The following is a 57,001-nucleotide window of genomic DNA, read 5'->3' on the forward strand; positions in this document are numbered from 1 at the left end:
ACCCACCACTGCTGTGGGCCGTTAGCTCAGTTGGTAGAGCAGTTGACTTTTAATCAATTGGTCGCAGGTTCGAATCCCGCACGGCCCACCAATTTCAGATTGGTTGAGATGTGAAACAGAAGGTCCAAGTCGAGTTTTTCGAATTGTCCCCCACCCCGCATCGTTTTCCGCAATACAGTCTTAATATCTGTATGTGTTGTTCAGCAGTAAGCCACGTCAGTGGGCCGTTAGCTCAGTTGGTAGAGCAGTTGACTTTTAATCAATTGGTCGCAGGTTCGAATCCCGCACGGCCCACCATTATTGCAGCGAGTTCTTCTCCTGCTTACGCGGTTCAGCAGTAAACCACATCAGTGGGTCGTTAGCTCAGTTGGTAGAGCAGTTGACTTTTAATCAATTGGTCGCAGGTTCGAATCCCGCACGACCCACCATTTCTTAGAATACCTCAACACTTTCCCTAGCTTGAATATCACATAACGCACGAATCGTGTGGGTGAGACCCTGCGTTCAGGTTCGAGCATCGCGCAGCGATACGACAACGCATAGCGTTGCCCGTAGGGTGAGGCCAGCGGTCGAATCAATCCCGCACGACCCACCATTCTTTAAGATACACTCCTCTTATTATTAAAAAATCTTGGTTGGCATAACGCACGAATCGTGTGGGTGAGACCCTGCGTCCAGGTTCGAGCATCGCGCAGCGATACGACAACGCGCAGCGTTGCCCGAAGGGTGAGGCCAGCGGCCGAATCAATCCCGCACGACCCACCATTTCTTAGAATACCTCAACACTTTCCCTGGCTTGAATATCACATAACGCACGAATCGTGTGGGTGAGACCCTGCGTTCAGGTTCGAGCACCTCTTCGTTTTCCCACAATTGTTTCTAAACAGCCTCGCTTTACCCATTAGCTGAATCAATCCCGCCCTCTCAATCGGCATACTGTTTTCTAAAACATGCATTTTGTTTTTCAGTTTTTTGCCGCTTTCGTTAAATATTCAATCTATTAAACGACTATTGCGTAATAGTGAAAATATCAGCGGACTTTTCGCGCTATTTTAGGTATTTTGTTTAGTATATAAAACGAATGGGGTTGTGATGGGGTTATACCCAGGCAGCAGACACCCAGCCTAGCACAGAGATTGTAGCGATGAGTGAAATGTTTGATGTGAATGCGGCGGTGTACCCGTTCCCGCCTAAACCCGTGCCGTTGGATGTTGCGCAGAAGGCGTTTTATCGCGAGAAGATTAAAAGGCTTCTCAAACAGCGCAATGCCGTGATGGTAGCCCATTACTATACCGATCCGGAAATCCAGGCGTTGGCAGAAGAAACGGGGGGCTGCGTGGCAGACTCACTGGAGATGGCTCGTTTTGGCAGTAATCATCCCGCGTCGACCCTGTTGGTTGCCGGCGTTCGTTTTATGGGGGAAACCGCCAAGATCCTCAGCCCGGAAAAGCAGGTGCTGATGCCAACGTTAAATGCGGAGTGCTCCTTGGATCTCGGCTGCCCGGAAGAAGAGTTCCATGCCTTTTGTGATAGCCATCCAGATCGCACCGTGGTGGTCTACGCTAATACCTCAGCGGCAGTAAAAGCACGTGCTGACTGGGTCGTGACGTCCAGTATTGCTGTCGAATTAATTGAGCACCTCGACAGCCTGGGGGAAAAAATTATTTGGGCACCGGATCGTCATCTGGGTAGCTACGTACAAAAGCAGACTGGTGCCGATGTGTTGTGCTGGCAGGGCGCCTGTATCGTCCATGACGAGTTTAAAACCCAAGCGTTGATGCGTATGAAGGCCTTGTACCCAGACGCAGCGATACTGGTGCACCCAGAGTCGCCACAGGCAGTGGTTGATCTGGCAGATGCGGTGGGTTCAACCAGCCAATTAATTCAGGCGGCAAAAAACCTGCCTAACCCGCAGCTGATTGTCGCTACCGATCGCGGTATTTTCTATAAGATGCAACAGGCCTGTCCGGACAAGGAATTATTTGAAGCGCCTACCGCCGGTGAAGGTGCCACCTGCCGCAGCTGTGCACACTGTCCGTGGATGGCGATGAATGGTCTGAAAGCCATCGCCGATGGGCTGGAGCAGGGGGGCGTACTGCACGAGATCCACGTCGATGCTACGTTGCGCCAAAAAGCGCTGATCCCGCTGAATCGAATGCTTGAGTTTGCTGCGCAATTAAAAATGCCGGTGAAAGGGAATGCCTGAGGGCAGATTAACCGCTTAATAAGGATGATAAAATGAGCTTTTTCAGTACCAGCAATATCCTGGTGCATATCCCGTTGGGTGCCGGAGGCTATGATCTGTCATGGATTGAAGCTATTGGTACCCTGTTCGGGTTGCTGTGCATTTGGTATGCCAGCAAAGAGAAGATTATTAACTATCTGTTTGGTTTGATTAACGTCACGTTGTTCGCGGTGATCTTCTTCCAAATTCAGCTCTACGCCAGCCTGCTGCTACAGTTATTCTTCTTTGTTGCCAATATCTACGGCTGGTACGCCTGGAGCCGCCAGACTCAGGATAATCAGGCCGAGCTGAAGATTCGTTGGTTGTCATTGCCGAAGGCGCTGACTTGGGCGGCAGTGTGTGTCATTGGCATAGCCTTGATGACGTTCAACATTGACCGCGTGTTTGCCTGGTTGACGCAAGCTGCGGTGACTGTGATGCAGGGCTTGGGCCTCAGCGTGCAAATGCCGCAGTTGCAGCCGGATGCCTTCCCATTCTGGGATTCGACCATGATGGTACTGTCGATCGTGGCGATGATCCTGATGACACGCAAATACGTGGAAAACTGGTTGTTGTGGGTAGTGATCGACGTGATTAGCGTAGCGATTTTCGCCTACCAGGGCGTCTATGCCATGGCGCTGGAATATGTGATTCTGACGCTGATTGCACTGAACGGCTCTTGGCTGTGGATCAGGAGCGCAAGCAGTAACCAATCGCGGCCTTTATCTTCTGCACCATAACAACGCTGGGGCGCCGAATAAGGCGCCCCAGTTGATTCTAGTGATGATGCCCCACGTGTGAATGTGAGTGATCACTTGGCTCTGGCGCCCGGTTAATCCCACAGTCGGGCGTATCACAATGCCGATATTCCATCTGAATGGTCACGTGACCAATCCGATAATGTTCCAGTAAGTAAGCTTGAATGCGATTCAGCAGGCCATCGTGATCGTTCGGTGGTATCACCTGCGCATGCAATGTCATGAGCTTCTGTTCACCAATTTGCCAGACGTGCACATGATGGATATTACGGACTTCCGGAATATTCAGGCATAGGTCTTTTTGCAACTTGTTGATATCCACTTCCTGTGGTGTGCCTTCCAACAGCTCGTGGAAGCTTTCTTTCAACAGTCGCCAGGCGCTGCGTATGACCAGACAGGAGACCAACACCGAGAGTATCGGGTCGATTGGGGTCCAGCCGGTGGTCAGTATCACAATGGCGGCAGCAATGGCACCCACCGAACCCAGTAAATCCCCCAGCACGTGCAATGCCGCGGCGCGGACATTGATATTTTTCTCTTCGCTGCCGCGATGCAGCAGCCAGAAGGCGAACAGGTTAGCCAGCAGCCCCGCTATGGCGATAATCAGCATTGGCGTACCCATCACTGGCTGAGGTTCGAAGAAACGCCGTATGGCCTCCCACAGGATGAATACGACGATCACCAGCAACGCCGCGGCGTTGAGGAAAGCAGCCAGAGTGGTCAGGCGCAGATAACCAAAGGTGTGACGCGCATTGGGTTTGCGTTGCGAGAAGTGTACCGCCATCAACGCGACCAGCAAGGCAGCGGCGTCGGTGAGCATGTGGCCGGCATCTGCTAGCAGAGCCAGTGAACCAGAAATTAATCCACCGGCGACTTCGGCGACCATAAATACCGCAGTGACTAAAAAAGCGGTCAGTAGGCGTTTACTATTACTGTCTTTTGGCTGATGTACATGTGGAGCGTCCGACATTATTCATCCTTATGCATAGCGAAATACGACTTGTCAGTGCTGACCAGATCATCCAGTTCTATCAGTATCTGTTCCACTAACACACTTAATTCAGTATAGGCAGCCTGATTCAATGTTCCTTCACGGCCACTTTCTACCAGGTGTTGGCACAGATTTGCTGCTGTCGGCAATTGCAGCATCAGCAAACTGCCCTTAATTCGATGTGCGCTTTGCCCCAAAGACAGTAAATCTTGATTCTGTACTGCCTGTTCAAGCCGTTGTCGATCTTGTTGCAGCGTTGTCAGTAGGGTGGTCGCCAGGCGTTGGAGCATGGAATGGTCATTGCCAGCCATTTCGGCCAAAGTCTGCTGTAGGTCAGTGAGGACTAACTGCTGCTCTGCGACCTGCGGTTGCTGCGGTAATGCTTGAGCGATAGCCGACAGTGAAATGGGCTTGGTCAAAAACCGATCAATCGCCACCAACCTTGGCGGGATGCGAGTAAATTCCTGCACGTCAGCCGAGCAGAGAATAATTTGGCAGGCCGGAAGATGGTGGCGTAGTTCGTCGCGGCGTATCAGTCGTGCCAGCGTCAGGCCATCCGGACGTGGCATATTGTAATCAATAAACAGCAGGTCAAACGGTTGCCGACGGTGGGCTTTCAGCAATCTATAACCCTGTTCAAATAACGTTGGTTGTAGCCCGAAGTGGCGCAATTGCCGCTCCATCAGCAGTAAGTTGGTGGGATGATCGTCGATCAGTGCCACGCGCAGGGTTGGCGCCGGTAAATTGAACTGTTTGTCGGCCGGGTGGGCCGTTGGATCAACAATGGCCTGGGCCACTGGCACCGAAACATAAACCTGGGTGCCCACGCCGGGCTGCGAATGTAGCTCAATACGGCCGCCCATTTGCTCGATGATTTCCTTGCAGATAGACAGCCCCAGACCGGTGCCCTGCACGGATACCCGCTGTGCACCGCGTGCCCGGTAAAAGGGTTGGAATAGCTTGTCTATCTCATCGGCGGCAATACCACACCCGCTATCGGCCACCGTCAGACACAACTCGCCCTGTTGCGTAGCGTGTTCGTGCCAACCGATGCTTACCTGAATAGTGCCGCGAGCTGTGAATTTAATCGCATTATTTATCAGGTTGTTAGCTACCTGAAGTAAACGCTCACCATCAATAAGAACAGCGGTGGGTAGGTTGTCGGCTGCGCTCACGCTTAATTTCACCGGGCGTTCGCCAATCAGTGGCTGATACAGGGCGCTGATGTGGTCAATCCAGGGCTGCAACGTCACAGCTTTAGGCACTAATGTCAGTGAGCCGGTTTCCAACCTTGCGTGATCCTGCAAGTCATTGAGTAAGTTGAGTAACGACGACGCTGAACTGTAAATGACCGGCAATCCCTCAGGCGCTGGCTGGCGTTTGAGCTCAAGTTCCAGCAAGCCGAGAATAGCGTGCATTGGGGTACGCAGCTCATGACTGACGGTAGCCAGGAATTTGCTTTTCATGCGGTTCTCAGCTTCAGCATGTCGGCGTGCCTGCTCGAGAACTTCACGTTCGCGCTTTTCACGTCGTTGCAAGATAAAGCGGCGAAGTGTCAGTCCCAGCAACAGCAAAATTGCCGCTGCCAGAAGCGCTAAAAGCCAGGTGGTTTGTGGCTGCATGCGGTTTTCATTCACTGCGTCAATCAGGTTGCTGCGATCGACAATCCATTCATCGCGTAATGATTGCAGTGTTTCTGACGGGATCTGCATCAGATTTTTATCGAGGATAGCTAACAGCAGCGGTTGATCCTGACGTACACCGAATGCCACTGGGTAGGCAATGTTATTGGCGGCGAACGCCAGTTTTATCGCACCAGAATAACGTGATAGGGCGACAAAGTTTGCTGAGATCACGTTATCAACCAGTGCATCTATTTGGCCGTTTGCCAAAGCGTCATACAGGGTTTTGCTGTCGGTAAAACGGATTAGCTCTTCATTGGGGGGAACCAGCCCTTGAGCCAAATCCCCCTGCAACACGCCGATACGTTTGCCGGCCAGATCACCCCAGGTGGAAATGCCATTGGTGTGTTGACCTATGTAAACCCCCCACAACGAACGGTGGATTGGCATACTGGTGCTGTAGCGCGCCTTCACACCACGCGCTAATGGCAGGGCAGTACGGAAGCTGGCCTGACCGGATTGCACCAGTTGGTCCGCTTGCTCGGCGTTGCGTGCCCAAAGTGGCATAAAGCGCAACCCGGTGTTCTGCGCAATGATATTCAAAATGTCGATCGCGTAACCGCGTGGCTGCCCACCGGCACCGCGGTAGGCGAACGGAAAGTTATTCTCAATGGCGGCGTAATAAACGGTGGGATGGGTTGCCACCCAGTTTTTTTCCATCTGGGTCAGATCGGCGTTGCCAGTGTCGAGATAGCTGGGGATCTTCTTGCTCCAGCGGCTCTGAATGGCGTTCATAAACTCCATCGGGGTATCGGCGATGGCAAGGTTGAGCGTCTCGATCAGCGTCGGGTTGGCGGAAGCAAATACGAATGACAGATTCCCCAGGTTGACGGTACTTTCAATCTGATAAAGCTGGCCGAGCTGTAATTGGTCAATAATAAAACTGGCGCTGGCTTCGTCGGCAATAAAGTAGTCGCTGCTGCCGTTGAGCAAGGCATACACCGCCTGCAGGTTATTATCATAACGCTGCACGTGAGAGGACACCGCTTTCAACGCATTACCAGCCTGCATATCGGTTAGTGTGCTGATTGCCACCCGTGCATTGGCGGAGTTGAGCATCACTTGACGGTCATTGCTGCGATCTCGCAGTACACGTAAATTACTGACGTAATAAGGCTGAGAAACTTTTAGATTATGCAGTGCTTCATTTTGCGGAATGCCGTACACCAGATCGATGGTGCCGTTATGGAGTGCCTGCTCAAGCTGCGCCAGATCGGTAAAGCCGTAAATCTGAAAGTGGATGCCAGTGACCTGCTGAACGTAACCGAGGTAGTCGGCGTTCAGACCGTATAAATCGTCATCCACGATGATGTTATAGGGGCTGGTGTTTTCGCTGATGATACCGATGCGCAGAGTCGCGTCACGCCAGGGGTTTTTCTCACTGGCGATCAGCATATCCGGTGGAATACTCAGGTTGCTGACCAGTTGGTAGCGCACCGGTTGTCCTGCCTGCGCAATATTACCTAAACACAACAACAGAGCTAACAACAACAGAACGCCACGCATCATGGCGTAAGCTCTTTAAATACCGCCACCAGTTCCAGCAGATTACTGGCACCGGTCTTGCGCAAAATATTTTTCTTATGGGTACTGACGGTTTTGTTACTGATGTTCAGCATGTCGGCAATTTGCAGATTGGACAATCCTTTACTAAGCAGCCCAAGAACCTGAAGTTCTTTTGGTGTCAGCAGAGCACCTTCCGCGGGCAGAGTTTCTTCCGCCATTGCGGCGACGGGAAAGCTCAGGGCTCCATCCAGTACAGTTTCAATCGCGTGCACCAACTGGTCGAGCCGGTTGCCCTTATGGACAAAGCCATTAGCACCGGCTGTATAGGCCATACGGGCGTAGATTTCTTCTTCCTGCGCGGTATAGATCAGGATCGGCTGTTGTGGATAGTGACGACGGATTTTTTTCAACAACTGCAGACCATCGACCTGCGGCAGGCCAATATCGAGGATCACCAACGAAAAATCGTGGGTGGCCAGTTGGCTCAGCGCCTGGACATCGTCTTGCACCGCCTGCAGGTGATACGGACGGGACGATTTGATTAGCGCCGCTTCCAGTGCGACATGAACCACCGGGTGGTCATCAACTAATAACAGAGAGGGCATGGTTTGGCTCGAGTAACTGTATCCTGGTAGCTAGCATAACGAAAAAGGAGCCACTGCGCTCCCCTGATGAAACAGCACAATCTACTGTTAATTTGGCCGTTCATTCTGCAGGCGGCAAAGGTGATTTACAGCGCTACCCTCACAGGCTAAATTGGTTGGATCTACGCTCTGCGAAATACCGCCTCTCGATACCGAATGGAAAAGTTATGAATTACCAAAACGACGATTTACGCATTAAAGAAATTAAGGAACTCCTGCCACCAGTGGCCCTGTTAGAAAAGTTTCCGGCTACTGAACGCGCAGCAGAGACGGTGTCACAGGCACGTAATGCTATTCATCAGATCCTTCGTGGTAGTGACGATCGCCTGCTGGTTGTCATCGGTCCATGCTCGATCCACGATACCAAAGCCGCCAAAGAGTACGCTGGTCGCCTGCTGGCGTTGCGCCAGGAACTGAGCGGCGAGCTGGAAGTGGTGATGCGCGTTTATTTTGAGAAACCGCGTACTACCGTGGGCTGGAAAGGGCTGATCAACGATCCACAAATGGACAACAGCTTCCAAATCAACGATGGCCTGCGTTTGGCACGCAAGTTGTTGCTGGATATCAACGATAGTGGCCTGCCGGCGGCTGGCGAATTCCTCGACATGATCACGCCACAGTATCTGGCGGATCTGATGAGCTGGGGCGCAATCGGCGCACGTACTACGGAATCTCAGGTACACCGTGAGCTGTCTTCCGGTTTGTCATGCCCAGTCGGTTTCAAAAACGGCACCGACGGCACCATCAAGGTGGCGATTGATGCTATCAACGCCGCCAGCGCACCGCACTGTTTCCTGTCGGTGACCAAATGGGGCCACTCGGCCATTGTGAATACCAGCGGTAACGGCGATTGTCACATCATTCTGCGCGGCGGCAAAGAGCCGAACTACAGCGCTTCGCATGTGAAAGAAGTTAAAGAAGGTCTGGTCAAAGCGGGTCTGCCTGCGCAGGTGATGATCGATTTCAGCCACGCTAATAGCAGCAAGCAGTTCAAGAAGCAGTTGGACGTGAATGCCGATGTTTGCGCGCAGATCGCTGGTGGTGAAAAGGCGATCATGGGTGTGATGATTGAAAGCCATCTGGTGGAAGGCAACCAGAACCTGGAAAGTGGAGAGCCGCTGGTCTACGGCAAGAGCGTCACCGACGCCTGCATCGGCTGGTCAGATACCGAGACCGTTCTGCGCGAACTGGCAGTAGCAGTGAAAGCACGCCGAGCCTAATATCCCCGTCGTCTTTCAAGCCGCTCGCTCACCCCAGTTACTTACTCAAGTAAGCGCCAGGGGATGAGCGGGCTGGTCGCCTAGCTGCAACTTGAAAGCCATAGAGGATAGGATGGGTAGTTTCTTAATAAAAAAAAGCCCCCGGCCAAAACCGGGGGCTTTTTAGATCAACGGGCGAAAATTACTTCGCTTTACCTTGGTTTGCCACGGCGGCCGCTTTAGCAGCGATCTCGTCGGCATTGCCCAGATAGTAACGTTTGATTGGCTTGAAGTTCTCGTCAAACTCATATACCAACGGCACGCCGGTTGGGATGTTCAGTTCGAGGATCTCGTCTTCGCTCAGGTTATCCAGGTATTTCACCAGTGCACGCAGGGAGTTGCCGTGAGCAGCAACGATAACGCGCTCACCGCTTTTGATACGTGGCAAGATTTCTTCATCCCAGTAAGGGATCACGCGATCGATGGTCAGCGCCAGGCTTTCGGTCAGCGGCAGCTCTTTTTCGGTCAGCGCGGAGTAACGTGGGTCGTGGCCCGGGTAGCGCTCGTCATCTTTGGTCAGCTCTGGTGGGGTTACGGCAAAACCGCGACGCCATTGCTTAACCTGCTCATCACCGTATTTTTCTGCGGTTTCAGCCTTGTTCAGACCCTGCAGCGCACCGTAGTGACGCTCGTTCAGTTTCCAGGATTTTTCAGTCGGCAGCCAGGCCTGATCCAATTCGTCCAGAATGTTCCACAGGGTGTGGATTGCACGCTTCAGTACGGAGGTGTAAGCAAAGTCAAAGGAGAAACCTTCATCTTTCAACAGCTTGCCTGCTGCTTTTGCTTCGGTGCGGCCTTTGTCTGACAAATCAACATCATACCAACCGGTGAAGCGGTTTTCGTTGTTCCACTGGCTTTCGCCGTGACGCACCAGAACCAGCTTAGTTACAGCCATAGCTTAACTCCTTAATAATCTGACATTTCAATGATAACGAAAATCATTATATTGCCGCGGCCGGTGGCTCGGCAATCGATAGTGTTTAACCATAGCCAATTTCTTGCCGCAAAGTAAGTGCTGTGCTGAGGAAAAGCTGAATCGATCAGGCGGGCGCAGAAAGGGAAGGCAGCACGGCTAAAGGGAATTCAGCCGTGCCGAAGGATCAGGGGAATCAGGCCGATTTTTTCAGGCAATTGCTCATGAAGGTTTTACGTTCATCGCCTTTCAGACTTTTGGTCTTGGCGTCGGCGTTACAGGTTTTCATTTTCTGCTGCTGCGGGGTCAAGGTTTTGGTCGCAGTGGTGCCTTCGGATTTCAGGCAGGTACTCATAAAGGTGGAGCGGTCTGCACCTTTCAGCGTTTTGCTAGAGGCCTGTTGATTACAATCGGTCATGCGTTTCTGTTGTGCAGCCTGCGCCGGGGACGGCGTTTTTGTTGCAGTTTCGGCAGCCATCAGGTTTGAGCTCAGCAGTAAACCTGCCAGTAATGGAAGTGCAGTAATCAGACGCATAGGTGTTCCTTCAGCTATTGACCGGCCGGGGTGGCCGAAAATTGTGACCTTGCACAAGGTGTTGTGCTTATCACCGTAGCCTGATTCTAGTGCTCACTTTGGAATAAGGAAAGGCGGCCACCTGTGGGGCGGAAGGGTAAAAAGGTAAGCATTTATAACAAACGGCCCCTTGCCGCATGGCAAGGGGCGTAGCGGGTCAGATAGGATAAAACTGATAATGGGTAGCGCTTTGATAATGTTGCCCTGGTTGCAGCCAGCAATCGGGTTGTGGCCATTCTGGATGGTGCGGGCTGTCCGGCAAGAACTCGCTTTCAAGGGCGACACCAGCGTAATTGGCGTAGCTGCCACCATCACGTGCGGGGGTACCGCCCAGATAATTGCCACTGTAGAGCTGTAAAGCCGGCGCGGTGGTGAATACACTCATTTTCACCTGGCCATCGGCCGACCACAGGTGGGCTGCTGGGCTGTCCAACGCATCACATGTACGGTGCAACAGGAAGGCGTGATCGTAGCCTTTTACACGTTGCTGGTCGCGATCGTGCAGAAAATCCTGCAGCAGCGTTTTCGGGCGACGGAAATCCATGCCGCTGCCTTCTACCGGCGTAAGAGCCGCACTGGGGATCCCATCACTGTCGACCGGTAGATAGCGATCGGCAAACAGTTGCAACCGCTGGTGGCGCGCATCAGTGCCCGCACCGTCCAGGTTGAAGTAGGCGTGATTGGTCAAGTTGACGGGACAGGCACGATCGGTTTGCGCCTGATAACTGATTTCCAGACGATTATCGGCAGTAAGTTGATAGCACACCTCGACATCGAGGTTACCGGGAAAACCCTGGTCACCGTCTGGCGAATGCAGTGCGTAACTTACCTGGTGCGCGTTCTGCTGAATAATGTGCCATCTGCGGGCGTTGAAACCTTCTGGCCCGCCGTGTAACTGGTGTTCCCCTTGATTGGCATCCAGAGGATGTCGTTTGCCATCAATCTGCAGACTCGCGGTAGCGATACGGTTAGCGTAGCGCCCGACGGTAGCACCCAGATAGGCTGCTTGCAGCAGATAGTCAGCCGGTGTTTGGCAACCCAGCAGCAGTTCACGCGTTTTGCCTGATTTCAGCGGAAGGACGGCTGAAAGCCAGGTAGCGCCCCAATCCATCAGGGTTACCGTCATTCCGGCGGCGTTTTTCAACTGGGTTAACTGGTAGGGCTGGCCATCTGGAGCCAGCGCCTGGTTGTCGCTCAGCATGTGCCAGCCCCTTCGGATGCTTTGCAAACGTAGAAGGTTTCTTTCAGCCCATTGGTCTGTAATGGATATTCACGGGCTACCGCTTCGCGTACTGGCGCGACTAACGCCTGCGGCATCAAGGCTACAATGCAACCGCCAAAGCCGCCACCCGTCATACGCACACCACCTTGCTCACCGATAACGGCTTTGACAATGTCTACCAATCGGTCGATTGGTGGCACGGTAATTTCAAAATCATCGCGCATAGAGGCGTGTGACTCCGCCATCAATCGGCCCATCAACCTCATATCACCAGCAGCTAACGCATCAGCGGCGGCCAGCGTACGATCGTTTTCGCTGATCACGTGACGTGCTCGTTTGGCGACGATCGGATCCAGCTCATGTTGGATCGAGAAAAAAAGATCTGGGCTGACATCGCGTAGCGCTTTGACACCAAAGAAGCGCGCTGCCGCTTCACACTGTTGGCGTCGGGTGTTGTATTCACTGTCCACCAGGCCGCGTTTTACATTGGAGTTGATGATGACTACGGCAATATCTTCTGGCACCGATACTGCCCGAGTTTCCAATGAGCGGCAGTCGATCAACAAGGCATGGTCTTTCTCACCGAGTGCGGAAATCAACTGATCCATAATCCCGCAGTTGCAGCCGACGAACTGGTTTTCTGCTTCCTGGCCATTCAGTGCCAGGGCCACGCCATCCAACGGTAGCTGATACAGTGCCTGCATCGCTTGGCCCACGGCAACTTCCAGCGAGGCAGAAGAACTGAGGCCGGCACCCTGTGGCACGTTGCCGGAAATCACCAGGTCGGCACCGCCAAAATCAGCGTTACGTTGTTGCAGGTGCTTGATCACGCCCCGTACATAGTCGGACCAACGCTGGTTTGGGTGACTCACAATCGGGCTGTCGAGCGAGAACTGATCCTGTTGGTTGTCGTAATCGGCGGCGATGACCCGGATCTGACGATCATTACGTTTGGCGCAGGCGATCACTGTCTGATAATCAATGGCACACGGCAGCACAAAACCGTCGTTATAGTCAGTGTGTTCGCCGATCAGATTCACCCGGCCAGGGGCCTGAATAGTCAGCTCGGGAGCGTAACCAAAACGTTCGCTGAACAGGGCATGGGTAATATTTTTCAAACTCATGATTGGGCTCCGGCTTCACGGTAATGAATATCGCTAACAGCGCGCAGACGCTCTGCGGCCTGTTCTGCAGTTAGATCACGCTGGGTTTCCGCCAGCATTTCGTAACCCACCATAAATTTACGCACTGTGGCGGAACGCAGTAGCGGTGGATAAAAATGGGCATGCAATTGCCAGTGGCGGTTATCCGCATCATTGAACGGCGCGCCGTGCCAGCCCATGGAATAAGGGAAGGAGCACTGGAACAGGTTGTCGTAGCGGCTGGTGAGCTTTTTCAGTGCCACGGCCAGATCGCGACTCTGTGCGGTGCTGAGGTCGGTAATACGCTGCACGCTATGCTTCGGCAGCAGCAGTGTTTCAAACGGCCAGGCGGCCCAGTATGGCACCACAGCCAGCCAATGTTCGGTTTCCACTACGGTACGGCTGCCGTCAGCCAGTTCACGTTGAACGTAGTCCAGCAGCATTGAGGATTGGTGTTGTTGGAAATACGCGCGCTGGAGACGATCTTCATGCTCGACCTCGTTTGGCAGAAAACTGTTGGCCCAAACTTGCCCATGTGGGTGTGGATTGGAACACCCCATAGCCGCGCCTTTATTTTCAAATACCTGCACCCACGGATAGCTGCGCCCCAGATCGGCAGTCTGTTCCTGCCAGGTCGCGATTACGCATTCCAGCGCTGGAAGCGTCAGCTCCGGCAGGGTTTTGCTGTGATCGGGAGAAAAGCAAATTACCCGGCTGGTTCCACGTGCGCTCTGGCAGCGCATCAAAGGATCTGCGCTTTCCGGTGCCAGAGGGGTGTCAGTCATCAATGCGGCAAAGTCATTGGTGAACACATAAGTGTTCTGATAATCCGGGTTTTTATCGCCGGTGACACGGGTATTACCTGGGCAAAGGAAGCAGTTCGGATCGTGCTGCGGCAGTGTTTCTTGCTGCGTGGCTTCCTGTTGGCCCTGCCAAGGCCGCTTAGCACGGTGTGGCGAGACGAGTACCCATTGTCCAGTCAGTGGGTTATAGCGGCGATGGGGATGATCGATTGGGTTAAAATCCGTCATGACGGTTCCTTTTTCTTGGTCGATGCGGCTAGGTGTAATCGCTTTCATCTACCGCTAACGCCCCAGTAATGCATATAAATGGATAACTATGGGCAAAAAGATAGCACGTCTTTCGGAGTGAAAAGGTGATCTAGCGCGAAAAATGGAATCGCTTACACTGAGTGTGACAGCAAGAAATAGCGATGATGCAGTCCGGGTATATCAGGAGAGAAGGAATAATCCGTGCTTGGGTGATAGCGTTTTCACCAGGATGGCCGGCAGGCAGGCGCCTACCGGCTCAAGCGTCAGGAATGTTGGTAGAGCGGGTAAGTGAACAGCAACAAATGTGTCAGATTAAGCCCAAAGTGGAACAAAATAGGCACCCACAAGCGACCGCTCCACATCCACGCCAGACCGTAAATCAACCCAGCCAGTGTAGCGAAAGCCACCATCAACATACCGCCAGCCAGATGTGCGGCACCAAAAATCAGGGCTGCGATAATCAGCGCCGGCCAGGCACCCAACCATTGGCTAAGACGTTGTTGCAAATAGCCGCGGAATAAAGCCTCTTCGGCCATGCAGACAAAAAACAGGTTAGCCATGACGAAAGGCAGGATCCAGGCTGGGGCGTGCAGTTCAATCTTCAAGCCGCCAAGTGCTACGGCTACCAGCAGTAAAACCGGAACGCTGATAACCAGCGCTATCCAGGATGAGGAACCTACGCTCTTCTCCGGTTTGTCGCGTTTAAATAACGTTGGTAAACAAGCGAATAAAAGGAATGGCACCAGCGCTTTGTCAAAGTTGTAATACATCGTAAAAGGTGCGCTTAATGGCCCTGCTTTTTCACCATCGATCATCAGTTGGTTATTGATACCCGGCACCAGATGCAGGAATAGCGCCACACAACTTGCGACGACCAGAACTTCGAATAGGACACTGAGATTACGCTGCGCGCGGAAATGGTGCCGCAGCCCTGCAAGAGCAACGATGCTCAATAAGCATGCCAGGCTGAGCGGAGTAAGTACCCCGTGGTACATCCCCATCCCTGCCGATGCGGCCAAAATTAACCAGGCAATCAGCCGGTTAAATGGCAAAAAGAATAACGAAGCAGCCAATACGCCCCACATAACTATGTCCCTTTAAAATATGTACACGGCGCTCAGTGCCTTTGCGGCGTGTGATCATGGCGGAATTGAGCGCTAATTCGGATAGTAACACAGTGAAGTTACAGTAAAGGTCGGGGCAGTGGCGTAAATAATGCCATTAACCTTTCATCCAGGCTGACGACCGGGTAATTTCTGCCAGATTTTGCAAAATGTCCAGACTCTGCTGGTGCATGTCAAAAGTAGGCGCAGCGCACAAATCCTGCAAAACCGTGACCTGAAAACCAACATCGTGTGCCTGCCTGGCGGTACTTTCGATTGCCAGTGGAGTACTGACGCCGCCCAGCAACAAATGATGGCAGTGATGTTCCTGCAGCCAGGCTAACAAATTGTTACCGGCAAAGGCGGAAACGCCGTGTTTTTCAAACTCAATATCTGCCGGTAGCACCTGTAAGTCCTTATCCCACTGGCAACCAGGGCTACTCAAACGCAGCGCACCTATCTGTTTCAGGTGGTTGAACAAAGGAGAATGGGCGGGAATATCATGATAGTCGTCGGCAAAACCGACTCGCACCCAAATTACCGGAATTTTACGCACACGAGCGTAAGCCGCAGCGGCATTGGTGTTGGCGACCAGATTTTGTGCCACTGCCTGTTCACGGCAATGATTCACACGGCCTTTGGGGCCAATCAGATCGTCGATAAGATCGATAATAATCAGTGCGGCGGACATAGTGTCTCCAGAAACGAATCCTTTACCCCTTATGATAAAAGGCCAAATGTGATGTGTTACGGAGGAAGTGTTGCCGGATATGTCATCGGATGAGTGGCCTTGCCACCCATCCGTATCATCATCGGGGTCAGGCTAACGCATCAAGCTGATAGCGATATTCTTCGTTGTCAGGAACAAAGCTCAGTCGGTGAGTAATGCTCTGCGGTGCGTCTTCGGCATGGTGAGAAACAAACAGCAACTGAGTGTTACCTTGGCCGATCAACACGTCGATAAAACGGCGAACCAGCTGGCGATTGAGCGGATCTAACCCTTGCAGTGGTTCATCGAGGATCAGCAACGTCGGGTGCTTGACCAATGCGCGGGCGATCAAGGCTAGTCGCTGTTGTCCCCAGGACAAGCTATGAAACGGGGCGTATCCATTCAATCCCAGCAGGGCCAACCATTGGTCGGCCAACTGCCGTTGGCGATCGGACACCGCCTGATAAATGCCAATCGAATCGAAGAAACCGGACAGGATCACGTTACGGACGTTGGTGCTGACACGGTAGTCCAGGTGCAGGCTGCTGCTGACGTAACCGATATGGCGTTTGATATCCCAGATGGTTTCCCCGCTACCGCGACGGCGACCGAATAGCGTGAGATCGTTACTGTAGCCTTGAGGATGATCGCCAGTGATCAGGCTGAGCAGGGTGGATTTACCAGCACCGTTTGGGCCAACGATCTGCCAGTGTTCATTGGGGTTAACCTGCCAGTCGAGATGATTGAGAATAGGTCGATCGTTGTAGCTGACAATCCCGTCGCGCAGGACAATTAACGGTTGGTCCGCCGGTAACGTGGTTGTTTGCGCTGGATCTTCCGTCTCTGGTAGTGCCAGACCATCAAGGTTTTCACTGTGCGCCAATTGTGCGACCAACGCGTCGGCCATCACCTGCTCACGTGTCCCTTGGTTTGCCAATGTGCAGTCTGCCAATACGCCAACATGGCGGATAAAGTCGGGCACTTCGTCAAAGCGATTGAGCACCAGCACCAAAGTATAACCATGTCCAGAGAGGTCGCTCAGCAGCGCAGCCAGTTGGGCGCGCGAATTCACATCTAGCCCGTCAAAAGGCTCATCGAGGATAAGCAAGTCGGGTTGCGGCATCAGCGCCCGACACAGCAAGGTTTTGCGTGTTTCGCCGGTAGAAAGGTATTTGAAGCGACGCGACAGCAACGGGGTAATGCCAAACTGTTCTGCCAGTTGGGCACAGCGCGTAGAATTCTTGACGTCTTCCTGAATGATTTCAGCCACAGTGCGGCCAGTGTCTTCTTCACCGGGGCTGAGCAGGTCGGTATTGTTGCGTTGCCATTCGTCGCTGACCAACTTTTGTAACTGTTCGAAAGAAATGCGTACCGCGTGGCTAAAGTCACTACGGCGTTCGCCGCTCAGCAATATCAATTCATCGGCCAGTGCACGTGCCAGCGCAGATTTGCCGCTACCGTTGGCGCCGACAAAGGCCCAACTGTCGCCAGCCTGAATATTCAGGGTATCCAGCATCAAGGTGCGGGTATCGCTTAAGCGAAATGACCCTTGCGAAATGTGCAACGACGACATCACCTGTTCCTTTTTATGCAATTATTTTGTTTAGAAATAGGCGCATTGCAAGGTGATGTCAATCGGCAAAAATGCAACGTAACGTTGCGTTTAACACAACGTGGCTACGATCACCCGGTCTGCGTTAAACAAGGCGTATACCGTGCTGCCTGGACGTAATTTAAGTTGTTGCAGCTCAGGGTTGGCCACGGTGGCACACAGGGTTTCACCGCCCGTCAGCGTTACCAGTACTTCGCTGTGATCGGTGCCGGGCTGAATACTGGCGACCACACCTGCCAGGGAGTTGTCTGCGGCACCCGCCAACGCGGGATCGGTATTCAGCTTTACCCAAGGGGCCTTAATCAATGCCAGCACTTCTTTACCGGGTGAGAGTTGCAGTCTATCGGCACTCTGTTGGGTAATCGCCGCACTGAGACGGGTTTTGCCGTCGTTAAGTAAAATATCGAGGTGTTGTTGTACTTGCTGGTGATCGCGTTCGATAACCGTGCCAAAGAACTGGTTACGCGCACTGGTTTGCAGCGAAAAACGTGAGATTGCTGCCAAAAGACTGTCGAGCGGCAGGTTGTCTTGTTGCAGCACATCGAAGGCTTTTTGCTGGATCTGTCCCAAGAGGTCGTAAAGCTGGATCAGCCGCTCGCCGTAATGGGTCACCTGCGCGCCACCGCCGCCTTTACCCCCTGTCGCACGCTCAACCACAGTCTGTTCTGCCAACTGGTTCATGTCGTTAATCGCATCCCAGGCGCTTTTATAGCTGATACCTGCCAGCTTAGCGCCCTGGCTAATGGAACCTGTGTGTCGGACCTGTTTAAGCAGCGCGATACGGCGTGGATCGGCGAACAGTTTTTGCTGGAGTTTTAGAGTAAGAAGAATTTCGGCCTGCATAACGCGTCCTGTCGGCTGCAAAAGTCTTATTGTCGCTGATTTAGCAGCAAAGCGCCAAAGGATGGATCGTTGGTTGTCGTGGAGGAGTGCACAAGGACAATAAAACTGGTGATTGATATTTGATATGTTATAACATAACTAAAAATATAAAGATGGCCTCAGGCCTCGCCACGTTTTTATTTCACCACAGGGATGCTGTAAATGAGTGCTGCACGCAGGCGTTTCGTCACGCCAGGAAAATCACTTTGCTGTCTGATTACCACTTTGTTTTTTCTCTTGTCGGATACCGTTCTGGCCGCCGTCAACGACTGTGACAAAGCGGACAAGTCACTGCGCTGTGAAGACAGTGTTACCGTAGAAGCATCAACTGCGCCTCAAAGCACATACGGTTCATTAGACGCGGTCACACAGGCGGCTTCACGTTTGGGGCTGACCAGCCAGGAAACGCCACGCAGTGTGGACGTTATCAACCGGCAGGCTATTGAGCAGCGTGGAGACCAAACACTGGCTGATGTGGTCGAACACGCGACCGGTATGTCTGGCGTGGCTTCACCTACGCTGAGTAATAACTTTTCGCTACGTGGTTTTAGGCCGGTCTCTTGGTTGTTTAACGGTGTCGAAACGCCTGGCAGTACGATCCAGTTGGCGGATCCCTCCCACTACGACAGCGTTGAGGTTCTGCGCGGCCCTGGCTCAGTGCTAAATGGGCTGAGTGCTGCTGGCGGTAGCGTCAATTTGGTTTCGCGCCAGCCAACGTTTAGTCGCCAGCCTGTTGAGCTTGACTACGGTTTGTCTAGCTACAACAGTCAGCGTCTGCATATTGGTGCTGGCGGTGCGCTTTTGGACGATGTGGCGGCTTATCGTCTGGATATCAGCGGCAGCGACAACGGTACCAACGTCCAATATGAACGCGATAAACAGAAACGAGTGTCTGGTGCCTTACTGTTTAAACTGACAGAAAATGCCCTGCTCACGCTAAGTTTGGACCGTATGCTGAACCGTACTACCAATCCTTACTACGGCACACCGCTGGTGGACGGACGCATTGCCCGCGAACTGCGCGATATCAACTACAACAACCTGACTGACAGTCGGATCCAGAGCAATGCCACTTCGTTCCAGGCCAGTTTGGACTGGTTCACCACGCCGGAAATCGAGCTGCATAACCAGTTCTATTACTACAGCGGTTTTCGTGAGTGGCACAATGTAGAACGTTTTCGTACGTCGGCCGCAACCCAACCTGGCTATGTTAATCGCGATTCTTTCGGGGCGTTGGCCCATGATGATGATCTAATTGGCAACCGCAGTTCACTGGTGTTTGATCGGCCGCTGGGTGGTTTTGATAACCGGTTGGTGATCGGTGTTGATGTGAGCAAACGCCGCTTCCAGTACTACTCTAACGGCTTTCCCGGTTCTGAGGACGTTTCGCTGCTGGCTCCGGTCAGAGAAGATTTCTCGCAGGGAACCGACCGTCAGCGTTCCCCCGTTCGTCACGTCACGCAAAACCAGTACGCGGGATTTTTGGAAGACCATTTCAGTCTGACTGAGCGCTTAACCTTGCTGGGGCAACTGCGTTACAACCATATGCTGATGGATTGGCATTTCCAAAGCCCACAAGAGGAAGCCCATAAGCATACCTACGTGTTTAGCGTCTGGAGCCTGGGGCCCAGTTATGCGTTAACCGATAATCTTAATGTCTACGCTAACTACACCACGGGTCAGGAACCCGGCAACGATCTGTTCTTTTTAAGCCCGACACAAACCGGTTTGCCGCTAACCCGGACGCGCCAGTGGGAAATGGGTGCCAAGGGCCAGTTTTGGGAAAATAAGGGGGAAGCGACACTGGCGTTGTACGAGCTGCGTAAGGACAACTTATTTGTGCCCAATGCACAGCAGCCGGATACCTTGAATGCTGTCGGTCGACAGACTTCGCGCGGTGTTGAGTTAAGTGTAATGCTGCGACCAAGCTGGCAATGGGAACTGGCTGCCAATGCGGCCTATACACACGCCCGCTACGATGAATACCGTGGCGGTAGCCCGTTACGTAGCTATAACGGCAATCGTCCGGCTTACATTCCTGACTGGACCGCCAATCTTACTGCGCGTTACAAGCCGACGGAGTCACTGGGGCTAACTTCATCGCTGCGCTATGTAGGGAGCAGTTATAACGACGATGCCAACCAGCGCAAAATGCCGGCCTACACCACGCTCGATCTGGCAGCAGACTATCAACTAACCCCGATCGTTAACCTAGGCGTTCGTATCAGAAATGCCACCAACCAACTGTATGCCTACCAGCGTACTTACCCGGATCAGGTACTGATTGCGCCGTCGCGTACCTATGAAAGCTTTATTTCGGTGAGGTTCTGATAGCGCCATGCCGTCGATAATCCGCCTGTTGTGCGCACTTGGGGTGGTGATTAGCACATTGGTGCAGGCTAAGCCTGTGACGTTGAGCAACTGTGGCCAACAATACCGTTACCCGGTGGTGCCTGAACGCGTACTGGTGTACGCGAATCCTGCGCTGGAAAATATGCTGGCTCTGGGACTCGTGGCGCGTGTTGTTGGCATTATTGGCTATGACTACGCGCAGGATACTGTGCCTTCTTCTGCGTCAGCAGGATGGGATAAGGTCCTGAGTAAGCTATCAGCCACCGCACCGCCAGCGGCGGAGCCCTTGCTGTTATTGAATCCGGATTTTATCTACTCGGCCAGCTACTACTGGCTCAATAGCCCGGAAACCCCTAATCGCGAACGGCTAACAGAGTGGGGGATCGCGACGTATCTCTCGCCCAATGTCTGTGGGGGACAGCAAAGCACGGTAAACTCAGTAGCGAGCTTCGACGGCATTTTTGCCGAGCTGAGAGATATTGCCCGCATTTTTAACGTCTCGCGTCACGCCGAAACGTTAATCCAGCATCAGCAAGCTCAGCTGCGAGAACTTAGGCTACAGGCGGCATCACTTCCTCATCAGCGATTGCTTTGGTGGTATGCCGGTACCCAAACCCCTTATGTGGCAGGCTGCTGCGGTGCACCGTCGCTGCTAACCCAGCAGGTTGGCAGCGAAAATCTATTTGCCGATCTGCCAGCACTTTGGCCTACCGTCTCTTGGGAAACCATCGCGGCCCGTGATCCTGATGTGATTGTGCTTGGCGATTTGCCCCGCGGCGGCCTCGGCGACAGTGCCAAAGACAAAATCCATTTTTTAGAGCATCACCCGCTAACGGCAACCCTGCGCGCCGTACGGCAAAAACACTACGTCATCTTGCCCGGTTATGACCTGGATCCCTCGGTCCGTACGGTCCCGGCTTTGCATCGTTTAATCATGGGCCTGCAGCAACAGGTCTCACCATTGCCCATTCCCAATAAGGAACCCTGATATGTCCTCCTTTTCATTCTCTTCACTGCTGGCCTCGTGGGATCAACAACAAGGGGCCTACATCGCCGAGCGGGAAGCGCGTTTCAATGCACAACTGGATGTACTGGAACTCTCGGCAGGTCAGGATTTTCATGTGCTGGATCTGGCCTGTGGGCCTGGCTCACTCAGCTTGCGTATCCTTCAGCGCTTCCCGAAAGCCAAGGTAACGGCAATGGATCTTGATCCGTTATTGCTGGCAATTGCCCGTGGCGCCTTGGCGGAATACGGCGATCGGATCCGTATCCTTCAGGCCGATCTCGCCGATCCTGACTGCTTTTCATTGCTGAGTGGCCCCGCACCGCAGGCGGCAGTTTCCAGTACCGCACTGCATTGGCTAATGCCGGAGCAATTGGGGGTTTTGTATCGCAACATTGTTGAATTATTGCCCGACGGTGGCGTGTTTTTGAATGCTGATCACCAGCGTTTTGATCATCGGCACCCGCGCATTAAGGCGTTCGCGAAGCAACACGATGACCAGACGCAACAACGGGCCTGGCAAAACGGTGTCGAAGACTGGGATCAGTGGTTTGCCAACGTGCAGCAATTGCCGGAATTGGCGCAATATCGGCAACAGAGGGAAAGCCTGTTCGCCGGGCGACCAGTACCTCCTGCAGCAGCATTGGACTTTCACGTCGCCAGTTTGATACAGGCCGGTTTTAAAGAGGCAGGGCCAGTCTGGCAATTGCTGGATGACTACGTGATTGCAGGCTGGAAATAGCATGGATGGGTCCGTACGTCGCCGTTTCACTCGCCTACCGCGATGCTCTGGGGGCTGCTGGTTGTTAATGCTCACCCTCGCGTTGCCGCTGTTTTTACTGGGTGCGTCGTTGTATGGACCGGCCCCTATATCGCTGCAGGATGCATGGCATATTTTATCTGACCCCGGTGCTGTTAATGCCTCCGGAAACACTGAGGTTTACCAACGGATAATCTGGTCGCTGAGAATGCCAAGAGCTTTGCTGGCTGCGGTAGCTGGCGCCGGATTGGCATTGGCCGGCACTCTCCTGCAATCACTGACACGCAACCCACTGGCCGATCCTTGGGTATTGGGGATCTCTTCCGGTGCAGGTGTGGGCGCGGTTCTTGTGCTTGTTTTGGGCATTGGCGGGGGGCTGTTGTCGGTGCCAGGTGGGGCATTTATCGGTGCGGCCGGAGCGTTTGCGCTGGTTTTACTGCTCGCCGGGCGTTCTCTGCATGCTGAGTCATCGTTGTTTATTCTGGCTGGCGTCGCTGTTACACAGCTGCTTTCAGCTTTGACTTCGCTAATTACCCTGTGGCAGGCGGACGCCAATGCCACTCGTGGCGTAATGTTTTGGCTGCTGGGTTCTTTCAGTGATGCGCGTTGGCCGCAGGTCGGCCTGATCACGTTGCTGCTGGTGGCGGCGTTATTAATTTGCTGGATGAGGGCAGGGGAGCTGGATGCTCTGGCTTTTGGTGGCCTGACCGCAGCCTCTTTGGGGGTGGCGGTGGTACCACTGAAGCTGCTGCTGTATGTCACTACTATGGCGCTGACCGCGGTGATTGTTGCGTTCAGCGGTGCAGTGGGGTTTATCGGACTGACAGTGCCCCATGTCGCCAGGCTGCTGGTTGGGCCACGCCACCGGTTGTTACTGCCAGCCAGTGCATTGTGCGGTGCGCTGTTTGCCGTTGCAGCAGATACGCTGGCCAGAACCTTGTTTGCGCCTCGTGAGTTACCGGTTGGAGTACTGACTGCGTTGTTAGGCGTCCCGGTGTTTCTGGCATTGTTATATCGGAAAATAAACGCATGAGGGTTGAACGCGAAGTATCCGGGTTGCGTGCTGAACATTTAGGGTGGTCAACGCCGGAAAATTCAGTGCTAAACAACCTCAGTTTTCAGGTCCGCCCCGGTGAAGTTACTGGTGTGCTCGGCATTAACGGGAGTGGAAAATCCACGCTACTCAAACTATTGGCGGGGTTGCTTCCGCCCAGCCGAGGGCGAATTTATCTGCAGGAGACGGATATTGCTACGTTGAAGGGGCACGAGCGGGCGAAACGGATGACTTTCCTCGAACAGTCCGGACCCAGTGCGTTTGCCATACCGGTAAAAGACGTGGTGTTGCTTGGGCGCTTGGTCTATGCCAGCCGTTGGGTGGGATTTAGTGCAGAAGATTATCGCATTGCCGGACAGGCCATGGAGCAAGTGGGAATTTCATCGCTTGCCGAGCGAGAATGGCATCAGTTGTCAGGCGGCGAGCAGCAGCGTGTCCATCTGGCACGCGCATTGGCACAGCAAACGCCGTGGCTGCTGCTGGATGAACCCGCTAATCATCTTGATATTGCCCACCAACATCAGTTTATGGCTTTGCTGCGACGTTTGGGCATCAGCGTGGTGGTATCTCTGCACGATCTGAATTTAGCGGCCTGTTACTGTGACCGATTGATGTTGTTAAAAGAGGGCGGTTTGCATGCTTTTGGCCCATCGCGGCAGGTGCTGACACCTGAGACGATTAGCGACGTGTATGGTGTAAACGCCCGTTTGGCATCGGTGAGCGATTATGCTGCACCGCTGATCTATTATCCTGCCCAATAACGTCTATTGGGCGTCGGAATTCCGCATTGCTGCACAAATGGCACGTTTGGCCGGTTACAAATTTCATACAGCCTTTAAAATAACCACGTTTTACTGTGTATTTTGGTTTAAAGTAAAGCTTACGTGGCGGTGTTCATTACCGCTCAATGGGCAGTTAAGTGAGGCTACCATGTTGGAATTATTGGAAAGTTTGCTGTTCGCCGTCGTGATGGTACCGATTGTGATGGCTATCATTCTCGGTTTGATCTACGGTTTGGGTGAGGTGTTCAACATCTTCTCCAAAGTGGGCCATTCTAAAGAGAATCGCACCTAGCACCACCCCTTCCCTATACCCGTCGGCACCGTTCGGCGGGTGTTTCTCAAGTTATGTCCCACTCTGCCGATAAACCGCATGACAAGCTTCTGCGCGACGTTATATTATTTTTTATATAACGAAGAGTGATAATGCACGTTAACTTGCGGAGAAAACAATGAAACAGCAATGGACTAAGTGGGTCGGCGGTATCGTATTAGCATCCGGTATGGTCATGCAGGCGTCTGCGGCAGAAAAAATTACCGTTTTTGCAGCAGCATCGCTGACTAACGCGCTGCAGGACATCGCAACTCAATATCAGAAAGGCAAGGATGTCCAGGTGGTGTCTTCATTCGCCTCTTCCTCCACGTTGGCACGTCAGATTGAGCAGGGCGCTCCCGCTGATTTGTTTATCTCCGCCGATCAGCAGTGGATGGATTATGCCATCGACAAACAGCAGATGGTTAAAGACACGCGCTATACCCTGTTGGGTAACGAATTGGTGCTGATCGCAGCTAAAGACACCAAACAGGCTAAAATTACACTCGATAAACAGACCGATTGGACAAAACTGCTCAATGGCGGCCGTCTGTCGGTGGGCGATCCGGATCACGTACCGGCCGGTATCTATGCCAAGGAAGCATTGCAAAACCTCGGTGCCTGGACTGCATTGGAACCTAAGCTGGCACGCGCCAACAACGTACGTAGCGCTATGGCGTTAGTGGAACGTGGTGAAGCGCCACTGGGCATTGTGTATGGTTCAGACGCGGTAGCCAGTGATAAAGTCAGCGTTGTGGCCATCTTCCCAGAAGACAGCCATAAACCGGTTGAATACCCGATGGCGATTGTTAAAGGCCATCAAACACCCGCTGTTAGCGCATTCTACAGCTACCTGAAGGGCCCAGAAGCGGCCGCTATTTTCAAACATTATGGATTCTCCCCGCGTAAATGATGTTGAGTGAGTACGAATGGCAGGCGGTAGAACTGAGCCTGAAAGTGTCCGCCCTGGCGGTAGTATGTAGCTTACCCTTCGGCATTCTGATGGCTTGGGTGTTGGTACGCTGCCGTTTCCCCGGCAAGTCACTGCTGGACAGTATTATTCATCTGCCGTTGGTGCTACCGCCTGTGGTGGTCGGCTATTTATTGCTGATCGCCATGGGGCGGCGCGGCGTGATTGGCGAATGGCTGTATGACTGGTTTGGTTTCAGTTTCAGCTTTAGTTGGCGTGGTGCTGCCTTGGCTTCTGCTGTGGTGGCATTTCCGCTCATGGTACGTGCTATTCGGTTAGCGCTGGAAGCGGTGGATACCCGTTTAGAGCAGGCGGCCCGTACGCTTGGTGCTAACCCGTGGCGAGTGTTTTTCACCATCACGTTGCCATTGTCGTTACCCGGAGTCATTGTTGGTGTGGTGTTGGCTTTTGCTCGCTCATTGGGTGAGTTCGGTGCCACCATTACCTTTGTTTCCAATATTCCTGGTGAAACGCGCACCATCCCGCTGGCGATGTATACCCTGATAGAAACACCGGGGGCAGAAGCCGCCGCCGCACGCTTGTGTGTGATTGCTATCGTGTTGTCACTGGTTTCACTGATGGTTTCCGAGTGGCTAGTCCGCTGGGGTCGCAAACGGATGGGCGTGTAAATGCTGGAACTGGACTTTTCCCAACGCCTTGGCGATCTGAACCTCAATGTCCGCGCCGATCTGCCTGCCCAGGGGATTACTGCCATCTTTGGTTTATCTGGCGCCGGTAAAACCTCATTAATTAACGCCGTCGGTGGTCTGACTCGTCTGCAACAGGGGCGTATTGTGCTCAATGGCCGCACACTGGTGGATACCGACCGGGGCCTTTGTCTTCCACCAGAAAAACGCCGTATTGGCTATGTGTTCCAGGACGCGCGTCTGTTCCCGCATTACCGGGTGCGCGGCAACCTGCAATACGGCATGGCCGCCGGCATGCGCAAACAGTTCGACAGCATTGTTGAGCTATTGGGGATCGGTCCGCTGCTCAATCGCCTGCCGTTGACGCTGTCAGGGGGGGAGAAACAGCGAGTGGCGATTGGCCGCGCTTTGCTGACTGCACCAGAACTGTTGTTGATGGATGAACCGTTGGCGTCACTGGATCTACCCCGTAAGCGCGAGTTGCTACCCTATTTGGAGCGGCTGGCACAGGATGTCAATATCCCCATCCTCTACGTTAGCCATAGCATGGATGAAATTCTGCAGTTGGCGGAGCAGGTGATGGTGTTGGATAACGGCCAGGTAAGGGCATTCGGTGGGTTGGAGGAGGTGTGGGCCAGCAGTGCATTGCGTCCGTGGTTACAGCGTGAAGATCAGAGCAGCGTGTTGCGTGTCAGTGTGATCGAACATCACACGCGCTATGCGATGACTGCACTAGCATTAGGTGATCAACGTCTATGGGTCAGCGGCGTTGATGCGGCACTGGGGGCTCAACTGCGTATACGCATTAATGCCGCCGATGTTTCGTTGGTATTACAACCGCCGGTCAACAGCAGTATTCGCAACGTTTTGCCAGCCAAGGTGACCGAGTGCCTGGAGGTAAATGGGCAGGTAGAGGTGAAACTGGCAGTAGGGGAAAGCGTACTGTGGGCGCGGATTACACCGTGGGCACGAGACGAACTGGCGATCAGGCCAGGACAGTGGTTGTATGCACAGGTCAAAAGCGTGTCGATCAGCCGCGAAGCACGCTGAATAATACCCTCCCATCTAATATAGAAGAGAGGGCATTGCATTTTACTGACCCAGTACCCGCGTGCGGATCACCTCGGCGATACCGGGTTGCAGGTGATCGGCGATCACCAGATCGGCACGTTGTTTGATGGCATCATCGGCATTGCCCATTGCCACACCCAACCCCACCGCTTCCAGCATACTGAGATCGTTGTAGTTATCCCCGAAGGCCACCACCTGATCCATGCTCAGGCCCTGTGACTCGACCCATTGCTGCAAGCGTTTCCCTTTGCTGTTACCGCCTTTGGCGATGTCGACCTGATCGTGCCACGACCATTCACACGCTAACCCCAGTTCTTTTTCCACTGTTTCAGCAAAGTTGCGTAGCGCAGGGATATCGGCATGTGACGTGGCGAACTTCCAGATGGACTTCGCTTCATCGGCTGCCTGAACCAGGCTATTGACCTGTAGCAGCGTTGGGCGTTGCGCTGGTGGCAGGGTTTCCGCCCAGGCTAATGAACGGGTGACGTGACCACTCGGATCCTGATACAGCATGGCATCATCTACGTACATCAGACCATGGATGTCGCTTTGTTTTAGCATCTGCAGAACCAACCGGGCCTGATCTTTTTCCAGTGGATCGGCAGCCAACACTTTTTTCTGCTGGAAGTCATACAGATAGGTACCGTTGCAGCAGATCGCTGGGGTATCTATCTCCAGCGCCTGATAGAACGGATGGATCGCGACATGATGGCGACCGGTGACTACCACTACTTTGACGCCGGCGGCACGCGCTTCAGCCAGGGCTGCCAGTGACTGCGGTAATATGCGTTTTTGGGTATCCAGCAAGGTGCCATCCAGATCGAGGGCAATGACGCGGTAGCTCATAGGGATCTCATTATCGTTAGCAACAAAATTAAACCGATGGTACACCGGATAAGCGATGGATAAAACCGCACATATTTCATCTACAACACAGGGTTGTTATGTCACGGATGTGAGGTAAGCTAGGGGAAACCGAAAAACCTGAAACCGGTTTCTCTTTTACCCTATTCGAGGAGAATACATGAAGCAAATCGTTTATGTCGCCAGCCCGGAAAGCCAACAAATTCACGTGTGGCAGTTAAGCGACTCGGGGGCGTTAGAGTTGCTGCAGACCGTCGAGGCCCCGGGCCAGGTACAACCGATGGCGATCCATCCGGACAGAACGCATCTGTACGTGGGTGTGCGTCCGGCTTTCGGTATTGTCAGCTACCGCATTGAGGCGGACGGCAAACTGCAACAGGCCGGTATGGCGCCGCTGCCAGGCAGCCCAACCCATATTTCTACCGATTTGCAGGGGCGTTATCTGTTCTCCGCTTCTTACAGCGGCAACTGTGCCAGCGTCAGCCCTATCGGCCATGACGGCGTGGTGGTAGCGCCTATCCAGCAGATCGACGGTTTGACCGCGCCGCACTCGGCCAATATCGACCCAACCAATCAACTGTTGCTGGTGCCTTGTCTGAAAGAAGATCGCATCCGCCTGTTTAATCTGGACTTGCAAGGCGAACTGACGCCACACAGCCAGGAAGCGGTGGCGACTGCCAGTGGGGCAGGCCCGCGTCATATGGCATTCCACCATAACGACAAATATGCCTACTGCGTGAATGAGTTGGATGGAACGGTAGACGTGCTCGCCATCAGCGAAAACGGCGGCAAATATACTCTGGTGCAAACGCTGGATATCATGCCGTCCGATTTCAACGGCACCCGCTGGGCGGCGGATATTCATATCACGCCAAACGGCCGCTTCCTGTACACCAGTGACCGCACCGCCAGTATTCTGACTATTTTCAGCGTATCCGAAGATGGCAGTACCTTGTCGGTGGTTGGTTATCATCCGACTGAGGAACAGCCGCGCGGCTTCAATATCGACCACAGCGGCCGTTTTGTGATTTCGTCCGGTCAGAAGTCCGGTCATATCGGGGTGTATGAGATTGATCAGGCCAGCGGCAAGCTGACCACATTGGCACGGTACCCGGTAGGAAAAGGGCCGATGTGGGTAAGCTTGTTAGATACCCGTCATACTTGATGCTGCCTCTGTGCTGGCTGCATTTGCTCACCCCAGTCACTTACTTGAGTAAGCGCCTGGGGACTCACAAATTTGCCGCTTTGATGCAACTCCAATTATTTAGGGTATAGAAAGAGAGTATTACGCACGGTATGGCATGTAGGGGAGTAAGCAGGCTTTCGCTACATTATGTTTATTAACGCCGAATCCACATCTCCATCGGGGCGGATATACCCGCCCCGAGCCATATCAGCTGTATTTCACCGTCAGTGTGGCACTTCCAAGGCTATGGAAGTGCACGTTAAAACCAACCAGCGCGCCGCTGGAGCCTTCATCTACCTCAATACTTTCTACGTCCAGCGCATGCACGGTGAAGTGATAACGGTGACTTTCGCCCTGTGGTGGGGCCGCGCCGCCGTAACCGGCAGAACCAAAGTCGGTGCGGGTCTGGATAGCACCGGCTGGTAAACCCCCTTTACCTGAGCCTGCACCCTGTGGCAGTTCGCGCGTCGCCGCCGGGATATTGGCTACCACCCAATGCCACCAGCCTGAACCCGTCGGGGCATCGGGATCGTATACCGAAATCACAAAACTCTTGGTGCCTTCCGGCACGCCATCCCAGGCCAGATGCGGAGATAGGTTATCGCCGTGATAACCCATGCCGTTAAAGACCTGGCGTTCCGGCATTTTTGCGCCGTCCTGAAGATCGTTGCTGTACAAACGAAAAGTCATGCTGACTCCCTATTGTCGGTAAAAGCAGAGTCCCTAAGCTAGACTGTTTTGCCGGAACAATACAACCCCCTGCGCTAGCGGCGGCCGATTGATCTCTACCGTGATATGCACCAGTTCATCGTGGATGGCCAATAGTTGGCGCACTCTGTCGGCGGTAAGGGCGTTGTCAGCACTGCTCAGGGCCAGCACGCATTGATACTTACCTTTACCGATGCGGCCAAGATGCAAATCGGTAATCGCCAGCGTGTGGCCAGAGTCGGCCAACACCTGACGGATTTCTTCCGCTACCGGTGCGTCCATTTCGGCATCCAGCAGGATCTTGCCGCTATCTCGCATCAGGCTATAGGCCCAAGCCGCGACCAATATTGCCCCGACAATCCCCATCAGTGGGTCGAGCCAACTGGCCCCCCACAGCTTGCCGCCAAACAGGGCGACTATTGCCAACACTGAAGTTGCCGCATCGGCGATCACATGAATATACGCAGAGCGCAGGTTAAGATCCTGATGGTGGTCATGAGTATGACCATGATGATGGTGGTCATGGCCACCACCGCGTAACAGCCAGGCGCAGGCCAGGTTGACGCCCAATCCCACGATGCCGATAGCAATCGCCTGGTTGTAATGTATTGGGCTAGGGTTCAGCAGGTGTTCCACAGATTGAAACAGCATCAGTGCAGCAACCAGCACCAGTAAGACCGCGCTGGTATAACCGGCCAGTACCTCGATTTTCCAGGTGCCGAGGCTGAATCTGCGGTCTTTTGCCAGCCTGCGTGCGGCGCTATAGGCTAATACCGAAAGGCCCAACGCCAGCGCGTGCGAACTCATGTGCCAACCATCAGCTAACAGCGCCATTGAGTTGAACATCCAGCCGCCAGCAATTTCAATCACCATCATACTGGCGGTGAGTATCACGGCCCATCTGGTATTCCTTTCTGCCAATGGGTTACCATCGTCGAAAACGTGGCTGTGCTCGCGGTGCAAAGCGGGGGCGTGTGACGTCATAATCTGGGATCTCAACGAAGTGAATAACGTATAAATATACTATACCCCAGTATACTAAATAACAATTGGATGATGCCGATGAGCCATACCATTAAAGATCAGAAAAAACTGTTAGCGCGGGTGCGCCGCATAAAAGGACAGGCGGAAGCGCTGGAGAGAGCACTGGAGAATGGCGGCGAATGTTCTGCTATTCTGCAGCAGATTGCGGCGGTACGTGGCGCAGTAAACGGTTTGATGGCGCAGGTGCTGGAAGGGCACGTGCGTGAACATCTGACTGCGGAAGATGCAACGCCACAGCAACGCGAACAAGATATCGAACAATTGATGACAGTTTTACGTTCTTATATGAAGTGACCATGATTTCATTAAAAAAACGCACGCCGTGGTTTGGCTGGCTGCGCCGCTGGGCCAAGGGTATCAAGCGCGACATTTATGCACTGTGGTTGGCGGCCCGCGACCGGCGTACGCCATGGTATGCGAAGTTGATTGCCTTGTTGGTTGCAGGATATGCCGTGTCACCCATAGATCTGATTCCAGATTTTATCCCGGTTTTGGGTTATCTGGACGACGTAATCATTGTGCCGTTGGGTATCATGCTGGCGGTACGCCTGATCCCCAAGCCGTTGATGGCGGAGTTTCGTGAGAAAGCACAGCAACGCATCGATAATCCTACTGGCCGCATGGCGGCAGCATTGATTATTGTACTGTGGGTGTTGTGTCTGGTGATGCTGGCCCGCTATTTGGACCAGCATTGGTAATTGATTATTGCACCGCTGCCGTTACCGCGGCGGTCAACCGGCTGAGCTGCTCGGATTCAATGATGTATGGCGGCATCAGGTAAATCAGTTTGCCGAATGGCCGGATCCACACGCCACGTTCAACGAATCCACGCTGGAGCTGTGCCACATCTACGGGCTCACGCATCTCCACCACGCCAATTGCCCCTAACACCCGCACATCCGCCACTTTTGGCAAAGCCTTCAACGGTAATAGCTGCTGTTTCAATTGGGTTTCGATAGCAGCGACCTGCTGCTGCCAGCGGTTTTCCGCCAGCAGTGACAGGCTGGCGTTGGCCACCGCACAGGCCAGCGGATTGCCCATAAAGGTAGGCCCGTGCATAAAGCAGCCTGCGGCACCGTTGCTGATGGTTTCCGCCACGTGACGTGTGGTGAGGGTAGCAGACAGCGTCATATAACCGCCGGTCAGCGCTTTACCCAGACACAGAATATCCGGCACGACGTCGGCGTGTTCACAGGCAAACAGCTTGCCAGTGCGACCGAAACCGGTGGCAATTTCGTCGGCGATGAGCAGCACCTGATGACGATCGCAGAGCTCACGCACTCGCTTAAGGTAGGTTGGATGGTAGATGCGCATGCCGCCGGCCCCCTGAACGACGGGTTCCAGGATCACTGCCGCTACTTCTCCGGCATGCTGTTCCAACAGCGCGGCGAACGGCGCGATATCATTTTCATCCCAGGCCTGGTCGAAATTGCATTGTGGCGCGGTAGCGAACAGGTGTGGCGCCAGGTAACCCTGATACAGGCTGTGCATCGAGTTGTCCGGGTCGCACACTGACATGGCACCGAAGGTATCGCCGTGATAGCCGTGCCGTAGGGTCAAAATGCGTTGCCGCCGTTCCCCACGGGCCTGCCAATATTGCAGCGCCATCTTCAGTGAGACCTCCACCGCCACTGAGCCGGAGTCTGCCAAGAACACGCATTGCAGCGCTTCTGGCGTCATCTCCACCAGCTTGCGACACAGCGCAATCGCAGAGGGATGGGTAATGCCACCGAACATCACGTGCGACATTTTTTCCAATTGCTGCGTGGCTGCGTGATTCAGTTGTGGGTGGTTATACCCGTGGATTGCCGCCCACCAGGAAGACATGCCGTCAACCAAGCGACGACCATCTGCCAGTTGTAGCTCTACGCCGCTGGCAGCTTCTACTGGATAACAGGGGAGCGGGTGGCTCATGGAAGTGTATGGGTGCCAAATGTGGCGCTGGTCAAATTCTAGGTCGGCAGCAGTGATAGACATACTTGTAAACCAAATCATATTTGTAATGGTTGACAGTATATCCACAATATCTAAACTGACGACACTTTTTTAATTTTTGGAGACGCCGTGATGGCCGATCGTATTCACTGGACAGTGGGTCTTGCCCAGACCCTGTTTGATAAACCTCTGCTTGAACTGTTATTTGAAGCTCAGACGGTGCACCGCCAGCATTTTGACCCGCGTCAGGTTCAGGTGAGCACGCTGTTATCAATCAAAACTGGCGCTTGCCCGGAAGACTGTAAGTACTGTCCACAAAGCTCACGCTACAAAACAGGCCTTGAGTCTGAACGATTGATGCAGGTGGAGCAGGTACTGGAATCTGCACGCAAAGCCAAGGCGAATGGTTCGACCCGTTTCTGCATGGGGGCCGCATGGAAAAACCCGCATGAGCGCGATATGCCTTACTTGGAGCAGATGGTGCAAGGGGTGAAGGCGATGGGCATGGAAACCTGTATGACGCTGGGTACGTTGGACGGCACGCAGGCGGATCGGCTGGCAGAGGCCGGATTGGACTATTACAACCACAACCTGGATACCTCACCAGAGTTCTACGGCAATATCATTACCACTCGCAGCTATCAGGAACGTTTGGATACCTTGGGTAAGGTGCGCGGTGCGGGCATTAAAGTGTGCTCTGGCGGCATCGTTGGGTTGGGCGAGACGGTACGCGATCGTGCCGGACTGTTGGTGCAGTTGGCCAATCTGCCAACCCCGCCTGAAAGTGTGCCAATCAATATGCTGGTGAAGGTAAAAGGCACGCCACTGGCGGATAACGAAGACGTCGATCCTTTTGATTTCATCCGCACCATTGCGGTGGCACGCATCATGATGCCGGCTTCTTACGTACGCTTGTCCGCCGGTCGTGAGCAAATGAATGAGCAAACCCAGGCGATGTGCTTTATGGCTGGTGCCAACTCCATCTTCTATGGCTGTAAATTGCTGACGACACCGAATCCGGAAGAGGATAAAGATCTGCAATTGTTCCGTAAGCTGGGCCTGAACCCACAGCAGACTGAAACCGAGCACGGCGACAACCAGCAACAAGAAGTGCTGGCTGCCCAGTTGATGCAGGCGGATACCGCTGAGTTTTACAACGCGGCGCTGTAATGAGCTGGCAACAACGTATTGAACAGGCATTGGATGAGCGGCAGCAGAGCGCCGCTTACCGCCGTCGCCAGGTGAATCAGGGCGGCAATGGTCGCCATATTCAGCTTAACGGTGAGTGCTACCTGAATTTCTCCGGCAATGACTACCTTGGCCTGAGCCAGGATGCGCGCGTGATCGCCGCCTGGCAGCAGGGTGCACAGCAGTATGGTGTCGGTAGTGGGGGCTCTGGCCATGTAACGGGGTTTTCTACGGCGCATCAGAAGCTGGAACAACAATTGGCGGAATGGCTCGGCTACCCGCGTGCGTTGCTGTTTATCTCTGGCTATGCCGCCAACCAGGCGCTGCTGGCAGCTCTGATGCAGGCCGAGGATCGCATTTTAGCCGATCGGCTCAGCCATGCTTCGCTGCTGGAAGCCGCTGCCCATTCACCGGCCCAGTTGCGTCGTTTTCGCCATAATCAGCCACAGGCGCTGGCTGATTTGCTCGCTAAATCCTGCGACGGCCAGATGCTGGCGGTGACCGAAGGGGTGTTCAGCATGGACGGCGACAGTGCGCCATTGGCGGAACTGCACCGTTTAACCCGCACGGCGGGGGCCTGGCTGATGGTGGATGACGCGCATGGTATCGGTGTGCACGGCGATCAGGGGCGTGGCAGTTGCTGGCAGCAGGGCGTAAGGCCTGAGCTGTTGGTGGTCACTTTTGGCAAAGCCTTTGGCCTCAGCGGGGCCGCCGTGTTGTGTGATGAAGCAACGGCTGAATACCTGCTGCAGTTTGCTCGCCATCTGATTTACAGCACGGCAATGCCACCGGCGCAAGCCTGCGCACTGCAAGCGGCCTTACACTGTATCCAGCAGGGCGATGAATTGCGTGCCCGGTTGCAGGACAACATCCAACGTTTCCGCCAGGGAGCTGCCCAGTTGTCGCTGACTCTGACGGAGTCGGTTACCGCCATTCAACCTTTGCTGGTGGGCGATAATCAACGTGCGCTCGATCTGGCACAGCGTCTGCGTGAACAGGGCCTGTGGGTGAGTGCCATTCGCCCGCCAACGGTCCCTCCGGGCGGAGCGCGTCTGCGTATTACGCTGACAGCGGCGCATCAACCGCAGGATATCGACAGGTTGCTGGAGGTACTGCATGACGTCAGCATTTGAGCAGGTTAATAAACATGCGGTAGCCTCGGCCTTTAGCCGAGCGGCAGGCAGTTATGACGCCGCGGCGGTGCTGCAACGTGATGTTGGTGAGCGCTTGCTGGGGATGGGGCTGGATCATCCCGGCGAGCAATTGCTTGATGCGGGATGTGGTACTGGTCACTTCAGTCGTCGCTGGCGTGCACTGGGCAAGCAGGTCACGGCACTCGACTTGGCGCCGGGCATGCTGGCGTTTGCTCGTCAGCAACAGGCGGCCGATCATTACCTGCTGGGGGATATAGAAAACGTGCCGCTTCCCGCGGAAGTGGTGGATATCTGTTTTAGCAGTCTGGTCGTGCAATGGTGCAACGATCTGCCGCGCGCGCTGGCAGAGCTGTATCGTGTAACTCGCCCGGGCGGCGTGATTCTGTTTTCTACCCTGGCGGCAGGATCGTTGCGCGAATTAGGTGACGCCTGGCAGCAAGTAGACGGCGAACGCCATGTGAATGATTTTCTGCCGTTGGAGGAGATCGCGTCGGCCTGTGCCGGTTACCGCCACAGCCTGGAAGCGGAGTGGCAAACCCTGAACTATCCGGATGTCATGTCGCTGATGCGATCGCTCAAAGGGATTGGGGCGACTCATTTGCACCAAGGCCGAGAGGCCGGATTGCTGTCTCGCAGGCGGCTTGCAGCCTTACAGGCGGCCTACCCCTGCCAGCATGGGCAGTTCCCACTCAGTTATCATTTGGTTTATGGAGTGATTTATCGTGATTAAGCGTTGGTTTGTCACAGGAACTGATACTGAAGTCGGCAAAACGGTGGCGAGCTGTGCCTTATTGCAGGCTGCTAATCTGGCGGGCTACCGCACTGCTGGCTACAAGCCGGTGGCTTCCGGCAGTGAGATGACTGACGAGGGGCTACGTAATAGTGATGCGTTGGCATTGCAGGCTAACAGTGCGGTAGCGCTGAACTACCATGAGGTGAACCCTTATGTTTTTGCCGAACCGACGTCACCGCATATTGTCAGCGCCGATGAAGGCAGACCAATAGAACTGGCGCAGCTTTCTGCGGGGTTACGTCATCTGGAACAAAATGCAGACTGGTTGCTAACAGAAGGAGCCGGTGGCTGGTTTACACCGCTTTCTGAGCAGCATACCTTTGCGGACTGGGTACAGCAGGAACAGCTGCCGGTGATTTTGGTGGTGGGTATCAAGCTGGGTTGCATTAACCACGCAGTGCTGACCGCGCAGGCAATCCAGCAAGCGGGACTGTCGTTGGTCGGCTGGATTGCCAATGATGTTAGCCCACCGGGCCGTCGCCATCAGGAATATCTGGCCACGCTGCGCCGCATGTTGCCTGCACCGTTGTTGGGTGAGATCCCACATCTGCCTAAACCTGAACGACAAGCGTTGGGGCATTACCTGGATTTGAGCGTTTTATAAATGAGAGGGGGAAAAACGTCTCCCCCTGTCTTACGGTTTCACACGGCCAAATAGGCATTAATCAATTCTTCATCCAACTGTTCTAGTGTGCCATCTGCGACGCTGCGCCCCTGGTCCATCAGGCAAAAACGATCCGCTACGCGACGAACAAACGGCAGTTTGTGCTCGACTAACAGGATAGTCATACCCAGTTCACGGTTGAGTTTACGGATCACGTTACCGATATCGCCAGCGATTGTCGGCTGAACGCCATAGGTGGGCTCATCGAGTATCAGTAACTCGGGTTCCAGTACCAGAGCACGACCAATCGCCAGTTGTTGTTGTTCACCATTGGCTAAGTCGCCAGCGCGGCGGCTGCGCATTTCGCGCAGGTTGGGGAACAGGGTGTAAATCAATGGCGGAATGCGACGGGTCTTATCGCGGCTGGCCATGAGTGCTACCTGTAGGTTTTCTTCCACGCTGAGCTGAGAAAATATCTGCCGGCCCTGCGGTACATAGCTGATGCCAAGTGCCGCACGGGTTTCAACCGGTTGCTGTAATAGATTCTGCGGGGGTTCGTCGGGCAATTGCCAGGTCATGCTGCCACTGACGACAGGCAAGTGACCCATAATGCAGTTGACCAGTGTGGTTTTTCCTACACCGTTACGGCCAATCAGCACTGTACACTGGCCGCGTGGCAGCTCAAGATTGATGTCCCAGAGGGTGTGATTTTGCCCGTAGAACTGATTTACTGCCCTTAAACTCAACATTCCGCACTCTCCTCAAAGACCTGTATACCACTCGTGGATGTGCGCCCTTGGGGCGCTGGCGTAACGCCGCCTTAACCGGTCACGCCGATCACACCTGGTGGTGCGACGGGACGACCGGTGCAGGAACGCTAATCGAACTCTCTACTTCCTTGTTTTATCCCGTCCTGGTTGCCGTTTCCGCGTTTGCGGTTTCTTTCCCGAGTGTCTAAATGTCCAGAATAAAATGCTGTTCGACTACCTTTAATGAGGTAGTTCGGTTCAAGGTGAAACAAGCAATATAGAGCCTAAAAAGGTGACTAATAACCGTTTGTCAGCGCTCTTCTGTTTTTAACACGCAAATGTCTGCTATTTCGTACTGTGCTGAGGTTGAGCGGATTACCGGTCATTTCTCCGCCCAGTCCCGAATATTTATCCCAGTGGACATTTGGTGTGAAAAGGTCATGCAAGCAGTGGGCCAACTTTTTACATCAATTAAAAAGGGTGATTGTTATTGCCTTGTTAACGGCTAGCCGGGCTGAGCCGGGGTATTGCTACAGGGGAGAACAGAGGGGGAAAGTTAACGCGGACGATTTTTGCACTCTTCCAGTGCTGCGAAGAATAGTTATGGTGCAAACTATTTCGCCGGTTGTGGAAAGATGCAACAGGTGACGGTAACAATGAGATGAATCTGTTTTTGGCAATGGGTCTTTTTAGCATTAATCGGCATAAACAGAGCGATATTTTTGTGAAAAAATAACTAAAAAAGCCGTTCAGGCGATGAGAAACGGCAAAAAGCGTTCTTTCTGCAACTCCCGCCACTGGCGGGGCGGTGAGAGTTATCCACTATTCCTGTGGATAACCTTGTGCATTAGATTTAGAAAAGCGGTTTGAAGCGAGAGCTGACGCGGGTTCTGTTCGCTTTGTCCGCAATCTCGTCTTTTTTATAAAATTATTATTTATCAATAAATTAACTAAAATCAAGCCGGCATTGTACCGATGAAGTCTCTATGTATGATTTTTGGCCTGAGTGATACCAAGAAGTTAATTCGTGACGGATTTTGGGGATAAATCTGTTATTGACAATAAAAATGTCACGCCGCTGTAACTCTACCGGTGCATTCAGCCTGGTTTGACGCACGCTAAAGAGACGAATCGCTTGAAGCTGGTTTTATATCCAGTATCATAGGCACTGGCGAAAATCGCCGGGGCTTTCCATAATTAGAGGCCATTCATCGAGCATCAGCTCTATGGCCGCCTGAGCGCGCATATCTCCAGGTAGGGGCGCTGCATGCTGCGCCCGCTCACCACGACCGCCGGCAGCAACGTGGCAATTTGAAAGACGAAGGGTATATGAGTAAAATTTTCAAACTGCATTCTGATTTCAAACCGGCCGGCGATCAGCCGCAAGCCATCAGTAAGTTGGAAGAGGGTCTGGAAGACGGCCTGGCTCACCAAACGCTATTGGGCGTTACCGGTTCGGGTAAGACATTCACTATCGCTAATGTGATCGCCGATCTTAACCGGCCGACCATGGTGCTGGCACCCAACAAAACGCTGGCGGCACAGCTTTACGGCGAGATGAAAGAGTTCTTTCCTGAGAATGCGGTCGAGTATTTTGTTTCTTACTACGACTACTACCAACCCGAAGCCTACGTTCCCAGCTCCGACACTTTTATTGAGAAAGACGCTGCGGTGAATGAACACATCGAGCAAATGCGCCTTTCTGCGACCAAAGCGTTGCTGGAACGTCGCGACGTTATCGTGGTGGCGTCGGTATCCGCGATCTACGGCTTGGGCGATCCGGATCTGTACCTGAAGATGATGCTGCATCTGACCAAAGGTATGATTATCGATCAGCGTTCGATCCTGCGCCGTTTGGCAGAACTGCAATATACCCGTAACGATCAAGCCTTCCAGCGCGCAACCTTCCGTGTGCGCGGCGAGGTGATCGATATTTTCCCGGCAGAGTCAGACGAGTTGGCGCTGCGTATTGAGCTGTTTGATGAAGAAGTAGAACGGCTTTCGTTGTTTGATCCCTTGACCGGGCAGATCGAGCAGATAGTACAGCGCTTTACCATTTATCCGAAGTCGCACTACGTGACGCCGCGTGAGCGGATCCTGCAGGCGATGGAAGAGATCAAAGTGGATCTGGCCGAGCGGCGAAAGGTGTTACTGGCCAACAATAAGCTGCTGGAAGAACAACGTTTGACGCAGCGCACTCAGTTTGATCTGGAGATGATGAACGAACTGGGCTATTGCTCCGGCATTGAAAACTACTCGCGTTATCTGTCAGGGCGTGGGGAAGGCGAGCCGCCACCAACGCTGTTTGACTATTTACCGGCCGATGGCCTGCTGGTGGTCGACGAATCACACGTCACCATTCCGCAAATCGGTGCCATGTTCAAGGGCGACCGCTCGCGTAAGGAAACCTTGGTTGAATACGGTTTTCGCCTGCCTTCGGCACTGGACAACCGTCCGCTGCGCTTTGAAGAGTTTGAAGCACTGGCTCCGCAGACGATTTATGTGTCAGCCACACCAGGCAAGTATGAGCTGGAGAAATCCGGCGATGACATTATCGATCAGGTTGTGCGACCAACCGGGCTACTGGATCCTCTGATAGAAGTGCGACCGGTGACTACCCAGGTGGACGATCTGCTTTCTGAGATCCGTAAACGGGTGGCGATCAACGAGCGGGTGCTGGTCACCACACTGACCAAACGCATGGCGGAAGACCTGACGGAATACCTGGAAGAGCATGGTGAGCGCGTACGTTACCTGCATTCGGACATTGATACCGTGGAACGTGTCGAAATCATTCGTGACCTGCGCCTGGGCGAGTTTGATGTGCTGGTGGGTATCAACTTGCTGCGTGAGGGGTTGGACATGCCTGAGGTGTCGCTGGTGGCGATTTTGGACGCCGATAAAGAAGGCTTCCTGCGTTCGGAACGCTCGCTTATCCAAACCATTGGCCGTGCGGCACGTAACCTGAATGGTAAGGCGATCCTTTACGGCGACAGAATTACCGACTCGATGGCCAGGGCGATTAGCGAGACTGAGCGCCGTCGCGCCAAACAGCAGGCGTTCAACGAAGAAAACGGCATTGTGCCGCAGGGCCTGAACAAGAAAGTTTCTGATATTCTGCAACTGGGCAAACCGGGTAATCGCGGTAAAGGCCGAGGGAAGGGTAAGGCGGCGGAAAATGCAGAGCAGTACCAAAACCTCACGCCAAAAGCTTTGGATCAAAAAATCCGCGAGTTGGAAGCGCAGATGTACACGCATGCTCAGAACCTTGAGTTCGAACAGGCGGCGGGCTTGCGGGACGAAATTCACCAGCTGCGTGAGCAGTTTATCGCAATTTCGTGACCGGTTGGCGCGCTGCGTGAGGCAGCGCTGCCAAACATAAAATCCTTGTCGCTCCTGCCAAAGCTGATTATGGTGTGCGGCCAATTCACTACAGCGAGCTACTGATCATGACCGAACACCAGTCCAAAGACCCGATGCATGGCGTCACTCTGGAACAACTTTTGAATAAACTGGTGGAGAGCTACGGTTGGTCAGGGCTGGCTGAACGCGTACGCATCAACTGCTTCAGCAGCGATCCCAGCATCAAGTCCAGCCTCAAGTTTTTGCGTCGTACACCCTGGGCGCGCAAGCAGGTGGAAGACCTTTACATCGACATGGTCGAAAAAGCCGCCAGCGATAACCCATGGCTGCGTGGCGGCAAGTAAGGGCTTAGGCGCGGGTGCCTAATTCGATCAACGCCTGATCCAGCGCCTGGCGCAGCAACTGACGATCGTGGCGATAAGGAATATCTGTCGCTTCCAGTGGTTGTTTGATCACCACGCGATCTTGCACTTCGCTGGCATCCACCGAGGGGCCGACAATAAGCGCGTCGATCATCTGGCGGCCAATCTTCTCTTCCATCAACTCCAGCTTATTTTTCAGCGTCAAGGCTGCTGCCGCGACGCTCAGTTCTTTCCCCAGGTTGCCGATATAAATCATATTGGCGCTGCTGCGGCGCAAGGCCTGTGTAAGGTCATCAAGCAGTAGCAGGGGCATCAGGCTGGTCAGGAAACTGCCTGGCCCGATCAGAATAACATCAGCCTGTGCAATGGCATCCAGTGCTTCGCGTGTTGCATTGACGCGCGGTGACAACATCAACTCTTGCGGCATGTCGGTCAGTTGATCGACATTCACTTCACCATAAACATGGTTCCCTTCGTGATCGTGCGCCATCAGATCGACGGGCTGCTCAGACATCGGGATCAATGCTGCATCCACCTTCAGTAAGCTTCGCACCAGGTTGATCGCTTCCAGCGGGCGTACGCTGAGGTGATCCAATGCCTTCAGCATCAGGTTACCGAGGTTGTGTCCCGAAAGCTCACCATTGCCGCTGAAGCGATACTCAAACATGGCGGAAGCCACGCTTGGTTCAGTGATCAACTGATTGAGGCAGTTACGAGTGTCGCCCCAGGCTATGCCGCCTTCCGATCGTCGGATACGGCCGGTTGAGCCACCGTTATCGGTGGTGGTGACAATACCGGTTAAACGGGATCCTAAAGACGACAGGGAAGACATCACGCGGCCCAGGCCATGGCCACCACCTAATGCCACCACCCGATCGAGATCGGCCAGGGTACGATTACGCATAAATTTCCTTACAAAGGGGCTTAACTGCCCGCATAAGGTAGCGGATCCGGCGTGAAAACGCGATAAAACCGTCATACTTGATGTTGCCCCTGTGTTGGCTGCAAGCACTCACCCCAGACACTGACTTGAGTAAGCTTCTGGGATTCTCGCTCTAGCTGTCGGGAGGCTATTCCAATTATTTAGGGTATAAAAAGTGTGATTTGCGTGATTCCGGTCAATTCGTCTGCGTAAAGGGCGTTTATCATGGTTTACCAGATTTGGAATCGCTTAAAATCGCTGTATACACAATTATATAGCGAAATTGCGCGTTGGCTATCCTGTTTGTTTAGCGCTAGAATTCTGATGAAAACCACGGTTTCGTTCCGGCTACTCAATCAGTAGGAACTGAAACCAAAACTCCTAGCCTCTGGGCCTACGTTGTTCTTGTGGACGATATGGTGCTTTGGCCGTGGCGAAGTTAGCCACCAGGGTGCAGAGTGGAAACGCTCGCGCCTCCCGACTTTGGAAGGTGTTATGGTGCCGCAACTCATTGATGCTTATGAGCGTAAGTTCTATTACTTGCGCCTGTCGATCACCGACGTGTGTAACTTTCGTTGCACCTACTGTCTGCCGGATGGCTACCGCCCTAATGGCAGTCCAAAAACCTTCTTGTCATTGGATGAGATCAGACGTGTTAGCCGCGCATTCGCCGAGCTGGGCACCGAAAAAGTGCGCCTGACTGGCGGCGAGCCCTCGCTGCGTCGTGATTTTACCGAGATCATTGCCGCCGTGCGTGAAAACCCGGCGGTTCGCCAGCTTGCTGTGACCACCAATGGCTACCGTCTGGCGCGCGACGTTGCTGGCTGGCGTGACGCCGGCCTGACGGCGATTAACGTCAGCGTAGACAGTCTGGATCCCCGTCAATTTCACGCCATTACCGGTCAGGACAAATTCCGCCAGGTGATGGAGGGTATCGACGCCGCTTTTACCGCTGGGTTTAGCAAGGTTAAGGTCAATGCGGTGCTGATGCGTGATGTTAATCATCAGCAGCTGGGCGCTTTCCTGAACTGGATAAAAGACCGTCCGATCCAACTGCGTTTTATCGAACTGATGGAAACCGGTGAGGGTGGCGACTTATTCCGCAAACACCATGTGTCTGGTGAAGTGATCCGTTCGCAACTGGAACAGCAGGGCTGGCAGCTGCAACCGCGTGGCCGCAGTGACGGCCCGGCGCAGGTGTTCAGTCATCCGGACTACCAGGGCGAAGTAGGCTTAATCATGCCGTACGAAAAAGATTTCTGTGCCAGTTGCAACCGGCTGCGGGTTTCCGCCATCGGTAATCTGCATCTGTGTCTGTTCGGTGAGCAGGGCATTAGCCTGCGCGATTTGCTGGTGAATGACGGCCAGCTTGAGGAATTGAAAGATCGCATTCAGGGTGGGTTGCGGACGAAAAAGCAAACCCACTTCCTGCACCAGGGCAACAGCGGCATCACGCAGAATCTGTCGTTTATCGGCGGGTAAATTTTTCAAATTGCACGGGAGCAAGCAATGAGTCATGCCAGCAGCGAATTCATTCCGGCACATATCGCTATTTTGACTGTTTCAGACAGTCGTGGTGAAGCAGAAGATACCTCGGGCCAATACTTGCAGGAAGCCGCGCTTGAAGCGGGGCACCAGGTCGTGGATCTCGCCATCAGCAAAGACGATATTTATCAAATCCGTGCCCAAGTTTCTGCGTGGATCGCCGACGAAAAGGTACAGGCAGTGCTGATTACCGGCGGCACCGGTTTTACGGCCCGGGACAACACCCCGGAAGCCCTGTTGCCACTGTTTGATCGCGCAGTGGAAGGGTTCGGCGAACTGTTCCGCATGGTGTCTTATGAAGAGATTGGCACCGCCACCATTCAATCGCGTGCACTGGCCGGTATCGCTAACCAGACGGTGATTTTCGCTATGCCTGGATCGACCCGCGCCTGCCGTACGGCTTGGGAACGCATTATTGAAGAGCAACTGGACGCACGCCACCGTCCATGCAACTTCCTGCCACATCTGAAGAAATAAAAATATGACGCAGCTAACCCACATTAACGCCGCGGGCGAAGCCCATATGGTTGATGTTTCCGCTAAAGCAGAGACGGTGCGCGAGGCGCGTGCCGAGGCTTTTGTGGAGATGTTACCGGCCACGCTGGCAATGATTATCGACGGCAGTCACCACAAGGGTGATGTATTCGCCACGGCGCGTATAGCCGGTATTCAGGCAGCAAAACGCACCTGGGAACTTATCCCCCTGTGCCACCCACTGATGCTGAGCAAAGTTGAAGTACAGCTGGAAGCGCAACCGGAGCACAACCGAGTGCGCATTGAAACCTGCTGCCGGTTGACCGGTAAAACAGGGGTTGAAATGGAAGCGCTGACCGCAGCATCGGTGGCTGCGTTGACCATTTATGACATGTGTAAAGCGGTACAGAAAGATATGGTGATCGGCCCGGTGCGGCTGCTGGCGAAAAGCGGCGGTAAATCCGGTGATTTTAAGGTGGAGCTATGATTAACATTCTGTTTTTTGCGCAGGTGCGTGAACTGGTCGGCACCGGTGACCTGTCTATGCCGGCGGACTACCCAACGGTAGAAGCACTGCGTAAGGCGCTGTGCGCACGCGGCGATCGCTGGGCACTGGCACTGGAGTCCGGAAAGCTGCTGACGGCGGTGAATCAGTCACTGGTGGCGGCGGAACACCCGCTGCGCGCGGGTGATGAAGTCGCTTTCTTTCCACCGGTAACCGGAGGTTAATGGTGGAAAATACCCGTATCCGCGTAGGTGAAGCGCCATTCAATGTAGGTGATGAATATCAGTGGTTGGCGCAGTGCGATGATGATGGCGCTGTAGTCACGTTTACCGGCAAGGTGCGTAACCACAACCTGGGCGATCACGTCAGTGCGCTCACGCTGGAACATTATCCGGGTATGACCGAAAAAGCGTTGGCGGAGATCGTGGATGAAGCACGTAGCCGTTGGCCGTTGCAGCGCGCAACGGTGATCCACCGTGTGGGCGAGCTGTTTCCCGGCGATGAAATCGTGTTTGTTGGCGTGACCAGTGCACACCGGAGCATGGCCTTTGAAGCCACCGAGTTCATCATGGATTACCTGAAAACCCGCGCACCGTTCTGGAAGCGTGAAGCTGTTGGGCAGGGTGACCGCTGGGTCGATGCGCGTGACAGCGATCGACAGGCGGCAGAACGCTGGCATAAAGCGGTTAAATAACCGGTAAACAGCGGAAACAAATCAATACCTTTGCTGCTTTCGCGTTAGGTTTTCTGTGGTACGCTTATAGCAGGCAAGGCCTTTGGATACTCTCTGCGTTTCAAGTTGCAGCTAAGCAAACTCTGGCTTGAAAGGCGATGGGTAGACAGGGCTTTGAAATCTTGTTTCACACGCAAAAGGTAACCGTCATGGACCGATATCCACGCTCTAATGGTTCAATCGTCGAACGTGCCAACAGCGGCATTCAGGCTTATATGGCGCAGGTTTATGGCTGGATGACCTGCGGTATGCTGTTGACGGCATTCGTTTCCTGGTACGCGGCCAACACGCCTGCGATCCTTAACTTTATCTTTTCCAGTCAAATCACGTTCTTCGGCCTGATTATCGTGCAGTTGGGGCTGGTGTTTGTCATTTCCGGTATGGTCAACCGTCTGAACGGCACAGTAGCCACCGCGTTGTTTATGCTTTATTCGGCGCTGACCGGGTTGACGCTCTCCAGTATTTTCATCGCTTATACCTACAGTTCAATCGCCAGCACCTTTGTGGTGACCGCCGGTATGTTTGGTGCAATGAGTCTTTACGGCTACACCACTAAGCGTGATTTGAGTGGTTTCGGCAGCATGCTGTTTATGGCGCTGATCGGTATCGTGCTGGCATCGTTGGTGAATATCTGGCTGAAAAGCACAGCGTTAATGTGGGCGATTACCTACATCGGTGTGGTGGTGTTTGTTGGCCTGACGGCGTACGACACCCAGAAACTGAAAGCGATGGGCGAGCAGTTGAACTCAGATGACAAAGACAGCTTCCGTAAATACGCCATTGTTGGCGCACTGACGCTGTACCTTGATTTCATCAACTTGTTCTTGATGTTGCTACGTATTTTCGGCAACCGCAGATAATATCCGTCGTCTTTCAAGCTGCAGCGTTGTTACCTGCACCAGCTCACCCAGTAACTTACTCAAGTAAGCGTCTGGGGATAAGCTGGTTGGTCGCCTGGCTGCAGCGTGAAATCCATAGGGTATCCGGTGATCAAAAAGGCTCTGCGATTCACAACGCAGAGCCTTTTTTTATGCAATTTTACGGCGGAACATGGCATAGGCAGCACTGCCGGTGGTGGCGGTGATCACCAATAACGGCCACAGGCTGTGCCAGATAATGCTGAAACTGGCGTCCTTCAGGTAAATCTGTTTGGTGATGTCGGTAAAGTGACGGATGGGATTAAGCCAGGTGAGGTTTTGCAGCCATACTGGCATGTTTTCCACCGGTGAGACATAACCTGAAAGCAAGATTGCCGGCATCATAAACACGAATACACCGATAAACGCCTGTTGCTGAGTGGCGCACAGCGACGAAATCAGCAGGCCAAACCCCACCAACGACAGCCCGTAAATCAGCATCGTACCGTAGAACAGCAGCAGTGAACCGGCGAACGGGATCTGATAGATAAAGATACCAATCAACAACACGATACTGGCCTGGAAGGTCGCGACGATTAACGCGGGGACCGCTTTGCCGATAAATATCTGCCAGGTGGTCAATGGCGACACCAGCAATTGTTCCAACGTACCCTGTTCGCGTTCACGTGCTACTGACAGTGAGGTAACAATCAGCACGCCGATGGTGGTGATCATGGCAATCAATGAAGGCACCACAAACCATTTATAGTCCAGGTTCGGGTTATACCAATTGCGTACTACCAGCTCGCTATTGTTAGGCTTAGCGCGTCCACCGATCAGCTCATTTTGATACTCCTGCACAATTTGCTGCACATAGTTGGCAGCGATCTGAGCACTGTTAGAGTTGCGCCCATCCAATAGCAGCTGCAGCGGGGCGGTATTGCCAGTGGCGATATCGCGCGAGAATTGGGCGGGGAAGCGGATCAGCAGCAGGGCTTTTTGATTGTCGATGGTGGCTTGGATCTCCTGCGGGCTGCGCAAAAGCAGCACATGGGAGAAGGCTTTTGCTTTGGCAAAACGCTGGGTCAGTTCGACAGATGCATGACCGTTGTCTTCGCTGTAAACCGCGATGGTGGCATTGGTCACTTCCAGCGTGGCGGCGAACGGGAACAGCAGCACCTGCAAGATCACCGGCATAATCAGAATGGTACGGGTTTGCGGATCGCGTAGTAGCGTCTGCATTTCCTTGATGATTAACGTCCAAAGACGGTGAAACATCATCTAGCTCCTTAATCCAGCCGTCGCTGGGTTTTCCAGGCAGTGAGGCCAATAAATACCACCGCCGAAGCGATCAGGAATAACAGGTTAATCATCAGTACTGTGCCGACGTTGCCCGCCAGGAACAGCGTTTGCAGCGTGCTGACGAAGTAACGCGCCGGAATGATGTAGGTTACGGCCCGCACGATGGCCGGCATACTGTCGATCTGGAAGATAAAGCCGGACAGCATGATCGACGGCAGAAAGGCGGCATTCAGCGCCACCATTGCTGCGTTGAATTGGTTGCGGGTAATGGTGGAAATCAGCAGTCCCATGCCGAGCGTGCTGGCGAGGAACAGGCTACTGATGACGAATAAAATCAGCAGCGAGCCACGGTAGGGAACGCCGAGCACCCATACCGACACCACCATGCACAACACCATGGCAATCATACCGAGGAAATAATAGGGCACCAGTTTGGACAACAGCAGTTCGGCGCGCGTCACCTGAGTGGAGAGCAGTGCTTCCATAGTGCCGCGTTCCCATTCACGGGCGATCACCAGTGAGGTAAGGATAGCGCCGATCACTGTCATGATAATGGTGATGGCGCCGGGAATAATGTAGTGCCGGCTGATTGCTGCCGGGTTGAACCAATAGCGCATCTGAACATCAATTAACGGTTTTTCCTCACGCCCGCTGTCGGTGGCGCGTTGCTGCTGCCAGATTTGCCACACTCCCTGGGTATAACCTTGGACAAAGTTGGCCGTGTTTGGCTCGCTGCCGTCGGTGATAATTTGAATCGGTGCACTATCGTGTGGCCGCGCCATGCGTTGAGCAAAATCATTGGGGATCACTACCAACCCCCGGATGCGGCCAGCCTGCATCAATTGGATCAACTGTTGGCGGTTATCACTAATGGTGGGTTCAATATAGGGTGAGCCAGCAAAGGCATTAGCCAGGTCGCGTGCATCTTCGCTCTGTTGCTCCATAAGAATCCCCAGCCGCAGCTTACTGGAGTCCAGATTGATGCCGTAGCCGAAGATAAATAGCAGCATCAGTGGAATGACAAAAGCGATCAACCCACTGCTCGGATCGCGCAGGATCTGCCGCGTCTCTTTAAGGCACAGGGCACGCAGACGCCGCCAGGAAAACCCGCTGTTGTCGCTGGTGGCCATTTTGCTACTCATGGCTGCTCCTCCTGATCATAACCTTGCACCAACTCGATAAACGCCTGTTCCATCGATGGATTGGGATTGTCGGCGCTGGCGATCTGGTGCTTGAGATCGTCCGGTGTGCCTGCGGCAATGATCTTGCCCCGGTACACTAGCCCAATGCGATCGCAGTATTCCGCTTCGTCCATAAAGTGGGTGGTGACCATGACTGTCACGCCTTTGTCCACCATGCCATTAATATGCAGCCAGAACTCACGGCGAGTCAGGGGATCGACGCCGGAGGTCGGTTCATCGAGAAACAGGATATCCGGCTCGTGCATGAGTGCACAGGCTAACGCCAGTCGCTGTTTGAAGCCGAGCGGCAGAGAATCCGGTGTTTGGTTGAGGATGGGGCCAAAATTGAAGGCGTTGGACATCTCACTGATTTTTTCGCGCTGAGCCTTGCCGCTCAGACCGTAAACACCGGAGAAAAACTTCAGGTTTTGTGCCACGGTCAGGTTACCGTACAGCGAGAATTTTTGTGCCATATACCCCAAATGCTGGCGTGCTTTGCCGGAACTGGTCTTTAGGTCCATACCCAGCACCAGTGCTTTACCTTCGGTGGGCACCAGTAACCCGCACATCATTTTAAACGTGGTGGATTTGCCGGCACCGTTTGGCCCCAGAAGACCAAAAATTTCGCCGCGCTGCACTTTGAAGTCCACGTGATCGGTGGCGGCGAAGTCGCCGAATTTTTTTGTCAGCCCCTGAGCTTCGATCACGGTTTCCGTTTTTTCGCCTTCGACGGTGGGCATGATCTCGGCCAACGCTGATTTACTGTTCGGTCCACCGCCGAGCAGATCGATAAACGCATCTTCAAACCGAGGATCCGCTTCGCTCAGTTCGGCCCCCGGCAGATCCAGCGCCTGTAGCAATTGCTGATGATCTTCACCTTCTTTGAGGATCAACCGCAGATATTTGCCTTGGATCACACCGTCGGTGACCGTTGGCAAGCAGATCGCCCGTTGCAACAAGGCCCGGTGATTACCGGCGGGCGGCGCTATCAGCACGGTGCGTCCGGCCATGCGCTGGGTGAGATCTTGGGGGGCGCCACTAAACAGTAACTCTCCCTCATTGAGCAGTAGCACTTCGCGGCACTGTTCAGCTTCGTCCAAATAAGACGTGCTCCACAGGATTAACATACCGTCGTTGGCCAGTTCGTGCACCATGCGCCACAGTTCGCGTCGTGAGATCGGATCGACCCCGACGCCAGGCTCATCCAGCAGCAGCACTTGCGGCTGCCCGACCAGCGTACAGGCCAGCCCGAGCTTCTGCTTCATGCCACCGGAAAGTTTGCCCGCCAGCCGGGTGGTGAAACGGGTGAGATCGGTGAATGTCAGTAGCCGATCAAACGTCTGTTTACGTAGATCACCGGTCACACCGCGCAGATCGGCGTACAGCGTCAGGTTTTCCATGACGGTCAGATCTTCATACAGGCCAAACTTTTGCGGCATGTAACCAAGAATGGCGTGCAATTGACGATCCTGGGCGATCGGATCCAGCCCGGCGACGCGCAGTGTGCCGCTACTGGGTTTTAGTAGCCCTGCCAGCATACGCAGCAGGGTGGTTTTACCTGCGCCGTCTGGGCCAACCAGCCCGGTGACCGCACCGCTGGTCAGCCGGGTGGTGAGGCTGGCGACAGCTGGTTTTTCCAATGTCGGGAAACGTTTTTCCAGCGCTTCGAGTTCAATCACCTGTTCCATCGCCACTCCCTCAAGGTTTGGCAAAGCGAACGGTGACCGGCATCCCCTGGCGCAATGCGTCATCGGCGTCAGTGACAATTATGCGTAGTCGGTACACTAAATCAGTGCGCAGATCCGGCGTTTCCACGCTTTTCGGCGTGAATTCAGCGGTTGGCGACACAAAGCCAATTTTACCGTGATAGGGTTTGTTTGGTCGGCCGTCGGTATAAATTTCCAGTTCGGTACCGGGTGCTGCTTTACCCAGACTGGTTTCGTTAACATAGGCGCGTACCCATACAGGACGGGTCAGCGACAAAGTGAACACCGTGCCACCGGCGCTGAGCATGGTGCCCGGCTCGACCGCACGCGTCAGCACTGTGCCCGCGGACGGGGAAACCAGACTGGTGTCATGCAGGTTAAGTTGTGCCTGCGCCAGTGCGGCTTCGCTTTGCGCCAGATTGGCTTTGGCCTCTTCTATTTCTTGCGGACGATTACCGCTTAGGTATTGCGCCAGCTTGTCTTTAGACGCCTGCAGGTTGGCCTGCGCCTGATTGCGTGAGGTGCGGGCATCTTCCAGTGCGTCGGCAGAGGTGGCATTTTTCGCCCACAGGCCCTGTTGGCGTTTTAGGAAGCTATCGGCATAACTAAAAGCGGACAGGCGCTGCGCCATTTCCGAACGTACCTGGGCAATTTCTTCGGCGCGGTAACCAGCCAACAGCAGTGCCAGTTTGGCTTTGGCGCTACCAACGTTAGCCTGTGCCTGCTGCAATGCGTTGAGATACGGAGCATCGTCCAATTTGCCAAGTAATTGCCCTGGTTGCAGAGTATCGCCTTCATCTACTGTCAGCGACGCCAACCGCCCATCAACACGGAAACCCAAATTCACTGTGCGAATGTCCACGTTGCCGTACAGCGTCAGCGGTTTTTCTTGCTGTTGTTGGTAATACCAAACCCCGTAAATGGCTGCGGCGATCAGTACAATAACCGCAACAATAAGGGCACTGCGTTTCCTATTCATAACACTCCCTGCCTATAAAGATTAAACCCAATGAACTTCACGTTACGGCTAGACAACTAGCGCCGTATCTTGAAACCCGAAGGGTTTACGCGCCATAGCGTTGGCGCAGCCCATTAACCAGAATCTCAATGTGTTCAGCCAACACTTCGCTTATTTGCTCCGCTTCGGCGGTGCCGATCTGCTGCCAACCAGCCTGCCGGCGTACGGTTTCCCTCGCTACGCGAAACGACAACACTTCGCCGATCATTGCGTGGGTGTGCAGCACGATTTTGGTCGAATGCGGGTCGATGCCCGTGTAGGCCGCCAGCAGACGGCAAAGCTTGTCATGTAACGGTGCGACCACTTGCTGGTGGATCAAGGGATAAGCGTCAGTGGGGGAGAGCTGCTCGCGTGACATGATTTTGCTGAGGTTGAGCGTCTGCGGTTGTGTCATCAGGTCGCTAAATGCCAGCAGACCGCGTTTCAGGTGATCGAGATAGTATTCCCGCGGGCGTTCGGCATCTGGCAGTTGCCAGAAGCGGTCAATCTCGTCGGCCAGGGGGCGAAATGCCTGCTGGATAAAGTCGGCAATCCACTGTGCGACAGCCAGATAAAGGCCCTCTTTGGAATTGAAGTAATATGTGATCGCCGCGATATTGTGCCCGGCGCGCTGCGCGATATCACGGGTGGTGGCGCCCTGAATGCCGTACTCACCGAACATCTCGATGGCGGCGGCGATCAACTGTTGGCGCGCCTGTTCACCGCGTGCCCGGCTGGCAGTCTGATTATTTGGCATTGATGACACTCGCTAAAGTTAATCAATCATATGATTGACTTTATGCCAGATTGCACGAAATGCAATCAGTAACCGCTATTTATTTAAGGACATTTTTTCGGACTAGGCTGAATTCTCGGCATATTGTGCTCTGAGTCACTTAAATAACGTTTTCTTGTTCGACTTCTGCTACAATCGCCCGCTTGGTGCACTGCAGTTTGTGCCAATCCCTCGTGGTCATGCTTAATGTCCCGTCTGATAATCCTCCCAGGAAACTGCACCGAACACTGTTAGGTTAGGGGGGATCTGGAGTTTTTCTCTTTATGTCATTTGAAACCCTCGGCTTAAGTGCTGAAATTCTGCGCGCTGTTGAAGAACAGGGCTATCGCGAACCTACGCCAATTCAACGCCAGGCGATTCCTGTCGTATTGGAAGGTCGTGACCTGATGGCCAGCGCCCAGACCGGTACCGGTAAAACCGCTGGCTTTACCTTGCCGCTGCTACAGCTGCTGAGTAAGCATGATCATGCGGTCAAAGGTCGCCGTCCGGTACGTGCGTTGATCCTGACGCCTACCCGTGAACTGGCTGCGCAAATCGGCGAAAACGTCGAATCCTACAGCAAATACCTGCGCCTGCGTTCGCTGGTGGTATTTGGCGGCGTGAGCATCAACCCGCAGATGATGAAACTGCGTGGCGGTGTTGATGTCTTGGTGGCAACACCAGGCCGTCTGCTGGATCTGGAACACCAACGTGCGGTTGACCTGTCCAAAATTGAAATTCTGGTGCTGGATGAAGCGGACCGCATGCTGGATATGGGCTTTATCCATGATATCCGTCGCGTGCTGGCCAAACTGCCTGCCAAGCGTCAGAACCTGCTGTTCTCTGCGACCTTCTCTGACGACATTAAAGCATTGGCTAACAAGCTGCTGCACAACCCAGCGTCGGTTGAAGTGGCGCGTCGTAACACCGCGTCCGAGCAGATCGAACAGAGCGTGCACTTCGTTGATAAGAAGCGTAAGCGGGAACTGCTGTCTCAGATGATCGGTGAAGGTGACTGGAAGCAAGTGTTGGTGTTCAACCGCACCAAGCACGGCGCTAACCACCTGGCTGAACAGTTGAACAAAGACGGCATCACTGCTGCAGCGATCCACGGCAATAAAAGCCAGGGTGCCCGTACCCGTGCATTGGCCGATTTTAAAGATGGCAAAATTCGTGTGTTGGTGGCTACCGACATCGCGGCGCGTGGTCTGGACATCGACCAGTTGCCACACGTGGTGAACTACGAGTTGCCTAACGTGCCGGAAGACTATGTGCACCGTATCGGCCGTACTGGCCGTGCTGAACGTACCGGTGAGGCTATCTCGCTGGTGTGTGTGGATGAGCACAAACTGCTGCGTGATATCGAGCGCCTGCTGAAACGTGAAATCCCACGTATTGCCCTGCCAGGCTACGAGCCGGATCCAAGCATCAAGGCGGAGCCGATCATCAACGGCCGTCAGGGTGGTGGGCGTGGCGCTCCACGCGGCAACGGCGGCGGTCAACGTTCCGGTAACGGCGGTGGCCAGCGCAGTGGCAATGGCGGCCAGCGTGAAAACCGCGGTGGCGGCAGCGCCCGTCCGCAGGGTGATGGCAAGCCGCGTTCAGGTGCTCCTTCGCGCCGTCCGCGCAGCCGCCCGGCTGAGTAATTGCACTGTTGTCAGCTGATAAAAAGCCACCGTTTACGGTGGCTTTTTTTTAATCAAAAATCAGGATGATAACAAGCATCAGCGTATTTCAAGTTCCGGCACGACCGACATGCCAACGCGTAACCGCGCCAGCTCCGGCTGGTTTGGTTCCAGCAGAATTTTCACCGGCAGGCGCTGCACCACTTTGGTGTAGTTACCGGTAGCGTTATCGGCGCTGATGGCGGCAAAGGTGGAACCGGTAGCCGGGGCGATGCTGTCAACGTGGCCGCGCAGCGTCACGCCGGGTAGCGCATCGACAGTGATGGATACTGGCTGGCCGGCAGAGACGTTGGTCAACTGGGTTTCCAGGAAGTTAGCGACCACGTAACTTTGTTGTAACGGCACCACCGCCAGCAGGCGAGTACCGGCGGAGACCCAGGCACCCTGACGTATAGCACGCTGGCCGACAGTGCCGCTAATCGGGGCAACAATCCGTGTATAGGAAAGATTAAGACGTGCCTGATCAACACTGGCCTGTGAGGCTGTAATGTTCGCTTCTGCCTGTTTCCGACTGGCCTGCAAAACCCCAACTTCCTTGCGCGCAGAAACCACGGCTGCCTGATTCTGTTTCAACTGCGCTGCGGCGGTTTGCATCACGGAAGCGGATTTTTGCTGTTCATCTGCTGTGGCAGTACCCGTTTTTAACAATCGGCGATAGCGATCGGCATTTTGCCCGGCATAGTTAAGTGTGGCTTGGCTGGCGCTGACGCTGGCTTCCTGCTGGGCAATATTGGCCTGTTGTTGATCCAGCTGCGCCTGAATGCTGGTCAGCTTGGCCTGACTCATTTGCAGATTAGCCAGAGCCGTTTCCAACGCCACGCGGTAATCCTGATCGTCGATGGTGGCCAGCACTTCACCGGCTTTCACCTGCTGATTATCACTGACATTGACGCTGCGGATATAGCCGGAAATTTTGGGAGCCACCAGCGTGTAATCTGCGCTGACTACCGCGTCATCGGTTCGAAAATGATGGCGATTGAGAGATGAGCGAACAAAGAAAGCGATAGCCAGCAGGACTAACAGCAGCAATGTCAGAGTTAAGGTTCGTTTTGCAGGGGTGAAGCTCATAGTTATGATCCTGATGTTTTTGGAACTAAAGGTAGAAGCGTTTGCGGTGGATAGACTCGCTTCGGCAACCAGGCTGTCAGCAGCACCAGTAGCAGTGCGAAGCCAGTAATCAGCAGGTAGGCGTCACTGATGCTGAGGATCACCGCCTGATGTTTTACCAGCGTCGAAAAATGCCCGAGATTCTCCGCCGAACTGACCGATCCATCCGGCAACATCGGCATGGAACCGCTGGCGCGATCAGCGTTCTCTGCCGTCATTAACCACGGGTGATTACCCAACCGATCCACCAGTACCTGAGAGTGAAATTGCTCCCGATGGCTCATAAAATTCTCTACCAAGCAGCTTGCCGCCACGGCGGAAAAACCGCGCACGGTGTTAAACATTGCGGAGGCAAAGGGGCCTTCCGGTGCCATAATTACGCTGGTAGACGTCATTAACACTGGCAAGATCATCATCGGTTGGCCAAATGCCTGGAGGCTTTGGATTAGCCAGAAATTTTGTCGCGCCCAGTCGTCGGTCAACTGCATTCCGAGCAGACAAGAGCTGGCTATTAGCGCGGCACCGATGGTCAGCACCCAGCGGGCATCTACCCAGCGCAGATTCAACAAGGTGGCGATTAAAGGCGCTATCACCAATTGCGGCAAACCGACGACCAGCGCCAGCGGTGCGAATTGTACGGTGCGGAAGCCTTCCACCTGCGAAAAGTAAAACGATGGCAGCATCGAACCTGACAGCGCCAGCAACAGCACGCCAGCCAGCGTCAGCAGGCTATAAGAAAGATTTATTCGCTGCAGTAGCTGCAGTTTTAACAGTGGCAATGGATGGAACCACTCGTTGATCAAAAATACCACCAGCAACGCAATGGAAACCGGCAACATCAGGCTGATCAATGGCGAATTGAACCAGTCGAGTCGTTCTCCCTGGGTTAGCGAGAGGATCAACAGCGCGATGCCACTACAACCGGTGAGCATGCCGAACAGATCGATTTGGCGGAAACGCTCCAGGCGCAAAGGATCCTGCGGCAACCCCCAACCTATTAATAAGAAGGCGATCAGGCACAGCGGGATTACTTGCCAAAAAATAAACTGCCAACCCAGACTGTCGGTCCACAAAGCCGCTAGCGGTGCCGCGACATTGGGACCAAAGGTGGCGGTGAGCGCATAGGCCGCCAGCCCGTAAAGCTTGATGGTGGGGGGCAGAAAACGCAGCGCTACAGTCATCAGCAACGGTGGCAATGCGCCACCAAACAGACCTTGCACGGCTCGTAACGCAATAAATACCCCAGGGTCGGCGATTAAAGGCTGGAATACACCTACGACGGCAAAACCGCCTATCACTACCAGAGCAAAACGGCGCAGCGAAAAGGTCACGGCAAACCAAGGGGCGATCATCATGGCCGCGACTTCTGCCGCCTGATAAACCGAGGTGATCCAGCTACCTTGATCGAAACCTATACCGATAGCCGCACGGATATCTGCCAGCGCCAGATCGCTTGTTCTATCATTCAATCCAGAGGTCAAGGCGGCAATCAGCACGCCAACCAGCCCTAATGCCAGACGCAGGGTAAAAGGATGCGGCGCGGCAGCGAGAGGCGCAGGCTGAGCATTCATAGTGTGACTCCAGAAACGAAACTTACGATGCACTGTATTGCATAGTGATACATTGTGACGCATGCTACATTGTGATGCGCTGTATTGCAATGTGGTACATCGTGCCGCCCGGCAGAAAAAAATGTTACAGTGGGCTAAAAGTAAGGAAAAGAACCCCTATGTCTGAACCCTCAACATGTTGTGATGACGAAAGAACCGGTGGAATTCAAGTCATTACCCGTGCAGCGAAAATTCTCGATGCGCTGGGCGCAAAGCCAAATGGCATGAGCCTTGGCGAAATCGCGCAGGCGGTCGATCTGCCACGTTCTACCGTGCAACGTATTGTCAATGCGCTTGATTCAGTGCAATTGGTGCGTGGTGGTGCCGGTGGCGTGCGTCTGGGGCCGTCGTTGCTGCGTCTGATTGCCAGCGTGCATACTGAAATGGTCGCGATTGCGACGCCTTGGCTACAGGCATTGAGTGACGCCAC

General features: G+C 53.9%; 54 protein-coding genes, 3 tRNA genes, 2 other RNA genes and 1 riboswitch (1 of these 60 cut by a window edge). Of the genes, 34 read left to right on the top strand and 25 right to left on the bottom strand.

Features of this window, described 5'->3' with window-relative positions; all coding sequences use genetic code 11:
• Positions 1 to 15 precede the first annotated feature (15 nt).
• The 7 genes from SGR01S_RS06625 to pnuC all read left to right on the top strand — a co-directional run bounded on the left by SGR01S_RS06625 (position 16) and on the right by pnuC (position 2,964).
• A tRNA-Lys gene (locus SGR01S_RS06625) sits at positions 16 to 91 on the top strand.
• A 130-nt stretch (positions 92 to 221) separates the two neighbouring features.
• A tRNA-Lys gene (locus SGR01S_RS06630) sits at positions 222 to 297 on the top strand.
• A gap of 55 nt (positions 298 to 352) precedes the next feature.
• Positions 353 to 428: transfer RNA gene (locus SGR01S_RS06635), tRNA-Lys, on the top strand.
• 42 nt (positions 429 to 470) lie between these two features.
• A non-coding RNA gene (locus SGR01S_RS06640) (RtT sRNA) lies at positions 471 to 595 on the top strand.
• A gap of 45 nt (positions 596 to 640) precedes the next feature.
• Positions 641 to 765, top strand: a non-coding RNA gene (locus tag SGR01S_RS06645) — RtT sRNA.
• A gap of 379 nt (positions 766 to 1,144) precedes the next feature.
• Entirely contained in the window at positions 1,145 to 2,206 is a 1,062-nt protein-coding gene (gene nadA / locus SGR01S_RS06650) for a quinolinate synthase NadA (protein ID WP_037421321.1), read from the top strand.
• 32 nt (positions 2,207 to 2,238) lie between these two features.
• Complete coding sequence (gene pnuC / locus SGR01S_RS06655) at positions 2,239 to 2,964, top strand: nicotinamide riboside transporter PnuC (RefSeq protein ID WP_061806899.1); 726 nt, start codon at positions 2,239 to 2,241, stop codon at positions 2,962 to 2,964.
• A gap of 37 nt (positions 2,965 to 3,001) precedes the next feature.
• Here pnuC and zitB read toward each other — a convergent pair whose 3' ends face one another.
• Genes zitB through SGR01S_RS06670 form a run of 3 tightly spaced genes read right to left on the bottom strand, consistent with a single transcriptional unit; the run spans position 3,002 to position 7,766 of the window.
• Positions 3,002 to 3,952, bottom strand: a complete 951-nt coding sequence (gene zitB / locus SGR01S_RS06660; protein WP_037421327.1) for a CDF family zinc transporter ZitB — start codon at positions 3,950 to 3,952, stop codon at positions 3,002 to 3,004.
• The gene (locus SGR01S_RS06665; protein WP_061806900.1) at positions 3,952 to 7,164 is read right to left on the bottom strand and encodes an ATP-binding protein; all 3,213 of its coding nucleotides are present in this window, start codon (positions 7,162 to 7,164) and stop codon (positions 3,952 to 3,954) included. Before SGR01S_RS06665 ends, zitB begins: the two co-directional genes overlap by 1 nt.
• Positions 7,161 to 7,766, bottom strand: coding sequence for a response regulator transcription factor (locus tag SGR01S_RS06670; RefSeq protein WP_037421332.1), 606 nt, complete (start codon positions 7,764 to 7,766; stop codon positions 7,161 to 7,163). Before SGR01S_RS06670 ends, SGR01S_RS06665 begins: the two co-directional genes overlap by 4 nt.
• Positions 7,767 to 7,972: 206 nt before the next feature.
• On the opposite strand from SGR01S_RS06670, the gene aroG reads away from it, so the two are divergent.
• Positions 7,973 to 9,025: a 3-deoxy-7-phosphoheptulonate synthase AroG gene (gene aroG / locus SGR01S_RS06675; RefSeq protein ID WP_037421335.1), complete on the top strand. Its 1,053-nt coding sequence runs from the start codon at positions 7,973 to 7,975 to the stop codon at positions 9,023 to 9,025.
• Positions 9,026 to 9,206: 181 nt separating this feature from the next.
• Here aroG and gpmA read toward each other — a convergent pair whose 3' ends face one another.
• From gpmA to modE, 9 genes are all read right to left on the bottom strand, one after another.
• The gene (gene gpmA, locus SGR01S_RS06680) at positions 9,207 to 9,959 is read right to left on the bottom strand and encodes a 2,3-diphosphoglycerate-dependent phosphoglycerate mutase (RefSeq protein ID WP_004941818.1); all 753 of its coding nucleotides are present in this window, start codon (positions 9,957 to 9,959) and stop codon (positions 9,207 to 9,209) included.
• A gap of 214 nt (positions 9,960 to 10,173) precedes the next feature.
• The gene (locus SGR01S_RS06685; protein ID WP_037421338.1) at positions 10,174 to 10,512 is read right to left on the bottom strand and encodes a PsiF family protein; all 339 of its coding nucleotides are present in this window, start codon (positions 10,510 to 10,512) and stop codon (positions 10,174 to 10,176) included.
• 196 nt (positions 10,513 to 10,708) lie between these two features.
• Complete coding sequence (gene galM, locus SGR01S_RS06690) at positions 10,709 to 11,752, bottom strand: galactose-1-epimerase (protein ID WP_061806901.1); 1,044 nt, start codon at positions 11,750 to 11,752, stop codon at positions 10,709 to 10,711.
• On the bottom strand, positions 11,746 to 12,897 hold the full coding sequence (gene galK, locus SGR01S_RS06695) for a galactokinase (protein ID WP_037421344.1): 1,152 nt from the start codon (positions 12,895 to 12,897) through the stop codon (positions 11,746 to 11,748). The genes galM and galK overlap by 7 nt, the downstream gene beginning before the upstream one ends.
• A complete protein-coding gene (gene galT / locus SGR01S_RS06700) occupies positions 12,894 to 13,946 on the bottom strand; it encodes a galactose-1-phosphate uridylyltransferase (protein WP_037421347.1) in 1,053 nt (350 codons plus the stop codon). Before galT ends, galK begins: the two co-directional genes overlap by 4 nt.
• Before the next feature lie 284 nt (positions 13,947 to 14,230).
• Entirely contained in the window at positions 14,231 to 15,052 is an 822-nt protein-coding gene (locus SGR01S_RS06705; protein ID WP_061806902.1) for a CPBP family intramembrane glutamic endopeptidase, read from the bottom strand.
• Between the two features lie 136 nt (positions 15,053 to 15,188).
• A complete protein-coding gene (locus SGR01S_RS06710) occupies positions 15,189 to 15,761 on the bottom strand; it encodes a cysteine hydrolase family protein (RefSeq protein ID WP_037421354.1) in 573 nt (190 codons plus the stop codon).
• 127 nt (positions 15,762 to 15,888) lie between these two features.
• Positions 15,889 to 17,352 (bottom strand): molybdate ABC transporter ATP-binding protein ModF, encoded by a 1,464-nt coding sequence (modF, locus tag SGR01S_RS06715; RefSeq protein ID WP_061806903.1) that lies wholly within the window; start codon positions 17,350 to 17,352, stop codon positions 15,889 to 15,891.
• A 90-nt stretch (positions 17,353 to 17,442) separates the two neighbouring features.
• Entirely contained in the window at positions 17,443 to 18,234 is a 792-nt protein-coding gene (gene modE / locus SGR01S_RS06720; RefSeq protein ID WP_037421361.1) for a molybdenum-dependent transcriptional regulator, read from the bottom strand.
• A 201-nt stretch (positions 18,235 to 18,435) separates the two neighbouring features.
• Between modE and SGR01S_RS06725 the strand changes: the two genes are divergently transcribed.
• The 9 genes from SGR01S_RS06725 (at position 18,436) to modC (ending at position 27,201) form a co-directional block, all read left to right on the top strand.
• Entirely contained in the window at positions 18,436 to 20,604 is a 2,169-nt protein-coding gene (locus SGR01S_RS06725; protein WP_061806904.1) for a TonB-dependent siderophore receptor, read from the top strand.
• Positions 20,605 to 20,611: 7 nt separating this feature from the next.
• A complete protein-coding gene (locus SGR01S_RS06730) occupies positions 20,612 to 21,613 on the top strand; it encodes an ABC transporter substrate-binding protein (RefSeq protein WP_061806905.1) in 1,002 nt (333 codons plus the stop codon).
• 1 nt (position 21,614) lies between these two features.
• A complete protein-coding gene (locus SGR01S_RS06735; RefSeq protein WP_061806906.1) occupies positions 21,615 to 22,370 on the top strand; it encodes a class I SAM-dependent methyltransferase in 756 nt (251 codons plus the stop codon).
• 1 nt (position 22,371) lies between these two features.
• Positions 22,372 to 23,421 carry a FecCD family ABC transporter permease gene (locus SGR01S_RS06740; RefSeq protein ID WP_061806907.1) on the top strand — a complete coding sequence of 350 codons (1,050 nt, stop codon included), beginning with the start codon at positions 22,372 to 22,374 and terminating at the stop codon, positions 23,419 to 23,421.
• Entirely contained in the window at positions 23,418 to 24,203 is a 786-nt protein-coding gene (locus tag SGR01S_RS06745; RefSeq protein WP_061806908.1) for an ABC transporter ATP-binding protein, read from the top strand. The genes SGR01S_RS06740 and SGR01S_RS06745 overlap by 4 nt, the downstream gene beginning before the upstream one ends.
• A 169-nt stretch (positions 24,204 to 24,372) precedes the next feature.
• A complete protein-coding gene (locus SGR01S_RS23650) occupies positions 24,373 to 24,516 on the top strand; it encodes an AcrZ family multidrug efflux pump-associated protein (RefSeq protein ID WP_037421566.1) in 144 nt (47 codons plus the stop codon).
• Positions 24,517 to 24,673: 157 nt separating this feature from the next.
• Entirely contained in the window at positions 24,674 to 25,447 is a 774-nt protein-coding gene (gene modA, locus SGR01S_RS06755; RefSeq protein WP_061806909.1) for a molybdate ABC transporter substrate-binding protein, read from the top strand.
• Positions 25,444 to 26,133, top strand: coding sequence for a molybdate ABC transporter permease subunit (gene modB, locus SGR01S_RS06760; protein WP_037421377.1), 690 nt, complete (start codon positions 25,444 to 25,446; stop codon positions 26,131 to 26,133). The genes modA and modB overlap by 4 nt, the downstream gene beginning before the upstream one ends.
• A complete protein-coding gene (gene modC / locus SGR01S_RS06765) occupies positions 26,134 to 27,201 on the top strand; it encodes a molybdenum ABC transporter ATP-binding protein ModC (RefSeq protein ID WP_061806910.1) in 1,068 nt (355 codons plus the stop codon).
• 42 nt (positions 27,202 to 27,243) lie between these two features.
• Here modC and SGR01S_RS06770 read toward each other — a convergent pair whose 3' ends face one another.
• Positions 27,244 to 28,068: a pyridoxal phosphatase gene (locus SGR01S_RS06770; protein ID WP_037421382.1), complete on the bottom strand. Its 825-nt coding sequence runs from the start codon at positions 28,066 to 28,068 to the stop codon at positions 27,244 to 27,246.
• 178 nt (positions 28,069 to 28,246) lie between these two features.
• Between SGR01S_RS06770 and pgl the strand changes: the two genes are divergently transcribed.
• Entirely contained in the window at positions 28,247 to 29,251 is a 1,005-nt protein-coding gene (pgl, locus tag SGR01S_RS06775) for a 6-phosphogluconolactonase (protein WP_061806911.1), read from the top strand.
• 228 nt (positions 29,252 to 29,479) lie between these two features.
• On the opposite strand, the gene SGR01S_RS06780 is transcribed toward pgl, so the two are convergent.
• Positions 29,480 to 29,962, bottom strand: a complete 483-nt coding sequence (locus SGR01S_RS06780; RefSeq protein ID WP_037421388.1) for a kinase inhibitor — start codon at positions 29,960 to 29,962, stop codon at positions 29,480 to 29,482.
• Positions 29,963 to 29,995: 33 nt separating this feature from the next.
• On the bottom strand, positions 29,996 to 30,964 hold the full coding sequence (gene dmeF, locus SGR01S_RS06785; RefSeq protein WP_073963417.1) for a CDF family Co(II)/Ni(II) efflux transporter DmeF: 969 nt from the start codon (positions 30,962 to 30,964) through the stop codon (positions 29,996 to 29,998).
• Between the two features lie 78 nt (positions 30,965 to 31,042).
• Between dmeF and SGR01S_RS06790 the strand changes: the two genes are divergently transcribed.
• Both SGR01S_RS06790 and SGR01S_RS06795 read left to right on the top strand, forming a co-directional pair.
• On the top strand, positions 31,043 to 31,318 hold the full coding sequence (locus SGR01S_RS06790; RefSeq protein ID WP_037421394.1) for a metal/formaldehyde-sensitive transcriptional repressor: 276 nt from the start codon (positions 31,043 to 31,045) through the stop codon (positions 31,316 to 31,318).
• 2 nt (positions 31,319 to 31,320) lie between these two features.
• Positions 31,321 to 31,722: a YkvA family protein gene (locus tag SGR01S_RS06795; RefSeq protein WP_061806913.1), complete on the top strand. Its 402-nt coding sequence runs from the start codon at positions 31,321 to 31,323 to the stop codon at positions 31,720 to 31,722.
• Positions 31,723 to 31,726: 4 nt separating this feature from the next.
• On the opposite strand, the gene bioA is transcribed toward SGR01S_RS06795, so the two are convergent.
• Positions 31,727 to 33,001, bottom strand: a complete 1,275-nt coding sequence (gene bioA, locus SGR01S_RS06800; RefSeq protein WP_061806914.1) for an adenosylmethionine--8-amino-7-oxononanoate transaminase — start codon at positions 32,999 to 33,001, stop codon at positions 31,727 to 31,729.
• Between the two features lie 90 nt (positions 33,002 to 33,091).
• Between bioA and bioB the strand changes: the two genes are divergently transcribed.
• From bioB to bioD, 4 genes are read left to right on the top strand one after another with little or no spacing between them, the layout of a single operon-like run.
• Positions 33,092 to 34,129 (top strand): biotin synthase BioB, encoded by a 1,038-nt coding sequence (gene bioB, locus SGR01S_RS06805; RefSeq protein ID WP_061806915.1) that lies wholly within the window; start codon positions 33,092 to 33,094, stop codon positions 34,127 to 34,129.
• Positions 34,129 to 35,280 carry an 8-amino-7-oxononanoate synthase gene (gene bioF, locus SGR01S_RS06810; protein WP_061806916.1) on the top strand — a complete coding sequence of 384 codons (1,152 nt, stop codon included), beginning with the start codon at positions 34,129 to 34,131 and terminating at the stop codon, positions 35,278 to 35,280. The genes bioB and bioF overlap by 1 nt, the downstream gene beginning before the upstream one ends.
• Positions 35,264 to 36,031, top strand: coding sequence for a malonyl-ACP O-methyltransferase BioC (bioC, locus tag SGR01S_RS06815; RefSeq protein ID WP_061806917.1), 768 nt, complete (start codon positions 35,264 to 35,266; stop codon positions 36,029 to 36,031). Before bioF ends, bioC begins: the two co-directional genes overlap by 17 nt.
• Positions 36,024 to 36,698 (top strand): dethiobiotin synthase, encoded by a 675-nt coding sequence (gene bioD / locus SGR01S_RS06820; protein ID WP_061806918.1) that lies wholly within the window; start codon positions 36,024 to 36,026, stop codon positions 36,696 to 36,698. Before bioC ends, bioD begins: the two co-directional genes overlap by 8 nt.
• Positions 36,699 to 36,736: 38 nt before the next feature.
• Here the strand turns inward: bioD and SGR01S_RS06825 are convergent, their stop codons facing one another.
• A complete protein-coding gene (locus SGR01S_RS06825) occupies positions 36,737 to 37,447 on the bottom strand; it encodes an ATP-binding cassette domain-containing protein (RefSeq protein WP_061806919.1) in 711 nt (236 codons plus the stop codon).
• Positions 37,448 to 38,776: 1,329 nt separating this feature from the next.
• Between SGR01S_RS06825 and uvrB the strand changes: the two genes are divergently transcribed.
• A complete protein-coding gene (uvrB, locus tag SGR01S_RS06830; protein WP_037421418.1) occupies positions 38,777 to 40,789 on the top strand; it encodes an excinuclease ABC subunit UvrB in 2,013 nt (670 codons plus the stop codon).
• Between the two features lie 107 nt (positions 40,790 to 40,896).
• On the top strand, positions 40,897 to 41,154 hold the full coding sequence (locus tag SGR01S_RS06835; protein ID WP_037421421.1) for a VF530 family protein: 258 nt from the start codon (positions 40,897 to 40,899) through the stop codon (positions 41,152 to 41,154).
• 4 nt (positions 41,155 to 41,158) lie between these two features.
• On the opposite strand, the gene yvcK is transcribed toward SGR01S_RS06835, so the two are convergent.
• A complete protein-coding gene (gene yvcK, locus SGR01S_RS06840) occupies positions 41,159 to 42,076 on the bottom strand; it encodes a uridine diphosphate-N-acetylglucosamine-binding protein YvcK (protein WP_061806920.1) in 918 nt (305 codons plus the stop codon).
• Positions 42,077 to 42,460: 384 nt separating this feature from the next.
• A riboswitch (molybdenum cofactor riboswitch) is annotated at positions 42,461 to 42,603 on the top strand.
• Between yvcK and moaA the strand changes: the two genes are divergently transcribed.
• The 6 genes from moaA to SGR01S_RS06870 all read left to right on the top strand — a co-directional run bounded on the left by moaA (position 42,590) and on the right by SGR01S_RS06870 (position 46,211).
• Positions 42,590 to 43,576 carry a GTP 3',8-cyclase MoaA gene (moaA, locus tag SGR01S_RS06845; RefSeq protein WP_061806921.1) on the top strand — a complete coding sequence of 329 codons (987 nt, stop codon included), beginning with the start codon at positions 42,590 to 42,592 and terminating at the stop codon, positions 43,574 to 43,576. Its footprint overlaps the riboswitch before it by 14 nt.
• Before the next feature lie 27 nt (positions 43,577 to 43,603).
• Complete coding sequence (gene moaB / locus SGR01S_RS06850; RefSeq protein ID WP_061806922.1) at positions 43,604 to 44,116, top strand: molybdenum cofactor biosynthesis protein B; 513 nt, start codon at positions 43,604 to 43,606, stop codon at positions 44,114 to 44,116.
• Positions 44,117 to 44,120: 4 nt separating this feature from the next.
• The gene (gene moaC / locus SGR01S_RS06855; protein WP_037421433.1) at positions 44,121 to 44,600 is read left to right on the top strand and encodes a cyclic pyranopterin monophosphate synthase MoaC; all 480 of its coding nucleotides are present in this window, start codon (positions 44,121 to 44,123) and stop codon (positions 44,598 to 44,600) included.
• On the top strand, positions 44,597 to 44,842 hold the full coding sequence (gene moaD / locus SGR01S_RS06860; protein WP_017891981.1) for a molybdopterin synthase sulfur carrier subunit: 246 nt from the start codon (positions 44,597 to 44,599) through the stop codon (positions 44,840 to 44,842). Before moaC ends, moaD begins: the two co-directional genes overlap by 4 nt.
• Before the next feature lie 2 nt (positions 44,843 to 44,844).
• Positions 44,845 to 45,312: a molybdopterin synthase catalytic subunit MoaE gene (moaE, locus tag SGR01S_RS06865; protein ID WP_172479803.1), complete on the top strand. Its 468-nt coding sequence runs from the start codon at positions 44,845 to 44,847 to the stop codon at positions 45,310 to 45,312.
• 188 nt (positions 45,313 to 45,500) lie between these two features.
• Complete coding sequence (locus SGR01S_RS06870; RefSeq protein WP_037421572.1) at positions 45,501 to 46,211, top strand: Bax inhibitor-1/YccA family protein; 711 nt, start codon at positions 45,501 to 45,503, stop codon at positions 46,209 to 46,211.
• 168 nt (positions 46,212 to 46,379) lie between these two features.
• Here the strand turns inward: SGR01S_RS06870 and SGR01S_RS06875 are convergent, their stop codons facing one another.
• From SGR01S_RS06875 to SGR01S_RS06895, 5 genes are all read right to left on the bottom strand, one after another.
• The gene (locus SGR01S_RS06875; RefSeq protein ID WP_037421440.1) at positions 46,380 to 47,486 is read right to left on the bottom strand and encodes an ABC transporter permease; all 1,107 of its coding nucleotides are present in this window, start codon (positions 47,484 to 47,486) and stop codon (positions 46,380 to 46,382) included.
• Between the two features lie 11 nt (positions 47,487 to 47,497).
• Positions 47,498 to 48,652 (bottom strand): ABC transporter permease, encoded by a 1,155-nt coding sequence (locus SGR01S_RS06880; RefSeq protein WP_061806924.1) that lies wholly within the window; start codon positions 48,650 to 48,652, stop codon positions 47,498 to 47,500.
• Positions 48,649 to 50,379 (bottom strand): ATP-binding cassette domain-containing protein, encoded by a 1,731-nt coding sequence (locus SGR01S_RS06885; protein WP_061806925.1) that lies wholly within the window; start codon positions 50,377 to 50,379, stop codon positions 48,649 to 48,651. Before SGR01S_RS06885 ends, SGR01S_RS06880 begins: the two co-directional genes overlap by 4 nt.
• Positions 50,380 to 50,389: 10 nt before the next feature.
• Complete coding sequence (gene hlyD, locus SGR01S_RS06890) at positions 50,390 to 51,376, bottom strand: secretion protein HlyD (protein WP_037421446.1); 987 nt, start codon at positions 51,374 to 51,376, stop codon at positions 50,390 to 50,392.
• An 85-nt stretch (positions 51,377 to 51,461) separates the two neighbouring features.
• Positions 51,462 to 52,151, bottom strand: a complete 690-nt coding sequence (locus SGR01S_RS06895; RefSeq protein ID WP_037421449.1) for a transcriptional regulator — start codon at positions 52,149 to 52,151, stop codon at positions 51,462 to 51,464.
• A 302-nt stretch (positions 52,152 to 52,453) separates the two neighbouring features.
• Between SGR01S_RS06895 and rhlE the strand changes: the two genes are divergently transcribed.
• Positions 52,454 to 53,815 carry an ATP-dependent RNA helicase RhlE gene (gene rhlE / locus SGR01S_RS06900; RefSeq protein ID WP_037421452.1) on the top strand — a complete coding sequence of 454 codons (1,362 nt, stop codon included), beginning with the start codon at positions 52,454 to 52,456 and terminating at the stop codon, positions 53,813 to 53,815.
• A 78-nt stretch (positions 53,816 to 53,893) separates the two neighbouring features.
• On the opposite strand, the gene SGR01S_RS06905 is transcribed toward rhlE, so the two are convergent.
• Entirely contained in the window at positions 53,894 to 54,922 is a 1,029-nt protein-coding gene (locus SGR01S_RS06905) for an HlyD family secretion protein (protein ID WP_061806926.1), read from the bottom strand.
• A gap of 2 nt (positions 54,923 to 54,924) precedes the next feature.
• On the bottom strand, positions 54,925 to 56,532 hold the full coding sequence (locus SGR01S_RS06910; RefSeq protein ID WP_061806927.1) for an MFS transporter: 1,608 nt from the start codon (positions 56,530 to 56,532) through the stop codon (positions 54,925 to 54,927).
• A gap of 158 nt (positions 56,533 to 56,690) precedes the next feature.
• Here SGR01S_RS06910 and SGR01S_RS06915 point away from each other — a divergent pair, with 158 nt between their 5' ends.
• On the top strand, positions 56,691 to 57,001 hold the 5' portion of the coding sequence (locus tag SGR01S_RS06915) for an IclR family transcriptional regulator (RefSeq protein WP_037421459.1). It continues 469 nt past the right edge of the window; the window shows 311 of its 780 coding nt (coding positions 1–311); the start codon lies at positions 56,691 to 56,693; the stop codon falls past the right edge of the window.

Origin of the sequence: Serratia grimesii NBRC 13537, assembly GCF_001590905.1 — a bacterium.
GTDB classification, from domain to species: domain Bacteria; phylum Pseudomonadota; class Gammaproteobacteria; order Enterobacterales; family Enterobacteriaceae; genus Serratia; species Serratia grimesii.

Coding starts and splice junctions, on each gene's coding strand:
- nadA (WP_037421321.1), top strand. CDS start 1,145: ATGAGTGAAATGTTTGATGTGAATGCGGCGGTGTACCCGTTCCCGCCT.
- pnuC (WP_061806899.1), top strand. CDS start 2,239: ATGAGCTTTTTCAGTACCAGCAATATCCTGGTGCATATCCCGTTGGGT.
- zitB (WP_037421327.1), bottom strand. CDS start 3,952: ATGTCGGACGCTCCACATGTACATCAGCCAAAAGACAGTAATAGTAAA.
- SGR01S_RS06665 (WP_061806900.1), bottom strand. CDS start 7,164: ATGATGCGTGGCGTTCTGTTGTTGTTAGCTCTGTTGTTGTGTTTAGGT.
- SGR01S_RS06670 (WP_037421332.1), bottom strand. CDS start 7,766: ATGCCCTCTCTGTTATTAGTTGATGACCACCCGGTGGTTCATGTCGCA.
- aroG (WP_037421335.1), top strand. CDS start 7,973: ATGAATTACCAAAACGACGATTTACGCATTAAAGAAATTAAGGAACTC.
- gpmA (WP_004941818.1), bottom strand. CDS start 9,959: ATGGCTGTAACTAAGCTGGTTCTGGTGCGTCACGGCGAAAGCCAGTGG.
- SGR01S_RS06685 (WP_037421338.1), bottom strand. CDS start 10,512: ATGCGTCTGATTACTGCACTTCCATTACTGGCAGGTTTACTGCTGAGC.
- galM (WP_061806901.1), bottom strand. CDS start 11,752: ATGCTGAGCGACAACCAGGCGCTGGCTCCAGATGGCCAGCCCTACCAG.
- galK (WP_037421344.1), bottom strand. CDS start 12,897: ATGAGTTTGAAAAATATTACCCATGCCCTGTTCAGCGAACGTTTTGGT.
- galT (WP_037421347.1), bottom strand. CDS start 13,946: ATGACGGATTTTAACCCAATCGATCATCCCCATCGCCGCTATAACCCA.
- SGR01S_RS06705 (WP_061806902.1), bottom strand. CDS start 15,052: ATGTGGGGCGTATTGGCTGCTTCGTTATTCTTTTTGCCATTTAACCGG.
- SGR01S_RS06710 (WP_037421354.1), bottom strand. CDS start 15,761: ATGTCCGCCGCACTGATTATTATCGATCTTATCGACGATCTGATTGGC.
- modF (WP_061806903.1), bottom strand. CDS start 17,352: ATGTCGTCGTTGCACATTTCGCAAGGGTCATTTCGCTTAAGCGATACC.
- modE (WP_037421361.1), bottom strand. CDS start 18,234: ATGCAGGCCGAAATTCTTCTTACTCTAAAACTCCAGCAAAAACTGTTC.
- SGR01S_RS06725 (WP_061806904.1), top strand. CDS start 18,436: ATGAGTGCTGCACGCAGGCGTTTCGTCACGCCAGGAAAATCACTTTGC.
- SGR01S_RS06730 (WP_061806905.1), top strand. CDS start 20,612: ATGCCGTCGATAATCCGCCTGTTGTGCGCACTTGGGGTGGTGATTAGC.
- SGR01S_RS06735 (WP_061806906.1), top strand. CDS start 21,615: ATGTCCTCCTTTTCATTCTCTTCACTGCTGGCCTCGTGGGATCAACAA.
- SGR01S_RS06740 (WP_061806907.1), top strand. CDS start 22,372: ATGGATGGGTCCGTACGTCGCCGTTTCACTCGCCTACCGCGATGCTCT.
- SGR01S_RS06745 (WP_061806908.1), top strand. CDS start 23,418: ATGAGGGTTGAACGCGAAGTATCCGGGTTGCGTGCTGAACATTTAGGG.
- SGR01S_RS23650 (WP_037421566.1), top strand. CDS start 24,373: ATGTTGGAATTATTGGAAAGTTTGCTGTTCGCCGTCGTGATGGTACCG.
- modA (WP_061806909.1), top strand. CDS start 24,674: ATGAAACAGCAATGGACTAAGTGGGTCGGCGGTATCGTATTAGCATCC.
- modB (WP_037421377.1), top strand. CDS start 25,444: ATGATGTTGAGTGAGTACGAATGGCAGGCGGTAGAACTGAGCCTGAAA.
- modC (WP_061806910.1), top strand. CDS start 26,134: ATGCTGGAACTGGACTTTTCCCAACGCCTTGGCGATCTGAACCTCAAT.
- SGR01S_RS06770 (WP_037421382.1), bottom strand. CDS start 28,068: ATGAGCTACCGCGTCATTGCCCTCGATCTGGATGGCACCTTGCTGGAT.
- pgl (WP_061806911.1), top strand. CDS start 28,247: ATGAAGCAAATCGTTTATGTCGCCAGCCCGGAAAGCCAACAAATTCAC.
- SGR01S_RS06780 (WP_037421388.1), bottom strand. CDS start 29,962: ATGACTTTTCGTTTGTACAGCAACGATCTTCAGGACGGCGCAAAAATG.
- dmeF (WP_073963417.1), bottom strand. CDS start 30,964: ATGACGTCACACGCCCCCGCTTTGCACCGCGAGCACAGCCACGTTTTC.
- SGR01S_RS06790 (WP_037421394.1), top strand. CDS start 31,043: ATGAGCCATACCATTAAAGATCAGAAAAAACTGTTAGCGCGGGTGCGC.
- SGR01S_RS06795 (WP_061806913.1), top strand. CDS start 31,321: ATGATTTCATTAAAAAAACGCACGCCGTGGTTTGGCTGGCTGCGCCGC.
- bioA (WP_061806914.1), bottom strand. CDS start 33,001: ATGTCTATCACTGCTGCCGACCTAGAATTTGACCAGCGCCACATTTGG.
- bioB (WP_061806915.1), top strand. CDS start 33,092: ATGGCCGATCGTATTCACTGGACAGTGGGTCTTGCCCAGACCCTGTTT.
- bioF (WP_061806916.1), top strand. CDS start 34,129: ATGAGCTGGCAACAACGTATTGAACAGGCATTGGATGAGCGGCAGCAG.
- bioC (WP_061806917.1), top strand. CDS start 35,264: ATGACGTCAGCATTTGAGCAGGTTAATAAACATGCGGTAGCCTCGGCC.
- SGR01S_RS06825 (WP_061806919.1), bottom strand. CDS start 37,447: ATGTTGAGTTTAAGGGCAGTAAATCAGTTCTACGGGCAAAATCACACC.
- uvrB (WP_037421418.1), top strand. CDS start 38,777: ATGAGTAAAATTTTCAAACTGCATTCTGATTTCAAACCGGCCGGCGAT.
- SGR01S_RS06835 (WP_037421421.1), top strand. CDS start 40,897: ATGACCGAACACCAGTCCAAAGACCCGATGCATGGCGTCACTCTGGAA.
- yvcK (WP_061806920.1), bottom strand. CDS start 42,076: ATGCGTAATCGTACCCTGGCCGATCTCGATCGGGTGGTGGCATTAGGT.
- moaA (WP_061806921.1), top strand. CDS start 42,590: ATGGTGCCGCAACTCATTGATGCTTATGAGCGTAAGTTCTATTACTTG.
- moaB (WP_061806922.1), top strand. CDS start 43,604: ATGAGTCATGCCAGCAGCGAATTCATTCCGGCACATATCGCTATTTTG.
- moaC (WP_037421433.1), top strand. CDS start 44,121: ATGACGCAGCTAACCCACATTAACGCCGCGGGCGAAGCCCATATGGTT.
- moaD (WP_017891981.1), top strand. CDS start 44,597: ATGATTAACATTCTGTTTTTTGCGCAGGTGCGTGAACTGGTCGGCACC.
- SGR01S_RS06870 (WP_037421572.1), top strand. CDS start 45,501: ATGGACCGATATCCACGCTCTAATGGTTCAATCGTCGAACGTGCCAAC.
- SGR01S_RS06875 (WP_037421440.1), bottom strand. CDS start 47,486: ATGTTTCACCGTCTTTGGACGTTAATCATCAAGGAAATGCAGACGCTA.
- SGR01S_RS06880 (WP_061806924.1), bottom strand. CDS start 48,652: ATGAGTAGCAAAATGGCCACCAGCGACAACAGCGGGTTTTCCTGGCGG.
- SGR01S_RS06885 (WP_061806925.1), bottom strand. CDS start 50,379: ATGGAACAGGTGATTGAACTCGAAGCGCTGGAAAAACGTTTCCCGACA.
- hlyD (WP_037421446.1), bottom strand. CDS start 51,376: ATGAATAGGAAACGCAGTGCCCTTATTGTTGCGGTTATTGTACTGATC.
- SGR01S_RS06895 (WP_037421449.1), bottom strand. CDS start 52,151: ATGCCAAATAATCAGACTGCCAGCCGGGCACGCGGTGAACAGGCGCGC.
- rhlE (WP_037421452.1), top strand. CDS start 52,454: ATGTCATTTGAAACCCTCGGCTTAAGTGCTGAAATTCTGCGCGCTGTT.
- SGR01S_RS06905 (WP_061806926.1), bottom strand. CDS start 54,922: ATGAGCTTCACCCCTGCAAAACGAACCTTAACTCTGACATTGCTGCTG.
- SGR01S_RS06910 (WP_061806927.1), bottom strand. CDS start 56,532: ATGAATGCTCAGCCTGCGCCTCTCGCTGCCGCGCCGCATCCTTTTACC.